The following is a 57,671-nucleotide window of genomic DNA, read 5'->3' on the forward strand; positions in this document are numbered from 1 at the left end:
CAGATCAATCTTTATCTGCGCTTTGCCGATATAAGAACATGTTTCGGGTTAAAGCCGATTAACGTCTCACCGATGCAAAATATTCTGCTCATTTAGCTTCATCGCCTTTCCAAATATCTTTCAGCGTCCAGTAAGTGAACTCTTCGACCCGTACATTGCCTTTCTCAGAAAACAGCTCAATCCCGGCTCTTCCTTCTTTGGGATATATGCGGCTGGTCATTGTCGCTTCACCATGGTTTGCAAATACTTCAATAGACGATCTGTCAAGAAACAGATGCAAGGTGAGCTTCTCCTCCGCTTCAAGCCGTACGTTTCTCACACCGTCCCGCGCTTTGCCGGACTTTGAACAGTCGAGCGTCAGCTTTTGATCAGCCAAGCTGTACTGGATGATTGTCTCTTCCTGACCAATCCCCCGAATCTTTAAGCCAACCGTTTCGGCACTGCAAATTGTCAAATCAAAAACGGCCACCACTTCAAGAAGCTTTTCGGCTGTCTTTATCAAATAGCTGCCGGAAATCGATTGATTGGCACATTCATGATGTTCCGATTCACGAAGTAATTGAGTCTCCTCAACCGGATTCATTAAAATTTTGTGATCATTCTTCAACGTCAATTCACGCGGCAAAGTTAAAGCCCCGCACCATCCGTCCGCTTTCGTCGGCATCTCTGACTCCCACATATCCATCCAGCCAATCGCAATTCTGCGCCCTTTGTCATCCAACAAAGTTTGCACGGCATAAAAGTCATGGCCATGGTCCAATTCCTTAAAGGAGCCATGTACAAACTCATTCGTGCCTTCATCATAATCTCCAATCAAATAGCCTGTTTGATACAGATTCTGATATGAATCACCATCCGCCTCTATACCCTGAGGAGAAATCAGCAAAATGTGTTTGCCGTCTAATTCAAAGAAATCCGGACATTCCCACATAAAGCCGAGATTCCCGTCGCTTTGGGCGAGGACGCCTGCATATTCCCAATCTACAAAGTTAGGCGAGCGATATAAAATGACCCGACCGACATTTTCTTTTGAGGCGTTTCCGATCACCATATACCAGGTCTCACCATGCCTCCATACTTTCGGATCGCGAAAGTGGCGGGAGCTGTCTTCCGGCGGCTCTGCGATGACAGGGTTTTCTTTCAGTTTTTCAAAGGTGATACCATCTTTGCTGACTGCTATATTCTGATTTTGATAGAAATCGTCTTTCTCTTCATCTATCATATTGTGCCCTGTATAGATTAAAGCAAGGTCGCCGTTATATTCGACTGCGCTTCCTGAGAAGCAGCCGCTCTCATCAAATGCATCGCCAGGGGCTAAAGCGATCGGCAAGTGTTCCCAGTGAATAAGATCCCTGCTCTTCAAATGGCCCCAATGCATCGGCCCCCAATTCTCATCATACGGATGATGTTGATAAAAGACATGATACTCCCCTTTATATTGAATCAGTCCGTTTGGATCATTTATCCAGTTTGCCCGGGGCATCATGTGATAGCCCATTCGGTATCGGTGATTCACTTTTTTTCCGGCTTTCTTCAATGCTTCTTCTGCCTGGTGAATTCTATTCATCTGTGACACCCTTTCTATATATGCTTTCTTTGTAGACTTTGAGCAAATTCAACGTCTTTCTTTGAGTCTAGCAAGGTAAAAATCGAAATAATGGTGAAACAAAGGACCATTGCTCCCATGATAAGATAAGTGTGGCGAAATCCGATGCTGTCGTATAAGCCTCCCGCAAGCGGCGAAAAAATCGACGTGCCTACCTGGGATGCGAATTGAAAGCCGACAAGATAAAGTACGGATGAAAGACGATTATCAAAATTAGTCGCCAAATATTTAAACACCGCAATCAGCATAATCGGCAATTCTAAAGCATGAATGAGTTTCATTGATGAAATTCCGACCGGTCCGCTGACAAGTCCGGAGCCGATAATGCGGAAAGCCATTAACAGCCCCGCTAAAATCAAACTTTTTTTAGGACCAAGCTTATTGACGATGAAAGGCGCAAGAAACATCATGCCCGCTTCAATGAATACTTGGAATGAGTTAAGGTATCCAAATATTTGGTTCCCCAGAGCCGGAGTCGGAAATAAGGAAGCGTAGTAAAGCGGGAACTGCTGGTCATAGACGCCGTATACGCAAGTTACGCCGATCACGTACAACATCAAAAACCAGAAATCTTTTAAGAGAAAAAGCCCTCCCACGTCTTTTAATCCGACCGAGTCTGCCCTTTCCTTTTCATAATCTGTCATCTCAATTTTTACGGAAACAATAATGGCTACCAATATGACTGCTGAAACGGAAGCAACCCAGAAGTTGATATTCGGGTCGATATTGAACAGCTGACCTGCAAAAAATGTCGCCGCAGCCCAGCCGAGGGATCCCCACATCCTTGTTCTTCCATATTCAAAGTGATATTTGCGGCTGACCTTTTCAATAAAGGTTTCAATCGCGCCGATTCCGGCGAGAAAAGCAGTTCCCAAATAAATTCCGCCGACGATAGCCCCGAGAAAGACATTGTATTGTAAAAGCGGTCCGTAGACGAAAATATAAAAGGGACCCGTAAATACGAGAAGCAAGCTGATCATAAATAATATGTTTTTCTTCAGACCGAGCTTATCAGAGATAAAACCGTACAAAGGCTGCATGCACAAAGTAAAGATAGCGTTTACAGAAAAGATAATGCCTGTCGCGGACCCGTTCAAATTGATTTCTTGCCCTAACCAAATCGCAAATAAAGAATAGCTGGAAGACCAAGTAAAAAAGAAAAAGAAAAAATAAGCGCTTAGTTTCCAATACAGACTGTTTGAGCTTTTCATTTTCATTTGCTCCTTTAACCCGATTTGGATATATCTATTTGATGCCTGTCCCTGAACCGCCGAGGCCATCTAAAATGTAGCGTTGGGCTACAATGTAGATCAGAATCAGCGGAATCGTGGAAATCGTCAGGACTGCCATTACCTGGTTCGTATAAACCGGCTCGGTGCTGTTGATGGCTGTAATCGCCACCTGGATCGGAAATTTCGACTTATCCGTCAAAACCATCAGCGGCCAAATATAGTCATTCCAGCTGCCGATAAAAGCCAATGTCCCCACAGTAGCAACAGCCGGTTTCGACATCGGCAGCATCACCCGCCAGAAAATCTGCCATGTATTGGCTCCGTCCAGCTTGGCCGACTCAATCATCTCCCCCGGGATCGCCATGAAAAAGTTTCGGAACAAATAAATATTGAAAGCCCCGGCAAGCGCCGGCAAAATCACGGCAAGGCGCGTATCAACAAGTCCGAGCTTATGAACAATTGTAAACTGCGAGATTAAAATCGTTTCCATCGGCACGATTAAAAGCGCCAGCAATATGGTAAACAGCACTTTTTTACCTGTGAATTGCAGCTTGGCGAATGCGAAGCCCGCCATTCCGTTGATAATGACCGCTCCCACCGCCACACACAAACCGTAAAACAGACTGTTACCGATATACATTAGTAAATCAAACCGTGACAGCACCTCCCTGTAGGATTGAAACCATTCCGACGGATGAAAAGACGGGAGAAACGCTTGAATGCTGCTGATATTGTTGTAAATATCGGCTTCCGGTTTCATCGATGAAGCAACCATCCAAATCAGCGGAAATATAAACAGAACCGCCAGCAAAACAAGGCATATATATTCCAGAATCGTCAAAGGCCCGAATTTCCTTCTCATCCGCCTTCATCCTCCTTCACCAGCTTGCGCTGCGCAAGCGTCACCAATCCAATTATCGTGCCAAACAAGAGCGCAATTGAACTTGCATAGCCGACCATCCGATCGGTAAATCCCGTTTGATAAATATAATAGACAACTGTCATCGTTGAATTGACCGGTCCCCCCTGGGTCATGACCATTGGCTGCACGAGGAGCTTAAACGCACTGATCAGCGTTGTAATAAAGATAAAAATCGACGTCGGTTTCAACAAAGGCAATGTAATATAAATAAACCGCTGCCATTTATTCATACCATCCAATTGCGCCGCCTCGTAGACATCTCCGGGAATGTTTTGCAGGCCCGCTAAAAAAATCAGCATCTGAAATCCCGCTCCCTGCCAGACTGAAACGAAAACAATTGTAAAGATCGCCTGTTCAGGACTTGTCAAAAACGGCTGTGGCGGTAAACCGACATGCGTCAGTACGTTATTGATCATTCCTTCATTCGGATTCAGCAAGTACAGCCACAAAACGGAGATGACAACAAGCGACATGACGACGGGGCTAAAGTATGCGACTTTGAAAAACGTATTGGCCTTGCGCTTTTTATTCAACAGAAGGGCCAGCCCGAGAGCGGCCCCGATCTGCAACGGAATCACAAGGACAACAAATTTCAATGTGTTGCTCAAACTTTTCAAGAAAATAGGGTCTTTGAACAATTTGATAAAGTTGTCAAAACCGACAAACTTGCGCAGGTCAGGTGTTAACAAATAATAATCTGTAAATGCGTAGTAAACCGCCATAATCGAAGGAATCACGAGAAACACTGACAAAATCAGCAAGGACGGACCTAAAAATGTATAGGCCAGCACATTGTCCCGCCACCCTATTTTATTGGCCGGGATTTTTTTCAGCGGAAAGGCCGTCCTTGCTTCTTTCAACGGAATTTTATTCATGGTTCCACCTTCTAGTTAGCCTTATCGATGGCTGATTGCATTTCTTTTGCACGCGTATCCAGCACCGATTGAATATCCTGATGCTGATCAAAGAAGCTGATGTCATCGATCGCTTGTTGAAATGCGCGTGTCACCTGCGGATATGCCGGTGTCACCGGTCGGGCGTGCCCCGTTTCTTTCAGCTGCTGCAAGAAGACATTCATTTCATCTGAGAATTCCTTTGCCAGCACTTTCTCTGATGAATAGCGCACAGGCAGCGCGGCGATCGAACGGCTCAATTCCAGGTTGGATTCCTTGTTTGTCATCCAATCGACCAATTTTGCCGACCATTCCTTGTTTTCAGACGTCTGTGTCATGGCGAACTGCCAGCTTCCTGAAGGGGACACAAGCTTTTTTGTTTTTGGCGAAACAGGATACGGCATCACCCCATAATCGACATTAGGGAAATTTGTTTCCATGTCGGTTACCGTCCAAACACCGCTCATTTTCATCGGATATTTTTCCGTTTCAAACGCCTGCTTAACCGGAGTCCGGGTCGTATAACCCTCCTTCAGCATTGTTTGAATAAATGTCATCGCTGCAGCGGTCGGTTTGTCGTTAAAAACACCCTCCGACTTCTTGCCGTCTTTTGAAAGGACATCACCGCCAGCCGACCAAACAAATGGCAAAAGCGCATAAGTCAGCATTTCGTCTTTTGACTGCAACTGCATATCGATGGCCGGTTTGTCATATTTATTTTTCAGCTTTTTGCAAAGCTCAAGAAATTCGTCCCACGTCCATGGATTCTCAACCGTTGGCAGCGTTTTCAAGTCAACGCCGGCGTCCTTCAGCATTTTTTTGTTATAGTAAATACCGACCGACGATTCGCTGACGCCGATCGCATACAGTTTCCCTTGGTAGGTTCCCTGTTGCTTAATGCTCGGCAATAAATCATCCTGGTCTTTGATATACTCATCCAATGGCGCAATTACACCAGATTTCGCATAAGCCGCCGTATTCGGTCCGTCCAAAGTGATCACATCCGGCAAGGTGTTCGTTGTCAGCGCCGCGTTCACTTTGTCTTCATATCCGCCGCCGTTTCCGCTTCTGGGAATGAAATCAACTTTGGCCTTGACATTTTCAGAGGCATACTTTTTATTAAAAGCGTCCACCCGCTTTTGATAGACCTTTCCTTCTTCACTATCATCAGATACGTGCACCCACATCGTAAGCGTTTTCCCATCTTGGCTATTTGCACTTTTGCTATTGCTGCAGCCCCACATCGCAAACATCAGTAACAACGAAAAAATTCCGAAGAGCCACCTTTTCATCTTTGTCACTTCCCCCCATTTTTCATAAATCAACAGATAAAAGCGCTTTCAAGTGAATTGTATGTCAACCGGTTTCACATGTCAACCGGTTGACATATTTTTTCCCCAATTATTCATCCCGGTACATTTCTCAGAATCATGGCATTTTCTTGCACATATCAGTCCGATTCTCTAAAATAAGTGCGTGACGAGAATTGTAAGCCATTTCAGTAAACTAGCAGGGGGAAAAGGGAATGAAGCCTAGCATTCACGACGTTGCAAAAAAAGCGGGAGTTTCACCAACAACCGTATCGCGGGTATTAAATAACCGCGGCTATATTAGTGAAAAAACAAAAGAAAAAGTCTATAAAGCGATGGAAGAAATCAATTACTTTCCAAACGATTTGGCCCGCTCTTTATTTCGTAAACGAACTCATTTAATAGGGCTCATCATCCCTAACTCCAGCAACCCGTTTTTCGGCGAACTGGCCTTTCATATTGAGAGCATCTGCGCTGCCATGGGCTACAAACTGCTGCTTTGCAACAGCTTGAACCGCAAAGACAAAGAAGAAAAATACTTGGAAATGCTGATGCGAAATCAAGTGGACGGCGTCATCGCCGTGACCTACAACAGGGGAATCTTAAACTATCATCGGCAAAACCTGCCGATTGTCGCCATCGATCATTACTTATCGGAAACGATTCCCGTCATCGGCTCCAATAACTATGACGGAGGAAGAAAAGCGACAGAACTGTTAATTGCAAAAGGCTGCCGGCACATCATCCATCTCAACGGACCAATTGAGCTGAAAACACCGGCAAATCTTAGACGAAAAGCATATGAAGATGTGATGCGACAACACGGAAGACAGCCGATTACATATGAGGTTCCCTTTCATCAAAATTACCGGGAAATCATCTCAAAACTGTTTGATGAACAGCCTGCGGCTGACGGCATTTTTGCCAGCGATGACCTCATGGCCGCTACAGTCATCACCGAAGCAAAAAAACGCGGAAAAGACATTCCCGGGCTATTAAAGGTGATCGGCTACGACGGAACGGAAGCCGTTCAGTCCATCCTCCCGGAATTGACAACCATCCAGCAGCCGATTGAACTCATTTCCAAGACGGCCATCGAGATTTTGTCCAAAGCCATCGAAGGCGAATTCGATGATTTACCGCTGGAAACCTATTTGCCCGTACAGCTTTTAGAAGGAGAGACGACTTAAATGAATCGCACAAAAAAAGGAGACATTGACGTCTCCTTTTTCCATACATATCCTGATCTATCCAATTGTTAAAAATATAAAATTTACATTACTAACCTAAAATTTAACTTATTTTTCTAGACAAACGCATCTCCACATGATAAATTTAAAGACAAGTTTTCAAAAAATTCTAATTTTGGTACGGGGGTGCCTTTCATTGAGCGTAAGCCACTTTTTTCCTGAAACTCTAGTTGCTATTGTAAAAGACATGTTAACCAAAACCGATGGTTCAACAACCAAAGCGATTGAAACGCTGATCGGTGGCAAAGCCGAAATCGAAGTTTTTCAGCAAAATAATATTGATTATGACAAGCTGTCACCTGAAGAAGCGAGGCTGTTTCAACGCGATGATGACATCTTGTTTAGAACTTCCTCTTTGAAAACGGGCGATGATTATTTATCTTATAATTATGTCTATGTTAAAACAAACTTACTGCCGCCCGCCATCAAACAAGATTTGCAGGCAGAAAGGCTTCCCATCGGGAAAATCATTGCAGAACTGGAGTCAAGGCGTGAAATTTTCAGTACGGGCGACTGCCTGGGAAAACATTTCACACAACTTGTACCTGTTTCAGCAGACCGGACATATGCTTTTAAAAAATATCAGATTATCAGCGGCCGGCAGTGCATGTTCTATGTCTGCGAGCTATTCGATTTAGAAAAAATCTGCGAACGGACTGCGGGCTGAATCATGCCCGTCAGCTGCCACTTCATGAAAAGGCTTCCATAACCTCCCCATTCCTTCTTCCCTCAAAACAAAAACCCCTGCGAAACAGGGGCTGTTATTTATTGATACACCGTTTTCGGCACGGCAACGACCGGATTTCCGGCAGCATAAGGAGCGACATCGTATTGCTGGAAGACGATCGCAATGCCGTCTTTTGTGTAATAAAAAGCCGTGTTTTTACCAAGGACGATGTCTTTCTTCTTCACATCCGGGAAGAAAATGTCGCTGTGTTTTTGAATATAGTCGTAAATGTATGTTTTTGTCTTATCCATTTTCGATTTTGTATTTAAGATATCTGATAAATACACCCGCTTTTTAGAGGCAAGGTCATAGTTGAAAGAGCGGACTGCCGTATTTCCGTGCGCTCCGCCGGAGTAGACGTAATTACTTGTCAGAATGCTCAGCTTTTGGCCGGTCCGGTATTTCACTTCAAAGGACGTTTGATAATCTGTTTGGTATCCGTGCTGTTGGCCGTCTTTCTTGTTTTTTACATAATCTTTGTAGGACTGCTCAATATAACGTTTAAAATCTTTGTTGATCCTATTTTGGAGAGATTTGCTGCTTACATTTGCAACCTGCGGGTATTTCAAAGCCTTAATGTTTTTGTAAGTATGGCTCGTGACCGTCGGCTTTTTTTCATTTGCCGCGTGTGCAGAAGGAAGTGCGGCCGCACCGTACAGCGCAAAAAACAATACCCCTGTTATCAGCATACCTAACGCTTTAAACACTGTTTTTTTGTTCATAAGAACCCTCCTTAATCTGTCATTGTTTATCATACCCATTTTGAAATCAGGTACACATGATAGACCGGTAAACTCGCGAGAAAGTTTCTATTTTCGGAGATAAAAATTGAAAAATATTCTAATTCACCCTGTTCGTTCAGCACCTTGTTGACCATTTGAAAGACTGTCTTGACAAAAAATTCATACGCTGATTCGATACGCCCTCCGGTTTAACCGCAGAAGAAGAAAATGAAAAACCAAATAGTTTTTTTTAACCCATTGACATTTTTATAAAAAGTATTAATATTAAAATTATTAAAAAATTGCATAAAAAGGTTTTCCTTATCAAGAGTGGTGGAGGGACTGGCCCTGTGAAACCCGGCAACCGCTGTCTATGACAGAATGGTGCTAAATCCTTAAGAGCATGTTCGTGCTCTTGAAGATAAGGAGGAGATTGAATATATCAAGCTCTTCCTTATCGGGAAGAGCTTTTTTATGTCTATAAAGAAAGAGGGATGAAGCATGACACAATCAACCGATGTACTGAAGCAAACGCCTGGGAAAAAAATCGGACCGTACAGAGCTGATCAGGTGGGGAGTCTTTTAAGGTCTGCGCCCGTAAAAAAAGCGCGTATTCAAAAAGCGAACGGTGAAATTAGCGCTGAACAACTGCGCGAAGTCGAAAACGAAGAGATCAAGCGCATTGTCGAAAAGCAAAAAGAAATTGGCCTTAAAGCCGTTACTGACGGGGAATTCCGCAGGTCATGGTGGCATTTCGATTTTCTTGAAGGGCTTGACGGCGTAGAAGGATATACAGCGGACAAGGGCATTCAATTTCATAATGTTGAAACGAAGCCGCGCGGAATCAAAGTAACAAGCAAAGTCGATTTTACAAACCATCCGATGCTGGAAGATTATAAATTTCTTCATGATATTGCGGGCACACATACGCCGAAAATGACGATTCCGAGCCCGAATATGCTGTTTTTCAGAGGAAAACTTGGAGAAAGCCCGTACGAGGATCTGGATGAGTTCCATCACGATGTCGCGCAGGCTTACAAAAAAGCGATCCGCGCATTTTACGATGCCGGCTGCCGCTATTTGCAACTGGATGACACGGCCTGGTCGGTATTTTTCTCAGACAAAGGACATGAGCAGATCAAAGCCTTCGGCCGCCAGCCTGATGAACTGCGCCAGTCCTTCGCCAACACGATTAATGAAGCAGTTGAAGGACGCCCGGACGATTTGACGGTCACCATGCACATCTGCCGCGGCAACTTCCAGTCAACATGGGTGGCGGAAGGCGGCTACGATGCGGCTGCAGAAACGATTTTCGACGGACTCAATTTAGACGGACTTTTCCTTGAATTTGATGACGAGCGCTCCGGCGGCTTCGAACCGCTTCGCTATGTCAAACGGAAAGACTTGCAGATCGTCCTCGGCCTGATCACATCAAAATTCGGAGAGCTTGAAAACCCGGATGATATTAAGCGGCGCATCGACGAAGCAGCTCGCTTCGTCGACCTGAACCAATTGTGCCTAAGCCCGCAGTGCGGCTTTGCCTCCACAGAAGAAGGCAATCTCCTGACAGAAGAGCAGCAATGGGAAAAACTGCGCCATGTCGTCGAGATCGCAGAAGACGTATGGAAATAACACCTCATATTTGAGACATGCCTCCTGACGGCATGTCTCAGAATGTTGACAAAATCCCAAAACAGCTTTTTGTTTTGGGATTTTGTCATCCTTTCAGCGTGATTGAAAACCCTTGCAGTCTAGGAAGGCCGAGCATCGGAGCGGAGCGAATGTTGGAATTCGTGAGCACCGACGCGCAGGCCTGACAACGAATGCGGGGGTTTCTCGACACGCTGGAGACATGCCTCCTGACGGCATGTCTCTTTTTTTTTGCCCCTCTATACAATTTAAAATTCCTTCTTGATTTGTTCATAGTTTGATCATATTTGGCTTCTATAATGCTCTTTAGTGAGGTGATCGAACAATGATTAAGAAAAGGAAAATCGATATATTCCTGGTCTTCATTCTTGTATTATCTGCAGCTTTAAACTTGTACGGCATCTGGAATAGTGACACAGACAACGCCTACTATACGGCGGCCGTTGAAAGTATGACCCAAAGTTTTCATAACTTTTTTTACGCATCATTTGATCCAGCAGGCTTTGTAACAGTTGATAAACCGCCGGTTGCACTCTGGATTCAGACACTTTTTGCACTTGTGTTCGGCGTGCACGGCTGGAGCGTCGTTCTTCCTGAAGCGATTGCCGAAGTGATTTCCGTAGCACTGTTGTACTTTATTGTAAAACCTACTTTTGGCAAAACGGCGGCCAGAATTTCAGCTCTTATTATGGCGTGTACGCCGATTGCCGTTGCGGTCAGCCATACAAACAACGTCGACAGCATTCTCACCCTTTGTTTGATGATTGCAACCTGGATGTTGTTTAAAGCAGTCCGGAAAGGAAAAATCGGCTGGCTGCTCGGCGCATTCTGTATGGTCGGCGTCGGCTTTAACGTCAAAATGCTGCAAGCATACATGGTATTACCGGCATTCCTGCTGTTTTACATGATTGCAGCAAAAACGACGATTCGCAAAAAAATTGTGTCTCTTATCACAGCCTTGATCGTTCTGGCAGGCGTTTCCGTTTCCTGGGCGGTAGTCGTCGATAGTCAGCCGGAGAGTTCGCGCCCTTATATTGGAAGCAGCCAGACCAACTCTGTCCTTGAGCTGGCGTTTGGCTACAACGGCATCCAGCGTCTCACAGGCCAAAACGGTGCTGGCGGGGGCGGAACCTCCTCATCTGATCAAAATCAAAAGAACCAGCAGCAGGAAATGCCGCAGCAGCAAAGCGGCGATACCGAAAACAACTCAGACTCGACAAATGGACAAATGGCTCCGCCGAGCGGGGGCGAGATGCCTTCAGGCGGACCGGACGGCCAGCAGGGTGATGTTCAAAGCGGCGGCGGAGGTCCCGGTGGCGGCACGAGCGGCATGTTTGGCACAGGAAACCCCGGCCCTCTCAGACTATTCCAATCCGAGCTTTCCGGACAGGCAAGCTGGCTCATCCCGTTTGTACTCTTCGGCATCATCGGTTTGCTGATCACGGGCCTTCGCGGTCAACGCAAATTCAATGAAATAACGACTGAAACGATTTTCTGGATGATGTGGCTTCTGCCAGTCGCTGCATTCTTCAGCGTCGCAGGATTCTTCCACCATTACTATCTGATCATGCTGGCAGCACCGATTGCCGCTTTATCAGGTGCAGGCTGGACAGCGCTCGTTCGCCTCTATCAGGAAGAAAGCGGCTGGAAAAAACAGCTTCTGCCGATCGGAATTTTGCTGACAACCGCATTTGAATTGTATATTTTGAGTCCTTATCTCAGCGAAATCGGCATCGTCTGGAGCATATTGATCGGCGCTTTTGGCATTGTCACAAGCTGCCTTCTCATCTTTTTCAAAAAAGGAAAGTCATTCAGCTACTATGTATCACTTGCAGCGCTGCTCGGCATGCTGATCGGACCTTTCTATTGGACAACAGCAACGCTCGCTGACGGTGTAAACGGCATGATTCCGCAGGCCGGACCTAAATCCGCACAATCATTTGGCGGTGGCGGCGGAGGGAAGATGCAGAATAACAACGGCAGCGGACCTCCCAGATTCGGCAGCCAAGACGGTCAAACAGACAGTGATCAAAACAACAATAACGGACCTGGCTTCGGTCCTGGTTCAAACAGCAATGATTCTTCAACTGATACCGGTTCCGGCCAAAACAGCCAAAATCAGAACGGCGAAGGCGCAAGCGGCCGTCAACAAGGCGGACCAAGCGGCGGCAGCCCTGGAAGCGGCGAATCAGTCGATGAAGAACTGTTGAGCTACCTTGAAAAGAACAACACGGGTGAAAAATATTTATTTGCGGTCTCCAGCGCAACGTCTGCTCAATCTTACATCATCAAAACAGGTAAAGCTGTCATGGCGATGGGCGGATTCTCTGGAAGCGACCCGATTTTGACGGTTGAAAAACTTGAGAAGCTCGTCAAAAACGGCGAAGTCAAGTACTTCATGATCGGCGACGGTCGAGGCCAAGACAACTCAGAAATCACTAACTGGATTAAAGAAAACGGAAAAGAAATTTCAAAAAACGAATACAGCAGCTCTTCTTCAGATAACGATTCCCAGTCAGGCGGACCTGGCGGAAATCAGACGCTTTATAAAGTGGAGCTTGATTGATGAAAGGAAAGGTGATGAATATGCAGAGACAAGTCACATTTTCAATCGTAGTCCCTGTCTACAACGAAGCGGAAGTACTTCAAAGCACCTATGACCGATTAAAAACCGTCATGGACTCGACAGGCGACCCTTATGAACTGATTTTTGTAAACGACGGTTCAAGCGATGACAGTATTCACATGCTGAAGTCGCTTGCTCAGTCAGACCCGGCAGTAAAATGCATCAATTTCTCAAGAAATTTCGGTCATCAGATCGCCATTACGGCCGGTACCGACTATGCTGCCGGCGAAGCGATCGTGGTGATCGATGCCGATTTGCAGGATCCTCCCGAATTGATTTTGGAAATGGCGGAAAAGTGGCGCCAAGGCTTTGACGTTGTATACGCCGTCCGCACAAAGCGGGAAGGAGAAACATTTTTCAAAAAGCAAACGGCCGCCATGTTCTACCGTATTTTAAGAAAACTCACAGACGTTGATATCCCGGTGGATACGGGAGATTTCCGGCTCATGGACCGGAAGGTGGTCAATGAAATGAACAAGCTGAAAGAAAAAAATCCGTTCGTCCGCGGCCTTGTCAGCTGGCTCGGGTTCAAGCAGACAGCCGTCTATTACGAGCGCCACGAACGGCTTGCAGGGGAAACGAAGTACCCGCTCAAAAAAATGCTGAAGCTCTCGCTCGACGGCATCACTTCATTTTCCTTTCAGCCGCTGAAACTGGCAAGCTACTCAGGAATCGCGCTGTCAGCGGTCGGTTTTATATATGCCTTCATCGTCGTCTGCATGAAGCTGTTTACGACAAGCACCATTACCGGGTGGTCTTCGATGATCATTCTGCAATGCTTGTTCAGCGGCTTTATCCTGATCATCCTCGGAGCGATCGGCGAATACATCGGCCGCATTTATGACGAAGTGAAAGACAGGCCGCTATATATCATTGACGGCAAATACGGATTTGAAGAACAGCGGCGGGCGGCAGCTCCGCAGCGCCATATCATGTAGAAGATAAGAGATCCAAAAGGAGGAATTCCGATGAGCATACTTGTTGTCGGGGGAGCCGGTTATATCGGTTCCCACGCCGTTTACACGTTAATTGAGAAAAAAGAAAAAGTCGTCGTTGTGGATTCCCTGGCAACGGGACACGCAGAAGCCGTTCACCCCGAAGCTGCGTTTTATGAAGGGAATATTCGCGACCGGCATTTTCTCAAGCAAGTATTTGAAAATGAGGACATTGAAGCCGTCATGCATTTCGCAGCATCACCCATTCCATCACAGTCGAATCGCGTTTTTTCTTCTTTCAACGAAAACATGACAGGCATGGAAACACTGCTTGAGGTGATGAAAGAATACGATGTCAGCCGGATCGTTTTCGCGTCAAGCGCAGCCGTCTACGGCAATCCAGACCTGCCTGTCACGGAAGAAACCGAACCTGAGCCCGTTCACCCGCACGGCAAGGTCAAACGGATGATGGAGAAAATGCTGATGGAAGCGGAAAAAGCGTACGGCCTGAAATATGTGATCCTCCGCTCCTTCAATGCGTGCGGCGCCCACCCATCCGCCATCATCGGCGAAGACCGGGGGAGCGAAACACATCTCATTTCAAATGTTCTGCGAACCGCTCTCGGACACCTTCCTTTTGTTCACATAGATCACCCTGAAAACGGAACAGGCTTCCGCGATTATGTTCACGTGCAGGATTTGGCAGAAGCACACGTGCTCGCCATCAGTCACATGCGGAAAGGCAAGGATAGCCGAATCTACAATCTCAGCTATGGCGAAAGCTACTCCGCTGAACAAATCATCCTTGCCGCCCAATATGTCACAGGCATTCCTCTCATCGCCGCAAAGCTGACAGAAACGGACATCGATTCACAAGCAACATTTGCCGCTTCTTCTTCCAAGGCCAGAAAAGAACTAGGCTGGACCCCGAAGCACAACAGCCTGATCGCAATCATCCGCGACGCCTGGAACTGGCACTCTGCGAATCCGAATGGGTATGCGGCGGAGAAGGTGAGAAAAGGGTGAAAAATGAACTGCACCTCCTATCGTTAGATAGTGTCTAACTATGGAGGTGCGGTTTTTTCTCCATCGTCTTTGCGGTAGTTGGTGATCATCGGCAGGCCATTGAAATGTTTTTATTTGAGTTCCAAAAATGACAGAAGGCTTGTCCCAATTTTGTGGCCTACCTTTGTCAAATAAGAAAAGGACTGAATAAAAACTCTTCAGTCCCTCTATGATTCAATTCCTAAATCAACTAAATAAGCGGTTGGCTGTTGTTTGTTTTTTTGTAAATCGATTAGTACATTAACAGCTCCTGCTGTCCCAATTGTCTTCCCGTGATAGGAAATATACAAAACTACATAATCTTTATTAAAATAATGAATATTAGCTATCCTTGCATCGCCCGCATTAAAATCCATCTCTTTCGCAATTTGTTTGAAGTCAATCTTAAATTGAGCTTCATATTTGTCATTTCCTTTTAAATAATTATCCACGGTTTGTATCTGTTGAATACCATCAGCCATTACATTTGTTTCTTTTTCTTTTGCTCCGTTAATATAAACATATTTACCGTCTTCGCTCAGAATATCAGTGTCTTTAATTTTCCGGACTTTATTCGTCTTTTTTTCGAAAATGTATTTACCGAATAACTTACGATATGATCCATCCTTCGTTACATTTGAAAAAACGGATAAGTATTCCTTCAGTTTCCCAGACTCAATTGTTGCATTTAACTCATCTTCCTTGACAATCCGGTATTGTGAAAAATCTCCTTTTAAAAAAAGATAATATATTTGTCTGTCCCCGAAGTCACCATTTTTAAATTTTTCATATACGTCTACTTGTATAAGCATGCTGTCTTTGCTAACAGCTGTTAACGCCAGATGTACTTTTTTACCCTTAGCTGATGGAAACTCTATTTTTTTTTCTCCGCTTTTTGTTTTCACTTTTAGAACATTCTTTTTATCTAATGTCATTTCCGGCAGATTATGTTCAAGTTTATTGTGGATAAGTTTTTCTTTAGTTAAAAATTCAGTTGTTTTCAAATCATGTAATTTTGTTGCAGGATATTTTTTAGCTGAAAGAAAAGGTCTGTAAAAATCCTCTAGTTCCTCATCGCTATATTGATAGTACCGTAGCCCCTTTTTATCACTGCGCATGATCGTATATGTACTATTTTGATAACTAAGAGTTGCATCTGTCGCTAAGTCTAGTTCATGTCTCATAAATTCTCCAAATGCTGGACTGTCTTCTTTCGGTAAGCCTTTTTTATAGTTGACTTCCTGAACATCATCTTTGCCGCAGCCGGTGATGGTGAGCAGCAGAAATACCATTAAAAAAAATATACTTATAAACCCTTTCTTTTTCATCGATCTTCTCCTATTCTGCTTCTTTTTTGTTAACCTCTCGAATTAAGTCTACAAATTCAGAGTCTTCAACTTCATAAATATGTCCAGGATTGGTGACACCGGAACCTTTTACTTCTATTTCTGGCTTTTTATCAATGAGATCACCTAATATGTCCCCATGTTGACTTTCAACTGAAACGATATCATCACTGTTTATTTTATGTTTTCCGCTTGCAGTATAGTAAGGGGAAAAACTCACAGTATCCTCTGTTCTGTATCCCGCCGCAGCGGTAATGTCCATTTTCTGTAGCTTTTGATAGACTTCAGGATTGGCAGATTTCAAATGATTAATGTCTTCAGTCATCGCTTCACTGTCCATATCAGTGTAGGCATTACTGTAGTTTTTTCCATTATCATTGTTTTTGTTATCTTCATTAAAATCTAAATAATCACTCGTATTCATAGTATCTCTTCCAGCAGCATTGTCTGCAATCCAGCGTGCTCTATTAGCACCGGTAGCTAAGAGATTTTTATCATATGGCGTTCCGATTGTTGTTATGCTCCGCACATGATCAGGGTAATCCATCGCAAATTGCAGTGATCTTCTTCCGCCATAGCTGTGGCCAAACATATCGATCTTTGTTGTATCATTCATCAACCCCATCTCATTTAACTTTTCTGCTAAATCGTCACTTGTTGCTTGCCGATGCTCATTTGGTTCATTTGTGTCATAAACAATATGGAGACGACCGTTTGTGTTGAAATATTCAAGACCTTTTATTTCTTCATAGGTTTCCTTTGTGTATATTTTTCCATATTCGTCAATAAAATAGTATTCATAAACATATTCGTTTTTTTCATTTTTCGTAATACGAACGATAAGGTCACCCTTCTGCGCAGCATCTTTTACACTTTTATAGAAACCATTCCCACTATCCTCAATCCCATGCACATAAACAGAAACATTCTTATAATCCGAAAAATCGCCTTTCACATGATTAACTGAATTATACAAGATTGAGATATCTGTCAAAGCTTCGCGCATTGGGGCGCGGTGGGTGCGGGCGACATTGCTGAAATCTTGTTCAACCTGATCAAGGCCATTTTTTAGATTCTCGTATTGGCTAATTAAAAGAACGACGTCACTCGTAATATTGTTGCGTTTTCTTAAGTCTTCCGGTGAGGGGTCTTCCATAGACTCAAACTTGCGCTTAGCATTCTCCTGACAATCTTTTAAATCTTTTATCCAATCGTTGATTTCCGATTTGATATCCGCCACATTAAAATTCATGACGTTTTTTGATACAAAGTTCGGAAGTTCTTTATTTTCTATCGATACCCATATTTTATTAAAAGCTTCAAGCAAACGGCTGGATTGAGCGTGCTGCAGCATTCGATTTGCTCTTCTTTCATGGCTTTTGATCATGTTTGTGATTTCTGGCTCTCTATTATAATATGCCATAACTCTAGTTCCCTTCCATCATTTCACTCTTTGCAGTTGTTGTGAGATTACGTTATCGACGCGCTTTAATTCCTTAATGATGTTTTTGGCATTTGCTGAAAGTTCTTTGACTCTTTTTTTAAGCTCCGTCATGATCGATTTGATGTGCGACTTTGCATCAGACCAGACGTCATCGAATTTTTCCCACGGAAACTCTGTTTCATACATCATTTCTCTGAGCATTGTGTCAAAATGGTGCAAAACTTCATCTAATGTAGATAGATTTGATTCAAACTTTCCGGTTGCCTGGTGTAACGATTCACCGTTTACTTTAATTTCACTGTGAACTCTTTCAGCCGAAAACGTATGGCTTCTTTCTGAGCGTGACTGCGGCTGAACATTGGCCGGTTTGTCGGATTCGTCCGTCAGTTCGACCGCTTTTGCAAAACACCGCACACTGTCTGCAAAATATAATAAACAGCTGCTCGCTTTACCGAAAAAGTTGATGTTGTCACTCATTTTTTTCTGCAGCGCTGCGGCGGCTTTTCCGCTGTGCCGGTCTAATTCTTCACGAAAAAACACCATGTTCTCAAATACATGGCTAAAGGCGTTTTCCAGCTGACTAATGGTCCCCGCTGCCTTATGTGAAAGTTCTTTGTTGAAGCGAAAATGTCCCATCGTCATTGCTCCTTATTTTCGTTTTTTCCTGCTTCAGCTTCTGTTAGCAACTCATCAAGCTGCAATTCTTTTTGATCTACATATCCGTAATGGTACACAACTTCTATATCTTGTTTATTAAATAAAACTAGCTGCTCTTTCGGATCGGTAAAACCGTTTGGATAGTCGACAGCTGCATAATCTCTGATGACATGGTTTGTCTCAGAAAACATTTGCCGCCCGATGATAAGCAGACGTCTTGAATCATTATGTAAGCCGACAACACTGCCGACAGGAAGATAGTTCTTTTTTAATAGCATAATTGATTATCCCTCTTTTTCTCTGAAATTGGACATATATACAAGTTGTAAAAACATAGGAAAATCATAGCAAAAAGGTATCATTTCATTCAACGAACTAAAGTACCGTGAAATTTTACCTATTCAAATCAAAGACTTTTGATTTAAGGTTCGCTCTTTATGTAAGGTTTGTCGGTGTCATTAGTATGTTACAGTGAGCACTTAGCACTGAAACGATTCATCATACTTACGGAACCTTTCAGATAAAGTTTCACAAAAAAAACCGCCATAGTAGGCGGCGGCATCATGAAATATAAAGCGCAATCGCTTACGATTCTCCTCTAATAAAAAGAATCTTATCTCCTTCCATTTTTCGTCTGTTGTTCTGTGCATGGTGACTTCCCGCTTGAAAAGCCGGCTTTCTCTCAGAGGATTTGCTGTGCATCTCTCAATATGCAACCTTCTTTAGAAGTGACTTCATTTAAAAAACTATTGTGAAAATATATTTTTAGCTTGAATTTTACACAAACTCGAGATAAAATACAGTCAAAATAATAGAAGCTCACTTCTTGTATATAATCAGTAATAGGGTCTGATTGTTTCTACCTGGCAACCGTAAATCGCCAGACTACAAGGAAGTTTGAATAGATTTGATCATGTAAAAAGTGTATTGCGCAAACAATATATCTATTTTTTATTTGCTCTTATTTTTCATGCTTTCTTTATCGGAACCCATGAAAAGTAAGAGCTTTTTTATTTTCAAAAAACATTCGGGAGTTGGCATCATGTATTTTCTCATTAACATTTTAGGCATTTTCATTGTCATGTCCGTGATTTATTTTTGTTCCCCGCGAAAGAAAAGCGTAAAATGGAGGCCGATTCTCTCCCTTTTCATCGTTGAGCTTTTGGTGACTTGGTTTATGCTTGGGACAAAAATCGGCGGATGGGCCATCAACCTGATCGCCTCTTTCTTTTCGTGGCTGATCGCTTGTGCAAGCGACGGTATTGCGTTTGCCTTTCCGTCCGTGATGGGCAATGAAACCGTTGACTTTTTCTTCAGCGCCTTGCTGCCGATTATCTTTGTGGTGACATTTTTTGATATACTGGCTTATTTCGGAATTTTAACATGGATGATTGATAAGATCGGCTGGGTGATTTCGAAAGTCTCGCGCCTTCCTAAATTAGAAAGTTTCTTTTCGATTCAAATGATGTTTCTGGGCAATACTGAAGCGCTCGCCGTGATTCGCGGGCAATTGGCCGTATTAAAGGACAACCGCCTGCTGACGTTCGGCATTATGAGCATGAGCAGTATCAGCGGATCGATTCTCGGTTCTTATTTAACGATGGTTCCTGCAACATACGTATTTACAGCGATTCCATTGAATTGCTTAAATGCGTTGATCTTGGCCAGCATTTTAAACCCGGTAGAAGTCACTAAGGATGATGACATCATTTACGTACCGCCAAAAGAAGAGAAAAAGGACTTTTTCTCAACGATTTCAAACAGCATGATGGTCGGAATGAACATGGTCATCGTCATTCTCGCCATGGTCATCGGATATGTCGCTTTAACCTCATGTTTGAACGGAATGTTGGGGTTGATCATAGACGGTTTGACGATTCAAAAAATCTTTTCTTACATCTTCAGTCCGTTCGCATTCCTGCTTGGACTGGCGCCGGGTGACGCGATGTATGTCGCACAGCTGATGGGGATGAAACTCGCCACAAACGAATTCGTCGCGATGATGGATTTAAAAACGCAGCTAGATGCGATTTCGCCCCATACAGCCGCCGTGGCCACAACATTTTTGACGTCGTTTGCCAACTTCAGTACGATCGGAATGATCTATGGAACGTACAATTCCTTATTTAACGGAGAAAAATCAGCGATTATCGGAAGAAATGTGTGGAAGCTCCTTGTCAGCGGAATAGCGGTGTCGCTGTTGAGCGCGGGGATTGTCGGGCTGTTTGTGTGGTAGAAAAATAGAGTAAAAGGGCAGGCATTTAGCCTGCCTCTTTTTTTATTAAACTTGTCTATCCCAATGGCGGTGCCCGCCGATCGCTTCGACCAGCTTTTTGCCGAAGTCGTCTTTGCTCTTATCATCGCGAGAGATGATAATGCCCGGCTGTGCTGCCGCGTGGGACCCGGCGGCGGACAGCAGGAGACCGATCCCTTTGCCTGCGGCTCCGATCGCTTTATAATGTCCGAATGCTTCATTGATAAAATCCGATGCGGCTTTATGCAATTGCAGGCGTTCAATGCTTTCTTGGCCGCCCGGAATATAAACGGCATCGTACAGCACGGAATCGACCGTCTGCAAAGTGTTACCGACTTCTATTTCTGTACCGCCGGTCCCTTTGATCACGCCGAGTGCCGAGCTGACGATGTCCGGAATGATGTCGGCTTTTTTGAACTCTTTCAACACCCGGCTGATGTCCTCATCATCAAAACCTTGCTCTGCTAAAATGGCGACGGTCCTCGTCTGCGGCAGTTTGACCGTGTTTTCCTGGCTGAGCGCAGGGGATTTGAACGTCACATTGGAGCCTTCGTCTTTTTCAGGGGGCTCTACGCCTACACCGGCAGCGATTTGCTTGGCAAGCTCCCTGTCAACCCGGTTAAACATATGAACGACTTGGCGGCGGACGTCCTTGCTTTTGACCTTTCCGACTTCAAAGCGGAACGCCGAAATGATATGTTCTTTTTCAACGGGAGACATGCTGTTCCAAAACAGCTTCGCCTGCGAATAGTGATCATTAAAGCTTTCGCTGCGCTGGCGGATTTTTTTGCCCTCGACTTTTTCCTCGTAGTGCACATATCCGCCTTCTTCTTCTGAAGCAGGCGCCGGATCGTTGTTTTGCAGCGAATTTTTATGATAAGCGACAGGCCCTTTGTTAATCGTCATTCTGTGATAGCCGTCATACTGGTTGTTATGGAACGGACAGACCGGCCGGTTGATCGGAATTTCATGAAAGTTCGGACCTCCCAATCGGATCAGCTGTGTGTCCGTATAGGAAAAGAGCCGGCCCTGCAAAAGCGGATCGTTTGTAAAATCGATTCCCGGAACAACGTGGCCCGGATGGAAAGCGGCCTGTTCCGTTTCGGCAAAAACGTTATCCTGGTTTCGATTCAGCGTCATTTTACCGATGATCTTAACAGGAACCATTTCTTCCGGCCAAAGCTTTGTCGGATCAAGGATATCAAAGTCAAACTTGAACTCGTCTTCTTCGTCAATCATTTGCACGCCAAGCTCATACTCCACTTCATCGCCTCTTTCGATCGCTTCCCAAAGATCGCGGCGGTGATAGTCGGGATCTTTCCCGGCGATTGTCTGCGCTTCGTCCCAGACGAGCGAATGGACGCCAAGGACGGGCTTCCAGTGAAATTTAACAAAGCGCGCCTTGCCTTCTTCATTTACAAACCTGAACGTATGAACGCCGAAGCCTTCCATCATCCTGTAGCTTCGCGGAATCGCCCTGTCAGACATCGCCCACATGATCATGTGAGCCGTTTCTTCATTGTTGGCGACAAAGTCCCAAAACGTATCGTGCGCCGTAGAAGCCTGCGGCATTTCGTTATTCGGTTCCGGCTTAAAGGAATGCACCAGGTCAGGGAACTTGATGGCATCCTGAATGAAGAAAACAGGGATGTTGTTGCCGACGAGATCATAGTTCCCTTCTTCTGTATAAAACTTTGTCGCGAATCCTCTGACATCACGGACGGTATCACCCGAGCCCCTGGAACCGGCTACAGTCGAGAACCTGACAAACACCGGTGTTTTCACTGACGGATCTTGAAGAAACTTTGCTTTCGTATATTCCGTCATCGGCTCGTAAACCTGGAAATAGCCATGCGCGCCAAAACCCCTCGCATGGACGACCCGCTCCGGAATCCGTTCATGGTCGAAATGGGTCATTTTTTCACGGAAATGAAAGTCCTCCATCAGCGTCGGACCGCGCACGCCTGCTTTTAAGGAGTGCTCGTCTTCAGATACGCGTAAACCTTGGTTCGTCGTCATTTTTTTGCCCCGGTTGTCAGACCGGTACTGTTCAAGTTGTTGATCCTTGCTGTGCTCATTGACTTTGCGGCGGCCATCATTGTTATTCACTTGTCATCCCTCCCCATTCTTATTCCCTATGTAGTTGATCTGGATTGCTATTTTATGATTTACCCTGTCTATCAGCGAGTTAAACGCAACGCTCGTTAAAGGGAAATGTAATTTTAATAAATTCAAAGTTTGGACAAGAAAATGAATTAAACCGATTTTAAAGGTACACATATTTCACAATACCGGTTGCTCACCATATCACCCGTGTATTTTTCCATTATTGGTCTATTGTCCAGTTGAAATTCATTGTTTTGCAGAGATGAAAAAATATCAGAATATGCTTTTTGAATATCTTCTGCTGTATGTTTAACATCATAAATCAGGTATTTTCCGCCGGAAATCTCCCCTTCAAAAACTGAATCATCGACTTGATAATCATGCGGTATCACAATACAAGCATCAAATCTACACTGATCAGGAGATGTTGTTTCCGGGTTATCCTGTGGAATCGCAAACAGAATGGCAGACTCAAGAAGACCTTTTTCCTTAGCCCATTTTTTTAATGCCTCCATTACCTCAATATTGGCAGGACCGTACGGACCAACTCGTCGCATATAAGCAATACGATAGTTTGGAAGTGTTTCAACTTTGAATGTCATAGATTTTTTCTTCCTTTCCTGATTGTTGTTCGTTACGTTTCGAATGTAACATGCTTTAAAACTAATTACATTTACATTTTTAAAATTTTCTGTAAATTTTAAAAATGATCATTTTCACAACAAAAAAGAGGATATTCAGAGATCATCTGAACATCCTCTTTCTTTGTTTAATCTAGTGTTTCGCCGTTTGAAGCAATCAAGTCTTTATACCAGTAAAAGCTTTTTTTGCGAATGCGGCGCAAGTCTTTCAAATCAAATTCGTCGCGGTTCACATAAATAAATCCGTAGCGTTTTGAACAGCCTTGATGGGTTGAAATCAAGTCGATGGCAGACCATGGGGAGTAGCCGAAAACATCGACTCCATCCGTGATCGCCAGCTGAATTTGCTTGATATGTTCCTTTAAATAATCGATGCGGTAGTCGTCATTTACGACATCTCCGTCTTCAAGCTGATCAAACGCGCCGAGGCCGTTCTCAGTGATGATCAGCGGCAGCTGATAGCGGTCATAGATCTCGCGCAGCGTCGAACGGAAACCGACAGGGTCGATCTCCCAGCCAAATGCGTTTTTCTTTAAGTGCGGATTGCTGCTTCCCCTGTATACGCCTTCTTCTCCCGTCTGCAAATGCTGGTCGCCGCCTCGGGCAGCCGTGTCGCTGCCGTCATCCCTGCTCGCTTCAGCCGTTTGCGACGTATAGTAGTTAAACGCGATAAAGTCCGGCTTGGCTGACCGCAGAATAACCATATCTCCTTCGGCGATGACCGGTGTGCAGTCTTTTTCTTTCATATATGCCCATGCCGTTGTATTGTACCGTCCGAATACGGCCATATCCAAGTAAAGCCAGTTGCGGATCGCATTATAGTTAAAAGCCGCCAGCACGTCCTCCGGTTTCGAAGAAGCAGGATAGATGAGCGCGATATTCGGCGCAGGGCCGATTTTCGCTTCCGGCAGCATCTCATGGCAAAGCTTGATCGCTTTTGCCTGTGCGACAAGCATGTGATGGTTTTGCTGATATAGCTCTTTTTTCGGGTTTTCCAAGTTTGGATCAAGTGTGCCGAGTGCAGATCCGTGGAGAATCATCATATTTTGCTCGTTGATGGTCAGCCAGTATTTGACGCGGTCTCCGTAGCTTTCAAAAAGGATTCTCGCATACTTTTCAAAGGCGTCAATCGTGGCCCTGTCCGACCAGCCGCCTTTTTTCTGCAAAGCATTCGGCAGATCAAAGTGGTACATCGTAACAATCGGTTCGATTCCATATTTCAGGAGTTCATCGATCAAACGGCTGTAAAATTCGATGCCCTTCGGATTAATATCGCCGTCCCCGTCCGGAATGATGCGCGTCCAGGCAATCGAAAAACGGTACGCTTTGAAGCCCATTTCCGCAAACAAAGCGATATCTTCTTTATAGCGGTGGTAATGGTCGCTTGCGACTTTAAAATCGGTTGTCCCTTCCGGGTAGCTTTCGCGCGCATCGATGACAGAAGGCCCTTTTCCATCTTCATCCCAAGCGCCCTCCACTTGATAAGCGGAAGTAGACGCACCCCACAAAAATTCTTCCGGAAATTGAGCTAATGTTTTATATTTCATGATTATTTTCCTCCCATGGTGATGAAATTAAAGTGATGATCGGTTCTTCAGTTTTCACCTGTTTTTGATCCGTTGGAATGATATCCGTGTATTGAACGGAATTTGTAACGATGATTGGTGTTTTCACGTCAAACCCTTCTTCTTTCAAAGCGTCCAGATTGAATTCTGCGAGTATATCACCCCGTTTCACTTTTTGCCCCTGCTCGACCTTGGAATTGAAGTGCCTTCCATCGAGTCTGACCGTGTCCATCCCGATATGAATCAAAATCTCGGCTCCGCTTTCTGACGTTATGCCGTATGCGTGACCCGTCGGAAATGCCGTTGTCACGATGCCGTCCGCAGGGGCGGTGACAACGCCTTTTGACGGAAGCACCGCGATTCCTTTTCCAAGCGCCCCCGATGCGAACACTTTATCTGTTACTTCTGTTAACGGCAGGACTTCTCCTTGCAAAGGGCTGTAAATTGGTTCACCGGCGCTTTTTTCAACGGGCTGCTCTTTCGTCTCCTCCACAGGGTCGTCAAAGCCGACAATGTAAGTGAGCAAAATTGATAAAACAAACGAAACTGTAATTCCGATGATAAAGCCGAGAAAGCCCGGTCCGTAAAAAATCGGAATCGTCAACAAGCCCGGAGCGCCGGAAGCGAGGGCGACACTGCCGGAGTATCCGATAATGGCTCCGCCTGCCGCTGCACTGATGACACCGCATACAAACGGCTTTTTCAGCCTGAGTGTCACCCCGTAGACGGCCGGCTCTGTAATCCCGAATATCCCGGTAACGGCAGCAGATCCTGCCAATGCTTTCAACTTCTTGTTTTTCGTCTTCAGCATGACACCAAACGCAGCTCCTGTTTGGGCAAAGACGGCGGCTGCCGTCGCCGGTTTGATGTAGTCCTTGCCGTGGACGGCAATGTTGTTCAAAATGACAGGGACGATCCCCCAGTGAATGCCGAAGATGACAAGGATTTGCCATAAGGCCGCGATAATCGCTCCTGCCAGAATCGGGCTGACATCAAAAACGGACAGAATCGCCGCCGCAATCCCGTTTCCTGTGTAAACACCGAGCGGTCCGAATACGATCAAAGTTAACGGCACCATCACCGTCAGGCATAATAAAGGGGTGATAAAGTTCTTCACGCTTTCATGAATAAAGCGCATACATAATCTTTCAAGATAGCTCATTACAAATACGGCAAGGATAATCGGGATAACGGTCGACGTATAATTCATCAAGACGACCGGAATGCCGAAAAACTCCGTCTGGGCGCCGCTGTTTTTCAGTTCGAGTATCGTTGGATAGATCAGCGCCCCGGCAATCGTCAGCGCTATGAACGGGTTCGCTCCAAATTTTTTGGCGGCCGTAACGGCGAGCAGCAAAGGCAGGAAATAAAACAGGCTGTCGGCTGCCGCGTATAGAATCGTATATGTCGTCTCTTCCGGCGAGAGCCAGCCGGCGTTTGTGCAAATCAAAAGCAGGCCTTTTAAAATCCCCGCTCCTGCCATGACGCCGAGCAGCGGAGTGAAAATGCTAGATACGATATCTACCAATCTACCGGCGAGGCTTCCTTTCTCTTTTTGGCTGTGATCGGCCGCAGAACCTTCCAACAGTTGAGAGATCCGGCCGATTTCTTTATAGACTTCAGGAACGTTATTGCCGATAACGACTTGAAATTGTCCGCCGCTCTCCACTACGGTTACCACGCCATCCGTATTTTCAAGCGCTTCCCTGTCTGCTTTGGAACGGTCTTTCAGTTTGAAGCGAAGCCTTGTCGCGCAATGGACTAGCGATACAACGTTCTTCTCCCCGCCGACGCGCTCCAGAATTTCTTTTGCCATTGATTGAACATCCATCGTTGATCATCTCCTGTCTCTCCTAAAGCCCTATTAAGCTGTTAAAAAATAAAAAACCTAAACTAAAGCCAGTACAAAGAAGGCTTAGTTTAGGTTTTGCCTGCCGAACAGTAACAATCCCGTTTTAAGACATGATGAAAATAAAAAAACCTAAATCACTGTGAAAAACAAGGGCATAAGAATCCCGCTCACAGTCATTTAGGTTTTGCCTGCATGATCAGTAACAATCCTAACAACCTGTATAAGTTGATGTAAGTAAAAAGTAGCATACATTTATCCAATTGTCAACGCTTTCATTTTAGCATCATCCTCTATTTTTGATGAACGACCCGCTCGATATGAATCGTCAAATACAGAAGCTCTTCGTTTGTCAGCTGATGACCGTATTCTTTTTCGATGTACTGCCTGATTTTATTTGTACACACATAAGCGTCGCGGTACTTATTTTTGACGGTTTCAAATAAAAAGTCGTCCCGGCTTTCCATATAGGCTCCGCTGAACAGCCGCTGCGCGAAAAATTTCAAATGGGTAATGAAGCGGTAATAGTGAAGCGATTCTTCGTCAAAATCGATATGAAAGTGATATTTGACGATGCTTAAAATCTCCTGCATGACTTTCGTAATATTGACGATGTTCGGCATTTCTTCATTCAGCTCGGCGTTTACGATATGGAGTGCGATAAAAGCGGCTTCATCCTCCGGAAGAGCTGTCCCCGTCTTCTTTTCAATGATGGCCAGCGCCTCTTTGCCGATGGCGAACTCATCTTTATACAGCCGTTTTGTCTCCCAAAGCAGGGCGTTTTTAATATCCAGACCCTTTTTATGCCGTTCGACGGCGAAATGAATATGGTCGGTCAGCGAGACATAAATACTGTCATTCAGCTTCTTGCCGAGCTTTAATTTCGCATAGGAGATAATTTCTTCAGACATTTCCATAAATTCGATCGGAATTTCGTCCAACAGCGTCTTAAATCTTTCTGATACATCTTTATTATCAAGCCTGAAAATCTTCTCGATTCTCGATTCATCCACCGCTTCCCCAGGCTTTTTTTGAAAAGCGATTCCCCTGCCCATGACCACTAATTCCTGACCCTGTTCATTTAAAACACTGATCACATTGTTGTTGATCACTTTGGCAATTTTCACATCGCGCCACTCCCATCTTGTAAGGGGATTTTTTATATTTCTTTTTTCATATGGTACACATTGATTGTACAATCTTTTTGGCCTAGGTCAATATGTTTCAGTCAACGTCCGAAATATTTACATTTTACAGAATGCCCGATTTATAAAAAAAGAGCCGCAGTGCGGCCCTGTAAAAAACCCTCTTAAAAAATGAGCAAAATTCCCGCTGTGACTGACGCCAGACCCGCAAAATAAACGAAGTCTTTTCCGGAAAGCCGCGCTGTTTGATAGTAGGTGCGGTCTTTTGCACCGGTAAACCCTCTCGCTTCCATGGCAACGGCGATTCTTTCCGACTTGCGGATGCCTTGCGAAAACAAAGGCAGCGCATAGCGAATAAACGCCTTCCAGCTGTTTTTTTGCTTATAGCCCCTGATTTTGTGCGCCGCCTTCATTTGCGAAAGCTCAGACTGAAAAAGCGGGACAAAACGGAAGCCGGCCAGCAAGCCATAAGCCCACTTAGGCGACAGCCTGCATTGATGAATCAGGCTCATAATAAACTGCGTCAAATCGGTTGTTGATGTAAACAAAAGACCGTATGTGACAAAGCCGAGCATCCGGAGCGCGATTGTCAGCCCATTGCCGACGCTTTCCTCGGTGACACGGAACCAGGCCCATTCCCAAATCGTTTCCTCGCCTTTTCCAAAAGCGGCCATCATCCAAAAGACGAGAATAAAAAAGACGAGATAAGGCAACAGCCGCTTACTTAAATAAGACAAAGTCCATCCCCCGAAAAAAATTCCGACGGCAACCGCAAACAGCCAAATGAATAGAGTCGGTTTCGGATTTGAAACAAACATGAGCAAGCACATGACCAGGAGGTGGGAAAAGAGCTTGGCGCTCGGGTTCAATGCCGAAAGAAGTGAACCATTGCTTTTCATACGGGAACCCTCTCCTTTCTTTCATGCATGAACCGGTAATGAAGCGGCGGTATCAATGAAAAGCGGCGGACGAGGCCTTGATCAGAAAATAATCGATACGGCGTTCCTTGAAATGCCGCTTTCCCTTGATGAAACACGATGACACGGCCGGAATGCTCATCTACGATGTCCATGTCGTGCGTCACCATCACAATCGTCGTTCCCCGTTCCTGCCGTTCCTTTAACCGCTTGATTAATTCTTGCGCCGTCCTTTCGTCCTGACCGAATGTCGGCTCGTCAAGCAGCAGCAGATCCTGGTCAAACAAAAGCATTGTCGCAACGCTTAAACGCCGTTTCTGCCCGAGGCTTAATGTAAAGGGGTGCGCTTTTTGATGAGCGTCAAGTCCGAATTCCCGCAGCAATTCAGCCGTTTTCTTTTCGACCCGGTCCTCCGGCCATCCCCGCTGCCTCGCCCCGAACGCGATCTCGTCAAACACCGTGTCCCGAATAAATTGAAGCTCGGGATTTTGAAAGACAAAGCCGGCCTTCTCATAGAGCGTCCGGTCGGACCATTTCTTCAGCTCCCGATCCTCAAGATAAAGGCGCCCTTTTTTGACGGCTTCAAGCCTGATCAGACTTTTTAAAAACGTACTCTTTCCGCTCCCGTTCTCGCCGATGACCGAAATCCATTCTCCCCTTGGAATCTCAAGGGTGATGCCGTCGGCAACGATCTTTTTCCGATAGCCGATCGCCGCGTCGTCTGCGCGGATCAATATGTCTCTGTCAGCTGCAGGCCTGTTTTTCGCCTCCTCCTCTTTCATTTTCAATGTAGAAGAGAGCTTGACGGCGAGCGGATGATCATCTTGTGTGATGACATCTTCCCATACCGCAGGGTACAGTTTCGGCTGCCAGATGCCCGCCGCTTTCATCTCCGGCTGAAAATGTTTCACGATTTCTTCCGGCTTTCCGTCAGCGATGATCTGTCCCTTTCCATTGAAAAGAATGACGCGGTCCATCCACTCGATACAGCCGTCCAGCACGTGTTCGACGAACACCATCGTCTGTCCGCTTTTTCGTGAAACGTTACGAAGCAAGGCAAAGATGTCTTTCCGGCTGGCCGGGTCCAGCTGCGCCGTCGGCTCGTCAAAAAACAGCACTTCAGGCTCCAGAGCGAGCAGGCACGCTAATGCCAGTCTCTGCTTCATACCGCCTGACAAGGTTTCGATCGGCGTTTTCTTATCTATCTTTAATCCGACTTGCTCCATCAGCTCCGAGATGATGCCGTCCATATCTTTTGGGGAGACGGACCGGTTTTCTAGGCTAAAAGCGATTTCCTCATCAACATGAAGCATGCAGAACTGCGAATCCGGATCCTGAAACATAACGCCGGCGCTCTTTCTGCGATTGACCTCTCCGCTGACCTCAGCTTCGACATGTTCAGGAATGATGCCGGAAAGCACGGACAACAGTGTCGATTTGCCGCTTCCGCTCGGACCGAGTATCAGCACTTTCTCTCCCTGCCCAATCGACAGCGAGACCCGGTCTAGGACTGTTTCAGGACGATGATAAAAACGGACGGAAAGGTTACTGCATCCGAGAAATGAACGCATCGGCATCATCCTTCTTCCGCTGTTCCTTCATGATCTCATACTGATTCAGGACTCCCGTTTTCGCAAGCGCTTCGACAACGGCTTTTGCCAGCCAGCCGCCGAGTACAATGCCGCTGATGATTTGGATGATAAGCGTCATGATCAGCGTTTGCGTCGTATAGTAGGCAAAACCGTTCGCCATCAGGCTGTATGTCATGCTTCCGACCGCGGCAAGCGCACCGGAAAGCATAAGGGTAAACAAGTTGTAACGCTTATAGCGAAAGATCGCAAACGCGATTTCCGCACCGGCTCCCTGGAACACACCGATTAATAATGCTGACAGTCCAAAGTGGCTTCCGGTCAGCAGTTCGACCGCCGCAGCTGCCGTCTCGGCAATCAGCGCCGCACCCGGTTTACGGATGATATAAGCGACAATCGGGCTGGCGATCACCCAAATGCCGAACATAAAGTTCGCTCCGACAGGCCCGACAATAGCTGAAACAGGGATCCACAAGGTGGACCATCCTAAGTAAATGACGCCGCATGCAACGGACAAGATCACTGCCATCACGACTTCTTTCATGTTCCAATTCATCGTCTCACCGCCTCCATTTCCACAGGCCAATCTTCAACTGTATAAGCCATCTCCCAAAAGCCGTATTCAAGCTGACAGCTTTGCAAAAAAAGCTCCTTCATTTTTTCTTTTTCAGCCTTGCCCGCTGTTTCGGCCCATTCATCCAGGCGGGCGCAAAACTTCGTCGTGATTGAATCGGTTCTGTCTCCGTAAAAACAGATCCAGTCATAAAATGGATGCGACGGGTCAGGCTGAACGTCCATCATCAGTTTTTTTCCGATCTCCCAATATGTCCACGGACAAGGCAGCAAGACGGCTAATATCTCTCCCAGCGTGCCTTCGTGCGCCGTCGTCAGCATATGGTGGATATAATGATGGGCAGAAGGCGCAAGCGGATAGCCCTGCAGAGATTCATACTCCACCCCCGCGGCCCGGCACAGGTTGTTGTGCGGGTGCACTTCGCTGTTTAATACAAATGAAATCTGCTCATGAAACATCTCCATGTCTTTCCGGTTTTGACACTTGGAAATTGCAATTCCGTAGATTTGAATAAAAGCGTTCAAATACTCGTAATCTTGCTTCACATAATGAATAAGCTGCTCCTTTTTCAGCTTGCCGGACGCCAGTCCCAATACAAACGGATGCTCAAAAATGGCTTCAAAAATAGGGTCTGCCTCGCGGCGAAGTTCTGCAGAAAAACTCATGTAGATAGCCTCCTCAGCAATCGGTTTTATAAGGAAGGCACAGGGGGAGCGAGCCGCTTTTTACGCAAAAAAGCCGCCCCAAAATGGAGCGGCCTTTGTATGATGAAATCATAAAGACACCGGCTCCACTTCCCTACGCTAGTATGAACTAGATCAGGTTCAAAGGGTCCAAGATCGCTTCTTGTCTCAGCCGGCTTACGGCTCCCCTAGTGGACTTCCTATTACATTAACTTTTACTCTACACATCAATGATTATGATGTCAACCTGAGTTTTTCAGTTTTATTCTTGTATAGAACCGCCGGGTTTCATACAGAAGATGCAGCGGGTAAAAATATTTATGGAAAAATGTTAATTTTCTGAAACCTTTTGCAGGCTTGTTCGTCTAATATAGTGAAGACAAAAAAATTTGGAGGGGATATTTATGATGATGTTTATCTTGATTTTGACAATGGCTGTGTATTTGTTCTATTCTTTCAGCAAAGACAACCGGCCGGCCAAAAGAAACAACAAAAATCATCAGACACTGACTGTTATTAGGGAAAACCCTTTTACCGCCCCTTCCAATGATGTCAATTGCTAACTTGATAGACAACAAGCAAGCCGCCCCATGACGGGCGGCTTTTTACGTTTTTAGGATTGAAATTGTTCCGCTTCAGTCGATCCCTTCAGTGCAGTGGTTGATGAAGTCCCGCCTGTCACAACCTGGGCGACTTCATCAAAGTAGCTCGTTCCGACTTCGCGCTGATGCCTTGTCGCCGTATAGCCGTGGACTTCGCTGGCAAACTCGGCCTGCTGCAGATCAGAATACGCCGCCATTCCGCGGTGCTTATATTGGCGGGCCAATTCAAACATGCCGTGGTTTAAGGCGTGGAAGCCTGCCAGTGTGACAAATTGAAATTTATAGCCCATTTCACTGAGCTGTTTCTGGAAGTTCAAGATGGTGTTGTCATCCAGTTTGGCCTTCCAGTTGAACGAAGGGGAGCAGTTGTAGGCGAGCAGTTTGCCCGGGAATTTTTCATGGATCGCCTGTGCAAACCGGCGGGCTTCTTCAATATTCGGCTCAGACGTTTCACACCAGATCAAATCGGCATACGGCGCATACGCCAAACCTCTCGCAATCGCCTGATCAAGACCCGGCTTTGTTTTGAAGAACCCTTCCGCTGTTCGCTCTCCCGTCAAAAACGGCGCATCATATGAATCGACGTCGCTTGTGATCAGGTCGGCCGCATTCGCGTCCGTACGGGCAATAAGAATGGTCGGGACTCCCATCACGTCTGCGGCGAGGCGCGCGGCAATCAAATTACGCACCGCCGTTTGCGTCGGAAGCAGCACTTTCCCGCCCAAATGCCCGCACTTTTTCTCAGACGACAACTGGTCTTCAAAGTGAACTCCCGCGGCGCCGGCTTCAATCATACCTTTCATCAGCTCGAACACATTCAGCTGTCCGCCGAAGCCCGCTTCAGCGTCGGCCACAATCGGAGCAAACCAATCGATGTCTTCTTTTCCTTCCATATGGTGAATTTGATCGGCGCGCTGCAGCGTACGGTTGATTTTTTTGACGACTTCCGGCACGCTGTTTGCCGGATAAAGGCTTTGGTCAGGATACATGCTCCCTGACAAATTGGCATCGGCCGCCACCTGCCAACCGCTTAAATAAATCGCTTTCAATCCGGCTTTTACTTGCTGCATGGCTTGATTTCCGGTCAAAGCGCCCAGCGCCGGCACGAAGTCCTCTGTGTGGAGAAGCTTCCACAGCTTTTCGGCGCCGCGCCTTGCAATCGTGTATTCAATCTCAAGCGTGCCTCTCAGCCGAATAACGTCAGCCGCCTGATACGGCCTTGTGATCCCTTTCCAGCGTTCTTCATGCTCCCAGCTTTCTGCGAGTTGTTTTTCTTTCAGCATCGCACATTCCCCCATCATATTTTTTCATAAGCGGGTATCGTTAGAAATTCCGCGAATTCATCATCCAAAATCAGCTGTTCAAATAACTGTCCGGCCTCTTCGAACCGGCCGCTCCGAAAATGTTCTATGCCGGCTTCTTCGAAGATTTTCTGCATTTCTTCCTCTTTCATCATCTTGACCATTTCGGCGTTGACTTTCCGGCCATCGTCAAGAACCCCTTTCGGATGGCGAATCCATTGCCAAAGCTGGGCTCTGGAAATCTCCGCCGTTGCTGCGTCCTCCATTAAGTGGTCGATCGGAGCGGCGCCTCTGCCCGACAGCCATGAAGCTAAATAGCGGATGCCGGCGCTGATATTGGTACGGACGCCTGCTTCTGTAATCCGGCCTTGCGGTACTTCCAGCAAGTCTTTTTCCTCGACCTTTACGTCTTCCCGCTTTCTATGAATCTGGTTCGCCGACGGCATATGCTGATTGAATACATCGAGCGCCGTTTGAATCATGCCGGGATGCGCGATCCATGTTCCGTCATGTCCGTCTTTTACTTCACGTTCCTTATCTTCGCGGATTTTGGCAAATGCGGCTTCATTGATCTCAGGTTTGTCTTTAGCGGGAATTTGCGCCGCCATTCCCCCGATCGCATGGACGTTGCGTTTATGACACGTTTGAATCGCCAAGAGGGAGTACGCCCTCATGTTTGGAACCGTCATCGTCACGGCTGAGCGGTCTGGAAGAATGACGTCTTCCCTGTTCCTGAATTTCTTAATAAAGCTGAAAATATAATCCCACCTGCCGCAGTTAAGTCCGGCTGAATGCTCCTTCAATTCATAGAGGATTTCATCCATTTCAAAAGCCGCCAGGATCGTTTCAACGAGAACCGTCGCTTTAATCGTCCCCTGCGGAATGCGCAAGTCGTTTTGCGCATAAACAAACACGTCGTTCCACAGCCTTGCTTCCAGATGGTTTTCGATTTTTGGAAGGTAGAAATAAGGGCCGCTTCCTTTTTTGATCAGCTCTTTTGCATTATGGAAAAAATAAAGGCCAAAATCGAACAGGCTTGCTGACACGGGCTTGCCGCCGATCAGCACATGCTTCTCTTCCAAGTGCCATCCCCTCGGTCTTACAATGATGACGGCGGGGTTTTCTTTCAGCTCATAGCGTTTGCCCTGTTTATTCGTAAAAGAAATCGTCCCGCGAACCGCGTCCCGCAAATTAACCTGGCCTTCAATGCAGTTTTTCCAAGTCGGCGAGTTCGCATCTTCAAAGTCGGCCATAAAGACTTTGGCTCCTGAATTTAAAGCATTGATGACCATTTTTCTGTCGACCGGGCCGGTGATTTCAACCCTGCGGTCCTCCAAATCCCGGGGGAGCGGGGCGACCGTCCAGTCCGCCTCGCGGATGTGCTTCGTTTCCGCCAAAAAACCGGGATTCTTCCCTTGATCAATTTCAGCCTGCCTGATCGTTCGCAAATGCAGCAATTCCCGTCTTCTTCCCCCGAAATGTCGTTCAAGACGTCCGATAAACTCCAGCGCTTCTTTTGTCAAAATCTCTTCATACTGCGGATTCATCGATCCGGTTATCTGAGTTCTCTTCTCCTCTGTTTTCATGTCTCCCTACCCCTTTACATGCATTGTTATAAAACAGTTTGCTTACTCGCCTTTTTTGGAAAGACAGCGCTCACATTCCATAAAGTAAGATTCAGCCTGCTCCTCCATCTTTTCGCCGCATTCAGGGCAAGTTTTTTTTGGAAGCGTTCTGAAAAATTCCATCGGACTTTTCAAGCTCATTTGTGTCACTCTCCTTTTTTATAGAACAGTTTTATGTTTTTGATTTCTGTTGTAGTACAGTATACAGCGCAAAAAGAAAAAAGTACACACCTTTTTCCAAAAAATATTTATTTTTTTCCATTCAAACAAAAATAGATTGTTCTCTTTTTATTCATAACTTGTTCATATTTTTCTTCTAGAATAGGGAACATAAAGAGGTGAAAGTGATGATGAAAATAAAAAACAAACAACTTGATGTCATTCTGATTCTTATTTTGTTGGCAGCTCTTATTCTGAATACATATAACATTTGGCAGGACAATGCCGCCAACCAGTATTACTTGGCGGCGGTCAAAAGCATGACGCAAAGCTTCCACAATTTCTTCTTTGCGTCATTCGACTCTTCCGGATTCGTGTCAGTAGATAAGCCGCCCCTCGTTTTATGGATTCAGACCATATTTGCGAAAATTTTCGGCGTGCATACGTGGAGTGTGATTTTGCCGCAGGCGCTTGCAGGTGCGGGTTCCGTCTATCTGCTATACGTACTGATTAAACCGAAATTCGGAAAAGGAGCCGCCCGCATTTCAGCGCTGGTGATGGCGCTGACGCCGATCGCGGTTGCCGTAAGCCGGACGAATAATATCGACAGCATGCTCGTCTTCACGCTCCTTTTTGGTACATGGTGCCTGATGAAGGCGGTCAAACAAGGCAGGCTGCTCTGGCTGCTCGCTGCATTTGGCCTCATCGGCCTCGGGTTCAATATGAAGATGCTTCAGGCATTCATGGTGCTTCCCGCGTTCTTGCTGTTTTATCTTATCGCGGCCCATGCGAATTGGAAGAAAAAAATTGTGTCCGCTGTTTTATCGCTTATTATTCTCACCGGCGTTTCGCTTTCTTGGGCGCTTGCTGTCGACTATACATCGGCCGACAGCCGCCCGTATGTCGGAAGCAGTCAAACCAACTCCGTGCTTGAACTGGCTTTCGGCTACAACGGCACAGAGCGGCTGCTCGGCCAGACGACGGGCAACGTCCGCGGCGATATGAACGGTTTTAGAGGAGACATGCAGCAGCCGAACGGCAATGCACACACTCAGAACGGGAACAATGCAGCCGACAGCTCCAATGGACAAAATGGCGCGATGCAGCCGCCGGGTGCAAGCAGCGCGACCAACGGCAATGCGCAAACTCAAGACGGAAGCCGTTCATCCGACGGCTCCGATGGTCAAAACGGTGCAATGCAGCCGCCGGCTGCGGGCAACGCGACCGATGACGGTTCTCAAGGAGCAAACGGCGGCAGTCAGCCGCCAACCGGAGGCGGACCGGGTGGAGGCAACGGCGGGCCCGGTGGCAATGGCGGACCGGGTGCAGGTCAAGGCAGCGGACAAAGCATGAACATGTTCGGCACCGGTGACGCAGGACCCCTGCGGCTCTTCCAATCTGCTTTATCGGGCCAAATTAGCTGGATGCTTCCATTCGCATTATTCGGACTGCTCGGCATGATCATCAGCTGGCTCCGCAGCCGCCGCGAAAATGCAGGCGAAATGAAAGAAACAATCTTTTGGGCTGCATGGCTCGTTCCTGTTGCCGGGTTCTTTAGCATCGCCGGATTCTTTCACCACTACTACTTGATTATGCTGGCACCGCCGATCGCCGCACTGTCAGGAATTGGATGGTACGCGATGTACGCCCTTTACAAAAATCACAAAGACTGGGCAAGCTATCTGCTGCCGGCTGCCGTTCTGACAACGGCAGCATTCCAAGTGTATATTTTAAACGCATATACAAGCCAAATCGGCAGCGCCTGGATGTATGTCATGGGCCTCTTGGGGCTGGGTGTCAGCATCGCCTTACTGACGCTGAAGCGAAGTCATCCATTCGGAAGGCAGCTCACCATCATCAGCTTGTGCGTGCTTCTTTTGACAACGGTCTATTGGTCGGCAACACCGATCCTTTACGGAGGAAACAGCGTTCTTCCTGAATCAGGGCCTCAGCTGCAAAGCTCCAACGGAGGCGGAATGTTCAGCTCGGATGTGGACACAGGACTGCTCACATACCTCCGGAAAAATAATACCGGCGAAGAGTACCTGTTCGCGACATTGACAACGGTAACCGCAGCCCCGTATATCATCAATGCCGACGAAAATGTCATGGCGCTCGGAGGCTTCAACGGCACAGACCCGATCTTGTCGATCAGTGAGCTGAAAAACCTCGTCAAAGAAGGAAAAATAAAATACTTTCTGATCAGTGACAACTCAGGCAACAGTGAGCTCGTCTCCTGGATTAAAGAAAACGGAACCGAAATTTCGTCTGATGAATACAACAGTACCACGAACAATACAGACCGCTCCGCACAACAGGGCGCAAGGGGCGGCCCGGGCGGCGGACAGCAGCAAACACTCTACAAGGTTGAGCTGTAGGAAATATGAGGAAGCCCATCGGACTCATCCGATGGGCTTTTGATTATGCTTTTCTAAAAATAACCGGCGGATGATGTTCAATATGGTCAAGAAGTTTTTCTCCATATAGGGTCATCGTTTGCCGCCAAGGGTCGCCAAGCACGCCCCATTCAAAATCCCGCTGGAAAAAGAAATAGTAATCCCCATTCGGAAAGAGCGGAATCGGCCAATCCCCATATTCATCTTTAGGAAGCGGTCCGTGCGGATAAAACATATATCCTTCATGCTGCCAATAGAGTGCGTACATCGTCTCCAGCGGATCTGTACACGCCTTGAAGGCGCCGATCATCTTCTCCTCCAAATCGGCAAGGAACCGGCCGTCTGCTTTAAACCCTGTGGACACATCATAGACAATATACGGCCGCGGCGGCTTCATCCTTGAACATTGAAGGCCGGGTTTCCATTTGACGACCCGATTCACCTTTGTCCACACTTTATCATTTTCCCGGCTGCTTAAAACGGTCCAGCTCATTGGGTATCGTTCTCCTTTTGCTGTTTGACAAATTTGCTGCTCCCGTTTACCCGCAGACTGAAATATGAATGCTTGTGGGCCATTGTATATATCACCGCTTCATCATCCGACAGCCATTCCAGCCTGTTCATATAGTATGCGATGTCCTCAATAAAAGTTTCTGTTGCAGCCGCCAGTCCTTTTGCAATCACATTTTTCTTTCTGTCTTCAATCACTAAATATAATCTGAACGAGTATATATCAAGCTCGACCAGAGGGTACGCCTTTAATTTAAAATTCGTACTCATCTTTGGCCGCCATGCTTTAAACTGGTGTTTGTAATCTTTCTTCCTCATATTTGCAAAAGCCTTAGCAACAGCCGCTTTATCCCAGTTGCGTTGTTCCGCTACAAACAGCATCGCTTCTTTCAGTACACCTGCCATCATCACTTTTTTCTCGTAACTCTGCAGCTTTTGGAAAGCTGGCATATCAAAAGGAATCTCCGCTTCATAACTGTGTTTTGGACAAAGCATATCAGGTTCTTCCTGAACTGTTTTTACCAGTTTCATCTCTTCAAAGTCACCGCATATAAAGAAAATCGCTTGACAGTCGTTCGTTTTAAACGTTTTACCCAGCTCCCACAAAAACATCTCTGTGATACATGTTGACTCGCCTTGCAAACCTTTCCCATATTCATCGACCATCTGTACCTCTTTTAAAAACATGTCAGTTGTCCTCTCACATCTTTTCTCCGTAATGCCTCTGGAAAATTTCCTGAAAATCCGGGGGAATGGTTTGGTTGTAAAATATGACAGAAATCCAACCCAGCACGATATCATTGAGCGGCTGCCAAGACTTCAGACTTTCCTTCAATGCATCATCATTAAAGCCAATGACACATATTTCGAATGTACGCGAGCCATAAATAACCCATTTTTGTGAAGGTGACATCCATACAACTCTAGAAGCCAGCGTTATCATGTCTTCATTCTGATCCGAACCCTTTGTCAAAACCGAAAGATACGCTTCAGACGACATATCAACGGGAAGCTTCACCCAAGTGTCTGACCACTCCTCAATTCCTCCCATCACAATATATTCATCGCCTGAAGCAGCTGCCAATTGGCTTAGCATATGCCAGCTATCATCTGACAACACCCAATGAAATTCTTCGAAACAGAAATATCGGAACTTCTGTCTGAACACAAGATTTGGAAACTCCTTTTCTGCATTTAATAATTTGTCTGCTGCCTGCCGGAAGAGATGCAGCTCACTGCTGTTTTTACCATCACCTTTCCGATACATTTAATAATTCTCCAATTCCGCCAAGATGTCTTCCAAGAGAGAATCGATCGGCAATATAATAGCGTCTCTCGAGTTGAAAAAGATGGACGGCTGAATCCCGTCTTCTTTCATGCCCGGCAGCCACTCATTCACGAATTCTTCGAGATCGATCGGCCTGGCTGTGCATTCCCTCCATTCCTGTCCTGCGCACAATTCGGCGTAGTCCTTTGCCGGCCAGAACGGAATCAATTTGCCGCCTTGATCATCCTCCGTCATCACCCATCCGTCGCCATATAATGACCAGACCTCTTCAAAGTCGGCGATTCTTTTAATAAAATACTCGTACCGCTTCTCTTTCGAAGCCTTTAATAAAGCCTCGACTTCTTTTTTGTTCAGCCTTGGCACGATTCGTTCAATGCGTGAAACATCATATGTATGGCAATAAAATTGGAATGTCCCGTCTTCATAATCTTCAACAACATAATTGATATTCTCCCAGCCGGCGTTTAATTGATCGATTTTGAAACCGCCATGCCGGCCTTCAAAATCGGTTAACCGAACAGAAGAAACCTCCTTAAATGTCAAATCAATATGATAGCTGTCATTCTCATCTTCATAGAGAACCGTCATGTCGATCGAGCTGATGTCTTTTCCTTCATGAAATTCTTTGTAGTATTGAAACCGGATAATTTCTTTAATATGAACCGATGAAAACTCGGGTATTTCCAGATTAAGCTTTTCGTGTTTAGACAACTCCACTATAGTCACCTCTGTATGGGTATGGTCAAGTCTTCCTGCGGTTTACAATCGAACACAACAATCTCCTGACGTTTTCATGCATGGCAACCACATGAAAAGTCTCAGGGTAATTTTCGATTTTGTTCTTTGGATAAACTTCAAAAAACGTTTTTTCTAGTGATTGGCGTTGCACCTTAGGCATTTTTTTATCCGCCAAAACGTAACCTAAACTGCCGGCGACGAGCGCAAAATACTCGTAAAAATCCCCTGACAAGCCGTGCCCGTCTTGTTCAAACGCATCCAAATCTGCCGGAAGCGGTCCTGACAAGCGCTTGTCCATATCCTTCAGTTGATTTACAGTATCAGCATCAAGCCGATAATATCTGTATCTTTTCTTCATTGTCCTTCACCCGCAGATCGTAAAAATTCTGTTTTATCAAAAGAAAAGTGGATCTCAATTATTGCCTACATATTGCTCATCACCTTTTACAATCACATTTATATACCTTTAGCTTCGACTTAGAATACGACATTCCGGAAGAGAGCAAAAAATATGTTTCGCCGAAGAAAAACGCCCCTTTAATGATGCATTATTCCACGACATAGACATCAGTCGCATCAAATTCAAACCAGATGACCTTCTCCTTTGATTCAATATGTACATCAACCTTTTGAGTCACGCTATTAAAATATTTTTTATTGTTAACCGGGTCTGCTACTAAAACAACAAAATCATTGATTGAAGCAAGAAAAGAGAGGTATTCTGTCAGCTTGTGTCTTTCTAGCAGTTCTTCTTTAGTCAACATGCACTCAACGTGGATGAGCCTTTTCGATAGGGCATTTACAGCAAATTGTTTATCTTCAATGAATGGGTTCATTTCATCTATGAAATCGGGCGTTCCCATAATTTCGATAAGAATCTGGTTAAAATCGAGATGTTCAAAAAATGTAATGAGGCCATTGTTTGACAGAAGATCGGATGAGTACAGTGAATGGTAATGCAGAAGGTTGATCACATCCAGATTTCCTATACTCGTCAAAGACTCGGTATTTAATTTACACACGGACCGCACTCCTTCTAGTTACTCCAGGTCAGATATGATAGCTTTTGTCTGCTTTCCTTCATAAAGTCACTATTTGCAGCATTCCGTTCTAACTCAAACAATTCTTGAATGGATATATCCGGGAAGGTTTCGTCTAATAAACGGTTTCTTCGATTTGTATACAATACACGAGCGAGCGGCTCATGATTTGAGCTGATAACCTTAAAGGTATAATCGATAATATAGCTTTCTTGTAAACACACTGCCGCGAAGACATGTTCTTTTAATAAGTCTTTCCCTATTTCTGCTGAAGCCGCCTCGTCCATTCCCTTGTAAACCTTATTGAACAGAATGCAGACCGCACTGCCTTCATATTCATCTATCATCTGCATGATATGAAAGTAAGTGTTATGGCTGTCAGGCACAATGATTTTATCCCCAATTTTATAATTTTGTCCTTTAGGAATCTTATAGTTCGCAATCTCTTCTTTAAAACTGTCGCGCAGTTCTTGAGAAACCATAAAGGAGGGATTATGCAGTTCATTTATAACCGCGGCCACTTCAAACACTTTTTGGCCATCCCGATAGGAAACTGAGGTTCCATCGGCTTCTGAATCAAAAGCTACCCTCCCGAGTCCTCTTTGTTTTAATTCTTTTCTAATGAGAGAGACAGCCCGCTCTGTCGTTTCTTGATTCAATAATGCCGCCACATCTGCATAAAACCAATATTTCTTAATGACAGGATCGGAAAAATAGATATCTATTTTTCCTAATCGAAACGTTCGTTGGTGCACTTTCTCACCTCATCAATGGGGCCGTTCCAGTATTCTTCTATCCAATCCTTTAGTTCCTCTTTATCATGCAAATATGTTTCAGGTGAATCCTTTAAATCGAATCCGCTTAGTAAAATCAACAAATTCCATACCCTCTCATCTTCTACTTCCGGATCGTCAGCGTATACATAACCCCCTGCCCAATCCGAAAGTTCCTCTCTCGCCAAATCTCCTTTTAACACCTGTTTCATTTTGCAGATACAGTCCGATAATTCAGGTTTTTCCACATCTAACACCTCTTTTGTTATCGAATGTGATTCTCCCCATAGGCTTTCTAAACATGCCTTAGTCGATATCGTAATCTTCCCACTGTTTCCAATCATTATTTGGGACCCCTGCACAAACCGGACCTTGTCCAGTTTCAAGATATTCTGCAAATGATTGAAATGAAACTAATTCACTTGGGCTAGTTAAATAATCGGGATACTCCCAATTCTCTGTTTCATACACTTCTTCATAATCGCATTGTAGTCCTAATTCATTCAGAAGATTTTCGGGTTTTATCCAAAGAGCCTCTCTGAAAGAAGGATCTTCAAACAAGTTTCTAAATTATGTTTTCCACGCTCCTTCTTTTATCTGTTTTTGGTATCTGTTTCTCTGGTTAGCTTTTATACAGTAAAGAGTCTCCACAATTTCAATTTTGGCTACTTCGCTTAATTGATCCAGATTACTTTCATGATATGTTACCAGCTCACCTGCTTTGGTCGTTAAAGAGAAGTCGTCCATAATGATTAAGCTGTAGTTGTCTGAAAAACTGTTGCTGTATGCATGAATAGACAGAAAAGGCCCTTTATCATCTATTTGAAAGCACTGTATTGAAAGTAACCAATCATCTTTATTTAATCGCATTAACGTACATTTACTGCCGATATAGTTACATTCGCGCCATTCAAAAATCGGTCTGTTTAATTCACTAAATTCACCGTCTAATAAACTAAGAATTTCTCTGCTTTTAATCAATGGATTTCTCCCTTAAATACTTTTTAAAAATAATCGACAGAATCTGTGGATGCCCACATTGGCCACTCTGTATTTCCATTGGCATAGTCTGATAGATATGTTGCTTTTTTGCGGCATATTGCTTCGGCAATTGATTGAAAGAAAGGAGAAAGACTTGGCAAATCCTTTTCTGTTTCTGGATGTATCCACGTTTCTGTTGAATACAATTGGTCATACATTAACGGGAGATCAGCAGTTTGGAGTTGTTCATGTTTTGTCAGCCAGAGAGTGTCGAGAAATAAACGGTTTTTACTCATCTGCCTCAAACAGGTAATCCATTCATTCTCCGCATTAATATTTGCTTGCACTTTTTGCTCAATGAAAAAATGAAATACTTTCTCTCTAAGGACAACGCTAAACGGATTTTTTGTGAAGCCGGTTTCCACATCCTCCAACTCTAATTTGTTTCCTTTTTCGTCCAAAAACGCAAACGGCTCATCAACTAAAAAGCTTGCTTCATGATTAATTACTTGATTGCCCATCGCATGAAAATCAATAGCCGGTCCCAATTTTGACAATCCGAACAACTGAAACGTCAAGAGCCAGTTATCCCCTTCAACAAATACCGAAAGTTTGCCTTTTACGAAATCGAAATTTCCGTTATCAAGCAACGGAAACTCTCCCTTTTTGAATGAATCATCAAGCAATGCAAGAATCGCTTCTTTATTTTTGAGCACGATCATCACCCCCGTTTTGCCTTTTGCTAACACTTTTTGGTTTTTTGTGTAATTAAATTGCTATTCGTCTAAAACGCCTTACCACTAATCCAATTTCCGAAAGCTCATGGTGTTTTATGATCGTTTAACAGCTACCATGGCTACTCCTAGTTAATATATCAGGCCACACACTGGATATTTATTTATGTTTCATACTTAATGATATCTTCCATTGAAATGCCGTTAGAATACTTCATTAGAATCGTCTCTATACATAAATGGCCGAATATTCCTATGGGGTTATAAATGGCCTTACCTGTTTTCTGATCTACTTCTGTTAATACATCATCTCCACCTAAAGAGCCTTCTTTTCCTTCACTAATAAAATATTTTCCTTCCTCATAAGTAATAAATCTTAATTTGGATTCATCATATTGTTTCAACAAATCTTGAGTTGCTTTAGAAACAACCTTCCAATCATCCTGCAAAAAACCAGTGTAACTTGTATTTGCTACAAATAGCTTATTTTCTTCTTTTAGTAAATCACGTATCATAGCTTTACTCAGCTTTTGATCTACAAAAATGTCATAATACTGAATTAGCACATCATCATCTTTACGTTTTGCCAAGTTTCCTTCCAAAACCCATGCATAGCTGTATTTATTTATCTCCTCTAAGGGAATCTCAATAATAGCGCCGGGCACAATTTTTGACAGGGACTTAGCTTTTTTTGTTGAAGCTTTTATATCTGTAATTTGTCTTTCGTTTAGCTCCGGAAAAAATGAATCTCCATTTGTGTTCAATACATGAAGCAATGTTACGAAAAATTCGTCTAAAGCCGGTTCCCTATCCAAATGCTCCTTGGACATTTTATAGAATTTCTCTACCGCATCGTGAAGGATATCCAATCCGTCATCACCGATCATAATGTTCTTGTTTTTATGTTCTTCTTCCCAAATGCCCAATAGAAAGCTCCTTTCAACTCTTTCTTCTCTATTGCAACTGACAGCAAGTATTCATAGCGTTTCTTCCGTATGTATACAGCCGCCTGTCCAGTACTATTTTAAATGTTTCTGTACCTGGACAACCGCAAGCTGTGGAATTAACCAAGGTATCGTCAAACAATCGCTCTTTTGTATCAAAATGGTTGAATCACAAACTCATAATCAACGGTATCTCTTTTTCAGCATAGATCACTTTTTCCATCGTTTAGCTTCATTATTATCTATATTTTAACCGATGCATAGAACTGTTACAATATTCCTAAAATATTTAAGGGATTAAAACCCAATAAAAATTACATTTTTTTATATTCATTGAGCGAAGCAAAAAAAGGCTGCCCCCACTCGGGAACAGCCCTTTCATTCGTCTCTGATGCTGCGGCCGGGATTCCACACGGCTCAGCTACAGCGCCGACTTGATCACTTTCTTACCGTAAAGAACGGACAGCAAACCGAAAATAGAATACAGAACGGTGTACAGCACCATCACGATGATCATCGGCGTCCGCACCTCTGCTCCGAATAAGAACCAGCCGGATTGGACAGCGAAGTAACTGTGAGACAGGCCGATAACCAATGGAATTCCGAAATTATATATTTGCTTGATTCGTATCCCCTTCAGAAGATCCCCGCGCGTGAAACCAAGTTTTCTCAAGATCGTGTAATTCGGTTTCTCATCTTCGCTTTCGTCCATTTGTTTAAAGTAAAGGATGCATCCTGATGTGATCAGAAACGTAAGTCCTAGAAATCCTACGATAAACATGGCAAGTCCGAAAAGCGATTTTTGAGCTGTGCTTGCATCGAGGAGCGATAAATGCTGATCGTTTTGATTCACTGTTGCAAACAATTCATTTGCCTGCTGAATCTGATCTTCATCTTTTAAATTGATCCCGTAAAAAAGACTCGACTTCTGCTGTAATTTTGGATCTTTGTCTTGGCTCAGACGTTTAAACAGCGCATCATCCACAACGGCTACAGGCAATCCGCCGCTGGTAAAGTTGAAGGATAAGAGCGACTCTTTTCTCAAGCCTATATAGTTTAATGGGATTGTCTCATGCCTGCTCTTTACCTTTACGGCACCGGTCTCTTTTAAAGCCATAAATTTCTGGAGAAGGTCGGTATACCCTGAGAAAATGACGTCTCCTTTATGCACGTCAATCCCGTCAATTTGTGCATCGCTGACCACAGCAAGAGGTAATTTCCCCGGGTCGCCAGCCATATTTTCAGGATCCCCTTCGACAACTTGTTCCAGATTGAAAGTCGCCTGAATGACATGAATTTCTTTTTTGCTGTATGAAATGTTGTTTTCATCCAATAGTTGTTCGAACCGTTTTGCATCCTTTTGAATTGTCATAGCGAAATCAGCCGCCACATTTTGTTCGGCGGCTTTCTCTGCAGAGTAGTACGAAATATAGCACAAGGATAACAAACCGATCGCCAGTGCCGTAACAGTGGTGATGATCGTTAATAATAGAGCGTTTGATTTCAGCCGGAACATAATCGATGAAAGGGACAGCACTTCATAAATATTTAAGTAGCCTCCTTTGCTTTTGCGGATGATATTGGAGACAAAGCTGACCGATCCTTTATAAAAGAGGTACGTTCCGATGATAACGGTACCGAGAATAAAGCTCATCGCATAAAACAGCTCATCTATGGTCTTGAATTTTCCGCTGAACAACTCAGTGGAAATGTAATATCCCGACAAAATAAACAAGATGCCCAATAAGCCAATGATCATTTGAAAAACGGATATTCTCTTTACCTTATCTTCCGTAGCTGATGTCGCTTTAAATAATGACAAAATGCCTTGCTTTTTGATAAACGTATAATTCATCACCATCACCAGCAGGTAGATTCCGCAGAATACAATGACAGTTTGCATAAGCGCTTCTCCGGAAAAATTCAATTCGGTTTCAGCTTGAACATCAACTATTTTAAATAAAGTCATAAGCACGAGCTTTGAGATCGAAAACCCGGCAAACACCCCAATGACCAAAGAGCCGAAATACAGCATGACATTTTCCAAACTTAAAATACGGAAGATTTTTTGCTTCCTCATGCCGATTAGCTGGAATAAACCGATTTCTTTACTGCGCCGCTTAATAAAAATCGTATTGGCATACAAAATAAAAACTGCTACTACTGCCACTAGAAGAATGGAAGCTGCTTTCAAAGCCGCTGCACCTTTTATCGATGCCTTCACTTCATCGATCGCCGGATCATACTGCAGCGTAACAAACGCAAAATAAAGCGCCACGCTGAAGATTAACGCAAACACATAAAGGTAATAGTTCCGTATATTCTTTTTCAGGTTGCGGAAGATCAGCTGATTAATACTCATGCTGAACCCCGCCTAACACGCCTTGCGTTTTCATGATGTCCTGAAAGAACATCTGCCTGTCTTGTCCGCCTTTATTCAGCTGCGTATAAATTTGTCCGTCTTTAATGAAAACCACTCTGCTGCAGAAGCTCGCGGCGACGGGATCATGGGTGACCATAATGATTGTGGCCCGGCGCTTTTGATTTAACTGGCTCAGCTTGTTTAACAAGTCTGATGCGGATTTCGAATCAAGCGCACCGGTCGGTTCGTCAGCGAAAATAATGCTCGGTTCATGAATAAACGCCCTGGCTGCTGATGTGCGCTGTTTTTGCCCGCCGGAAATTTCATTCGGATACTTATTCTTCAGCTCAAAGATGCCTAATTCTTTCGCGACTTCCTCAAATTTTTGACCGGCTTCTTTTTTTGATATTTTCGTAATCGACAGCGGCAGAAGGATATTTTCTTTCACTGTCAGCGTATCGAGCAAATTGTATTCTTGAAAGATAAATCCTAAATGCTGCTTCCTGAATTCAGCAAGCTGTTTTTCCTTCAGATTCGTCATCTCAGCTTGGTTGATGTTAATCGTTCCGCCGCTCACCTGGTCAATAGAGGACAGAACATTGAGCAATGTTGTTTTGCCTGAACCTGACGGGCCCATAATACTGACAAATTCACCCTTTTGGATCTGAATGTCAATTCCCTTTAACACTTCGTGTTTATTGTGCTTATTTCCATAGCTTTTTCGTATTTTTTTCGCTTCTAAAATCATCATTTTTAAAATCTCCTTTTGACTGGATATTTTTATTATAGAAAGGAGAACAGCCGTTTTCCTTCGATTCAGCGAACAAAAAAGAAAAGCGTGTGACACTTTTGTCACACGCCAAGCACACGGGAAAATTCGTTCCGCTTCGGAAAAATCAGCGTAAAGGTTGTCCCCGTTCCTGGTTTAGAATCAACCTCGATATGAATCAGGAGCGGCTTTGCCGCTTTTTTCGCCAAATACAGCCCCATTCCCGTGGCGGCCTGATCATGATGCTCCGTTGTTGATGTGAAACCTTTGTCAAACACACGCGGTATATCTTTTGGATCGATGCCCCGTCCAAAATCTTGAACTGCGAGATGCACCTGGCCATCTTGTTCATAGCTTTTAATCAAAATATCGGATGCTTCGCTGTATTTCACTGCGTTTGTCAGCAGCTGCCTCATGATAAAAGACAGCCATTTCGCATCGCTGAGCACTTCCCCGGCCTCAAGCTGTATATCAAACCCGATCCCTTTTGGAATGCACCATGATTGCAAATCTTTTAGTTCTTTAAAGATTAAAGGTTTGAGCTCTAGAGCTTCAAGAGACAAGTCATTTTCGATAAATGACATCCGCTTTTGATGAAGCTGGCGATCGAGCAGCAGGTGAACGCGCAGCCATTCATAGTCGAGTCTCGATTTTAATGATTGATCGTCAATCGTCTCCATGATCAAATGCATGGCGGTAAGCGGCGTTTTGACTTCGTGTATCCAGGCCATGAGCTCATCTTTTTCATTCTCCAATGCCAGGCGATGCTGCGCCGCCTCTTGCTTTAACTGTTTCGTTTGTTCGGCTATGCTTTTTTCAATCATCGTTTCGAAAGGCGTTTCCGCCTCTCGAATGTTTGTCACATCGAGATTGTGATCCCATTCTTCCAGGCTTTTATAAAACTTCGTTTCCCTCCGAAAGCGGACAAGTACAAAAACGATAAAAATAAATGAAGACAAATAGGTCATATATAAAATCGATGCAAAAGGAATGGATGAATCGACATAAGCGATAAACAGAAAGACGATCTGCTGCAAGACAAATATGGCGATCCAGCTTCGCCTCTCGGTCAAAAACGCTTTCAGCATTCTCATCATCCTTCTTCTTTCGCCATATAGCCCTGGCCGACCTTTGTCTCAATATATTGCCCCAAGTTCAAGGTATCCAGTTTTTTTCTCAAACGGTTTACGTTGACCGTCAGCGTGTTATCGCTGACAAAACGCTCATCGTTCCATAAGCTTCTCATCAATTCTTCCCTGCTGACAATTTTGTTTTTTTGGTCGATCAATTGTTTTAAAATGAACATTTCATTCCTCGTCAACTCGATCGACCCCGCCTTATTGCTGACGCGGTTTTGCTCGGGATCAACGGTTGCACCGCACCACGCTTTCTTCAGAATCTCAGGCTCCGTATTATAGTCGTAAACACGGCGGAAAATCGCCTGGATTTTGGCAATCAGCACGTCAAAATGAAACGGTTTCTGAATATAATCATCTGCTCCAAACTGCATGGACATGACCATATCAGCAGGATGGTCGCGCGAAGATAAAAAGAGAATCGGAACGTTGGAACGGGAACGGATCTGCCGGCACCAATGAAACCCGTCATATTTCGGCAGCTGAATATCGATAATGACGCAATCGGGCTTAATCGCCGCAAACTCCTGCATCACTTCGCTGAAATCGTCGATGCCGTACACCTCGTATGACCACCCGGTTAACCGTTCTTTTATTTCCTGAAACAGCGATTCATCGTCTTCGATCAACAGCAGTTTAAACATTTGCCTCACCGCACTTTTTGTCTTTTTTCTAAGTCAAGTGTATAGCAAATCGTTTTCATGCGCTACAGAGAAAAAAGCTGTCCTGTAAAGGACAGCCATTTTAAATATCACAAACTCTCGCCATTCGTTTCGATCACTTTTTTATACCAGTAAAAGCTTTTCTTTCTCGTTCTTGCAAACGTGCCGTTTCCTTCATTGTCACGGTCGACATAAATATAGCCGTAGCGTTTTTTCATTTCGGCGGTGGATGCGCTGACCAAGTCGATCGGGCCCCATGATGTGTAGCCGATTAAGTCGACGCCGTCTGCGATCGCTTCTCTTACTTCTTTTAAGTGATCACGCAAATAGTTGATTCTGTAGTCATCTTGTATCGAACCGTCTTCTTCGACAACATCGACGGCGCCGAGCCCGTTTTCAACAATGAAAAGCGGCTTTTGATAGCGGTCGTACAATGTATTCAGCGTAATGCGGATTCCTTTAGGGTCGATCTGCCAGCCCCATTCGGACGATTCAAGGTACGGGTTTTTAACCCCTCCGAGCAAGTTGCCTCCCGTTTTTGCCAAATCTTCCGGATTCGTGCTCGCAACCATTGACATGTAGTAGCTGAAACCGATATAGTCGACTGTGTTTTCCTTCAGAATGTCTTCATCACCTTCAGCCATCTCAATCGCAATTCCATTTTCCTTAAAGAAGCGCTTCATATAGCCCGGATAAGCTCCGCGTGCCTGTACGTCCGAGAAAAACAGCGTTCTTCTCTCATTTTCCATCGCGGCGAGCACGTCTTCCGGTTTTGGCGTCATCGGGTATGTCGTCGTTGCGGCAATCATACAGCCGATTTTAGCGTCCGGAATAATGTCCTTGCCTGCTTTTACCGCAAGGGCGCTTGCAACAAATAGATGATGCGCCGCTTGGTACATCGCATTTAACTGGTTTTCGCCTTCTTCAAATACAAGGCCACCGCCTGTAAACGGCGCATGCAGGACCATGTTGATTTCGTTGAACGTCATCCAATATTTCACTTTGTCTTTATAGCGGGTGAAAACCGTTTTCGCATAATGTTCATAGCACTCGATCACTTTCCGGTTTTTCCAGCCTCCGTATTTTTTAATTAAACCGAGCGGCATTTCATAGTGGGATATCGTCACGACTGGCTCAATATTGTATTTTAATAGCTCATCAAAGAGGCGATCGTAAAATTCGAGTCCTTCTTCATTCGGTTCACTTTCATCACCGTTAGGAAAAATCCGCGTCCAGGCAATCGATGTTCGAAACGCTTTAAATCCCATTTCGGCGAAAAGAGCGATGTCTTCTTTGTAGCGGTGGTAAAAATCGATGCCTTTGTGATACAGGTTCAATGACTCCATCGACTCATCGAATGGATACATGACCCCGTTCGGCGACACATCAGCTGTCGAGAGCCCCTTTCCGCCGACATTATAGGCGCCTTCTACTTGGTTTGCGGCAACCGCTCCGCCCCATAAAAAACCATCAGGGAATTTTTTCGTTTGTTCAGTCATATCCTTTCACCTCATCCAAATTTGTCGAGCTTTCCTCTCTCTACGCCAGCGCGATCAGCGCTTCCTCAATGTCAACGCTTTCATCTGTTTTCAAAGGCTTGATCGACTGGTACCGGTCCGTATTTGTGATGATAACCGGCGTGATTAACTGATAGCCCGCATCCTTAATCGCATCCATATCAAATGAGACAAGCTGGTCTCCCGGCTTTACAGCGTCTCCTTTATTGACATGCACGGTAAAGTGCTCACCGTTCAATTTCACCGTATCGATTCCGATATGAATAATAATTTCTGCCCCATTGTCGCTAGTGATGCCGAGGGCGTGCTTCGTTTGAAAAACGGTCGTGATCGTGCCTGATACAGGCGACACCACTTTGCCTTCTTCTGGCTCAATGGCAACACCTTTTCCCATGACTTCTCCTGAAAATGTCGCATCATCCACTTCACTCAATGCTTTGACTTCGCCTTTCAGCGGGCTTTGAATAATTTCTTCGGCGGCCGCGTTGCCTTGAGGTTCGTCTTTAGCCTGAACTTCATCTTCCTGTGAAGGCACATCTTCAAACCCTAGCAGATAAGCGATAATCGTCGCTGCAAAAAACGCTATAACAAGGCCAATCATCGCCTGAACGAATGTAGGGCCGATAAATGTCGGAATGCCAGGCAATCCGGCGTTGCCTCCAACAATGTAGGATGCAACGCCTGTGACACCGTAAAAAGCACCGCCGACGGCTGCACCGAGAAGCGCTGAGACAAACGGCTTTTTCAGCCTCATGTTGACACCGTACATCGCCGGCTCCGTGATTCCCATCAACGCCGTGATGCTTGTCGTCATCGACAACGATTTGAACGTCTTATTTCTTGAGCGTAAAAAGACTGCGAATGACGCGCCCGCCTGCCCCATATTGGCCAGAAACATGGCCGGCATCAAGTAGTCGTATCCGTTTTGAGTAATATTATTAAGCATAATTGGCACCAGCGCGTAGTGCATTCCCGTCATAATGATGAGAGAGAACGTTCCGGCCAACAGAACCATTGCAATGAGGCCAGCATGCTGGAATAAATAATTCACACCGACAGATAGATAGTTTCCGATAATCGCTCCGAGTGGACCGACCGTGATCAATGTAACGGGCACGACAATCAGCAGGGTGAAAGTCGGAACAAAGATGAGTTTCAAAGAAGTCGGGGTGATTCTATCAATCCATTTTTCTACATAAGATGAAATCCAGATGGCAAGCAAAATCGGAATCACCGTCGACGAATACGTGGCAGCGGTTACAGGCAATCCGATAAAGGAAATGCTTTCCCCTGAACCGAGGAGCGCTGTCAGATCGGGATGCAGAATCGCCGCTCCGATCGCCGCAGCAACATAAGGGTTGCTGCCGAATTTTTTCGCTGCACTGACCGCAAGCAATAAAGGCAGGAAGTAGAACGCACCGTCGCCGATAGCAGTCAGAATAGTGTGCGCCTGGCTATTCTCGCTCAGCCAGCCGAACGTCACGGCTAACGCTATAATCCCCTTGATCATACCCGCACCGGCGATCGCCGGCAGAATCGGTGTAAATACGCCGGAAATGACATCAAAGATGGCGCTCATCACATTTGTCTTTCCTTCTGCTTTCTGCATGCCAGCCTTTCCCTCGCTCAGTCCGCTGTTTTCGATAATCGCTTTGTAAACTTTAGGCACATCATTTCCAACGATAATCTGAAACTGGTCGCCGCTGATGTTGGTGCCCATTACAGCCGGAAGACTTTCCAGTTTCGCGCGGTCTGCCTTCGCATTGTCATAAAGGTTGAAACGCAGTCTTGTCATGCAGTGAATCACGCTCTGTACGTTCTCTTCACCGCCCACGAGTTGTAAAATGTCCTTCGATACTTTATTATAATCCATATGAGTACCTCCTCTTTTGGGGGAATCTGCCGGACTGAAGGTGGCCGCCTTCACCCGGCTTTTTTATTGGCTTGGAACCGCAATGAATCCTCGGAATCTCACATCACCTCCTCATTTAGGGTATAAAAAAAACCTAAATTACGCCGGCTTGAACGGGACGATGTCCCAGAAAGCTGTACGCAACTTAGGTTTTGCCTGCAAAAGCAGTAACAATCCTTAAGAAACTTGCTGATATTAGTTTGTAACTATACTGTAGCACCTGTTTTTGTTCATGTCAACGCTTTCATTACAAATGTCTCATAAAAAATAGAATACACGTAAACTAGAAACTAAGACTTTATACCTTTATTTCTATGTTTTCTAGCTTTCGCCGCCTTTTTCATAAGCAATGCAGGGCTTCGCCTTGCTTTCCTTCGCGCTGCCGGCTGTGCAACTGCGTCTTTCGGTTCCTGCTGCTTATGAAGAATGAATCCGGCGGCCATGAACGGAATCCCTGATAAGTTTGTGAAAATGTTTTTAATGCCCATCGCTAAAATAAAAGAGCCCCATGGAGAAAACGGATCTTTTTTGATTTTCACGTAAGCGGTGATTTCCAGGGCAATAAAAATGACCGACTGTACTAAAATTACAATCAACAAGCTCAAAATGAACAAGAGAGCCAAATTAAACAACGTGCCTGAGTAGATCATCAACTTCAGCGCGGCCACGAAAGTCCCAGCCTCCATATATCCGTCCGTGACATTCGGATTCCAAACGGCATAAACGTCAAATTGATGTTTGAAATGAAAAAACAAAAATAATATAAACAACCAATATATGCTATGTAAGCTAATGCCTAATAAAATGAGTCTGTTTGCTGCTTTGTTTTGCAATATTGTTCCTTCTTTCGTTTATGATTGAAGAGAATGAAACGTCTCTTCCTGCTTTGGCGGAAACACCTTTATTTCGTTGCTGTCCAGGTCTTCCTGTAATATGCAAACCTTTTGGATCTGCCTGTTTTGATAATGGTGAAAATAGTAGCTGCACGTCTCGCTGCACATCACCGACGTATATTGGGTGTAATCGTCTTCGCCATTGTCAGTTATGACAATCCCTTTGGGAATATTCATATGGGAGAGAATATGAAACGCGGCAGAAACGCCTTCTGTTTCGTCGGACACGGGCTTCATGTGCTCTTTCAAAACTGCTGCCCTGACAAAACGGGATGGCGGTGTAAAGTCTCCCGGCAATCCGGACAGCCCGGAACCTTGGCCAAAAGCCGACAGCGTCAGGTCTCCCATCTTTTTCGCGGCAAACTGTCCCGGCTGAAGACCGATATAATTGCGCAAATTGGTCAAATGCCAAGGAAAATCCGGACTGTTCGTCAGCACGCCGACCGGATTATCATGAATTTGAATCCCTCCGGCCGCCGGTTCAACAACGATGCTCGCACCGGAGCGGTCCGTTAATAGCCAATGAAGCGGCGTCACCGTACTGAGCAAGCTGACCTCTCTCTCAACAATGTTTACGGAAACAGCCGCTTTTTTCACTTCCTCCAAATCGCCGCATTCCGACAGCACCCATGTCACAAATTCGTGCGGCGCAAGATTGCGGCATTGCTCTTTCGTCTCGCTTTCATACACAGCATAATCCGGGAAATAAAGCGCCGCGCAAGACAATCCTTTTTCATTCACACCATCGGCAAACAGCGCATTATTGAGCCTTCTGCCCATCCCGATAAACGCATACCGACCGGGATGCTCGCTGCCGTCTGCTTCACTTTTCCATTTGTAGCGACGCGGATGCAACAGCACTTCCCCGTTAAGCTCAAAATCAAAATCCATCGTCCTCGCCAATAAATGCTCCCGACCCGCAGTCGTCAACGTGATACTTGTACACATTGCGTCTCATCCTTTTCGTTTGATATTACACTTCGTGAACAATTTATTTCCATGTTATCGAATTGGAAATGATTCGTCAAAATGAAAGGGATTAAGATAAAAATGACCTCCAGAACAGAGGTCACTTTTAATCACATCATTTACTCCCCCAAACCGCATCTCCCTCATGAGACAACGCACTAAACGTCATCACCTTCCGCTCAGAAGCTGCATCCCACTGGCGCAAAAATACACCGTCATATGTTTTTCCGTCGAGCTTGAGTTCGATTTTGTTGTCTCCCGTGTTCTTCCACGTCCCGGCCGCTGCGCCGGTTATTTTGCCGTTTTGATTTAAGCGGATTTCTTTCGATTCTTTAATATCTGCAGATATGTCTTTTCCATGACGCACCAATTCGTAGGCGCCAATCACATCTGACTTTTTCACCTTGTCGAGCTTCTCTCCGGCATAGCGGTGAGGGGCGGCAACCGGCCAGCCTTGTTTGTTCATCAACAGTTGGTGGACGCGGACTTCGTGCTCCTCGCCCCGTCCCGGGAAGCGGGTGTGGAAGAATAAATACGATTTGCCGCTTTTTTCATCGTAAAAGGCAGAGTTATGGCCCGGCGATACATAGCCGTTTTGATTGCTAAATGAGAAATTCCCCATCAGTTTGACACCGTACGGTTCGATTGAGCGATCGTCAAAAAACGTTCCTTCTTTGCCGCGGACGTCAATCATCGCATGGCCTTCTGCGTCATAATAAGGGCCGTCAGGGTTTTTTGAGCGGGCGACGCGAATGTTGTACCCGCCGTCAGCGGCAAGCCCTCCGAAGGACATGTACAGGTAGTAATACTGTGTTTCAGGATTGTAGAGAATGTATGCGCCTTCAATCCGGCTGTGATTGCCTCCGATCAGCTTTTTGCCGTACCCCTGTCCCGGAAGCGGAAGTCCGGTTTTCTTATCCATTTCTAAAATAAAAATTCCCCCGGAATAGGAACCGTACACCATCCACAGCTTTCCTTTTTGATCAAAGAATGTATGCGGATCGACGACATTTGGGTGCTTTGTCGCGTCATAAGGCGTGCCGTCATTGCTGATCCCGTCCATTCCCGACTTTAGGAAAATGCCTTTATTTTTGTATGGGCCTTCAATGTCGTCCGCGACAGCAAGTCCGAGCGCAGATCTCGGAGAATCCCCGCGGCAGGCGTTGTAATACATATAAAACTTGCCGTCCTCAAGCTGGGTGACATCAGGCGCCCACAACGTATCAGATTCAGCCCATTCAAAGGCCTCTTTTAATTCTTCATATACGTTCGGAATCAGAGGATTGCCGTCGTGGACACTCGAGGAAATTTGCGTCCATTTCATGAGGTCCGTCGATTTGGCCGAAGCTAAATGGGAGCCGAAGACATAGTACGTGCCATTCGCTTTAATAATGGATGGATCGTGAACCGCCACTTCTGAAAATACAGGTTTTTGAGTTTGTGCAGAAGCTTGGTTTGGCGCGAAACATGCAGCCATGATGAAAAGCAATGCAAGGACTTGGATGAAACACTTTCTCATATTCATTTGTTCTCCTTTCTTTTGAAGCGCTTTCATTTTTTGACAATTCATCATATGCTGCTTATCCAAGGTTTATTACGAACAAAAAAGCTCCCGACAAAGTCGGCAGCCTAAGTTTATTTCCTCGCTTTATGCACTTTCAGCAATTTCCCTTTCACGGTTGTGTTTTTCATCGCTTCTAAGACGAGCGGTCCTTTGCCGTTTAAAATTTCAACGAATGAACCTTGCTCTTGTATCGTGATAATCCCAATATCCTCAGCGGAGACGCCGTCAATTTTAGCAATCGTCCCAACGAAATCAACAGCTCTCAGCTTCTTCTTTTTTCCCCCGTTAAAGTAGAGCCTCATAATTTCTTTATTTAACGATTCGCTCTTGTCCTGTTTAAGCTCAGGCTTCCTATTGATTTTCTTTTGAAACGCCGCTTTTGCCCGTGCAATTTCTCCTTTTGACGGCGCCTCAATAATAGGAATGGAAAAACCGATATAGTCTTCAATGTCAGCGATCATCCTTTTTTCACGCGGGCTGGCAAGCGTAATCGCTTTTCCCCGGCTGCCGGCTCGGCCTGTTCTGCCGGTACGATGCACATAGCTTTCTTGATCTAATGGCAGCTCATAGTTGATAACATGTGTGATGTTCTCAATATCGATGCCCCTTGCCGCCACATCTGTCGCGATTAAATAGCGGAACGCTCCCCGTCTAAAGCGGTTCATCACGGCAAAACGTTCCTCCTGAGGCATGCCGCCGTGAATTTTCGCGCACGGATAACCCAAACCGGCTAAGCGCCGCTGCAACTCATTCACTTGCTCCTGTGTGCGGCAAAAGACGATGCAGCTGTCCGGATTCTCAACAATGAACAGATCCACTAAAAGCGGAAATGAATCATTTTCATTTACAAAGATCAGTTGATGCTCGATATCTGCAGTTGTCGTACCGCCTGCTTGAATCTCGATTTTCAAAGGATCTTTCATATATTGAAGGGATAGATGCTCCACATCCTCCGGAAAAGTTGCTGAAAACAGCATCGTCAGCCGTTCTTCAGGCAAATGGCGGATGATCGCTCCTACTTGATCGATAAATCCCATATTCAGCATTTCATCGGCCTCATCGATGACAAGGTATTTCAGTTTTTCTAATGGAAAGGTCCCTTTTTCAAT

The 57,671-nt window shown here is 45.2% G+C and carries 51 protein-coding genes, 1 pseudogene and 3 riboswitches (1 of these 55 cut by a window edge); of the genes and pseudogenes, 9 read left to right on the plus strand and 43 right to left on the minus strand.

Annotated features, from left to right (window positions below):
• Positions 1 to 88: 88 nt before the first annotated feature.
• Genes M1D67_RS21285 through M1D67_RS21305 form a run of 5 tightly spaced genes read right to left on the minus strand, consistent with a single transcriptional unit; the run spans position 89 to position 5,945 of the window.
• Positions 89 to 1,567 carry a glycoside hydrolase family 32 protein gene (locus M1D67_RS21285; RefSeq protein ID WP_216904198.1) on the minus strand — a complete coding sequence of 493 codons (1,479 nt, stop codon included), beginning with the start codon at positions 1,565 to 1,567 and terminating at the stop codon, positions 89 to 91.
• A gap of 14 nt (positions 1,568 to 1,581) precedes the next feature.
• Positions 1,582 to 2,817, minus strand: a complete 1,236-nt coding sequence (locus tag M1D67_RS21290; RefSeq protein WP_035338021.1) for an MFS transporter — start codon at positions 2,815 to 2,817, stop codon at positions 1,582 to 1,584.
• Positions 2,818 to 2,851: 34 nt separating this feature from the next.
• Positions 2,852 to 3,700 (minus strand): carbohydrate ABC transporter permease, encoded by an 849-nt coding sequence (locus M1D67_RS21295; RefSeq protein WP_025810565.1) that lies wholly within the window; start codon positions 3,698 to 3,700, stop codon positions 2,852 to 2,854.
• A complete protein-coding gene (locus M1D67_RS21300; protein ID WP_128822207.1) occupies positions 3,697 to 4,635 on the minus strand; it encodes a carbohydrate ABC transporter permease in 939 nt (312 codons plus the stop codon). The genes M1D67_RS21295 and M1D67_RS21300 overlap by 4 nt, the downstream gene beginning before the upstream one ends.
• Before the next feature lie 11 nt (positions 4,636 to 4,646).
• On the minus strand, positions 4,647 to 5,945 hold the full coding sequence (locus M1D67_RS21305; RefSeq protein WP_025810563.1) for an ABC transporter substrate-binding protein: 1,299 nt from the start codon (positions 5,943 to 5,945) through the stop codon (positions 4,647 to 4,649).
• A 233-nt stretch (positions 5,946 to 6,178) separates the two neighbouring features.
• Here M1D67_RS21305 and M1D67_RS21310 point away from each other — a divergent pair, with 233 nt between their 5' ends.
• A complete protein-coding gene (locus M1D67_RS21310; RefSeq protein ID WP_023856920.1) occupies positions 6,179 to 7,153 on the plus strand; it encodes a LacI family DNA-binding transcriptional regulator in 975 nt (324 codons plus the stop codon).
• A 196-nt stretch (positions 7,154 to 7,349) separates the two neighbouring features.
• Entirely contained in the window at positions 7,350 to 7,880 is a 531-nt protein-coding gene (locus tag M1D67_RS21315) for a chorismate--pyruvate lyase family protein (RefSeq protein WP_023856919.1), read from the plus strand.
• A 98-nt stretch (positions 7,881 to 7,978) separates the two neighbouring features.
• Here M1D67_RS21315 and M1D67_RS21320 read toward each other — a convergent pair whose 3' ends face one another.
• Positions 7,979 to 8,662: a DUF3298 and DUF4163 domain-containing protein gene (locus tag M1D67_RS21320; protein ID WP_020453482.1), complete on the minus strand. Its 684-nt coding sequence runs from the start codon at positions 8,660 to 8,662 to the stop codon at positions 7,979 to 7,981.
• Positions 8,663 to 8,980: 318 nt separating this feature from the next.
• Positions 8,981 to 9,090, plus strand: a riboswitch (SAM riboswitch).
• A gap of 73 nt (positions 9,091 to 9,163) precedes the next feature.
• Between M1D67_RS21320 and M1D67_RS21325 the strand changes: the two genes are divergently transcribed.
• From M1D67_RS21325 to galE, 4 genes are all read left to right on the plus strand, one after another.
• The gene (locus tag M1D67_RS21325) at positions 9,164 to 10,294 is read left to right on the plus strand and encodes a 5-methyltetrahydropteroyltriglutamate--homocysteine S-methyltransferase (protein WP_023856917.1); all 1,131 of its coding nucleotides are present in this window, start codon (positions 9,164 to 9,166) and stop codon (positions 10,292 to 10,294) included.
• A 343-nt stretch (positions 10,295 to 10,637) separates the two neighbouring features.
• A complete protein-coding gene (locus tag M1D67_RS21330) occupies positions 10,638 to 12,878 on the plus strand; it encodes a glycosyltransferase family 39 protein (RefSeq protein ID WP_095291305.1) in 2,241 nt (746 codons plus the stop codon).
• Positions 12,878 to 13,876: a glycosyltransferase family 2 protein gene (locus tag M1D67_RS21335; RefSeq protein WP_020453486.1), complete on the plus strand. Its 999-nt coding sequence runs from the start codon at positions 12,878 to 12,880 to the stop codon at positions 13,874 to 13,876. The genes M1D67_RS21330 and M1D67_RS21335 overlap by 1 nt, the downstream gene beginning before the upstream one ends.
• 30 nt (positions 13,877 to 13,906) lie before the next feature.
• Positions 13,907 to 14,899 carry a UDP-glucose 4-epimerase GalE gene (gene galE / locus M1D67_RS21340; protein ID WP_105981310.1) on the plus strand — a complete coding sequence of 331 codons (993 nt, stop codon included), beginning with the start codon at positions 13,907 to 13,909 and terminating at the stop codon, positions 14,897 to 14,899.
• Between the two features lie 206 nt (positions 14,900 to 15,105).
• Here the strand turns inward: galE and M1D67_RS21345 are convergent, their stop codons facing one another.
• The 4 genes from M1D67_RS21345 to M1D67_RS21360 are packed head-to-tail and all read right to left on the minus strand — an operon-like array spanning position 15,106 to position 18,642.
• Positions 15,106 to 16,245: a hypothetical protein gene (locus tag M1D67_RS21345; protein ID WP_224146283.1), complete on the minus strand. Its 1,140-nt coding sequence runs from the start codon at positions 16,243 to 16,245 to the stop codon at positions 15,106 to 15,108.
• Between the two features lie 10 nt (positions 16,246 to 16,255).
• Positions 16,256 to 17,686, minus strand: coding sequence for an alpha/beta fold hydrolase (locus tag M1D67_RS21350; protein ID WP_479831501.1), 1,431 nt, complete (start codon positions 17,684 to 17,686; stop codon positions 16,256 to 16,258).
• A gap of 18 nt (positions 17,687 to 17,704) precedes the next feature.
• Entirely contained in the window at positions 17,705 to 18,343 is a 639-nt protein-coding gene (locus M1D67_RS21355; RefSeq protein WP_479831502.1) for a hypothetical protein, read from the minus strand.
• Positions 18,344 to 18,345: 2 nt separating this feature from the next.
• A complete protein-coding gene (locus M1D67_RS21360; RefSeq protein WP_020453491.1) occupies positions 18,346 to 18,642 on the minus strand; it encodes a DUF4176 domain-containing protein in 297 nt (98 codons plus the stop codon).
• Positions 18,643 to 19,170: 528 nt separating this feature from the next.
• A riboswitch (purine riboswitch) is annotated at positions 19,171 to 19,272 on the plus strand.
• A 134-nt stretch (positions 19,273 to 19,406) separates the two neighbouring features.
• On the opposite strand from M1D67_RS21360, the gene M1D67_RS21365 reads away from it, so the two are divergent.
• Positions 19,407 to 20,600 carry a nucleoside transporter C-terminal domain-containing protein gene (locus M1D67_RS21365; RefSeq protein WP_479831503.1) on the plus strand — a complete coding sequence of 398 codons (1,194 nt, stop codon included), beginning with the start codon at positions 19,407 to 19,409 and terminating at the stop codon, positions 20,598 to 20,600.
• A 45-nt stretch (positions 20,601 to 20,645) separates the two neighbouring features.
• On the opposite strand, the gene M1D67_RS21370 is transcribed toward M1D67_RS21365, so the two are convergent.
• The 9 genes from M1D67_RS21370 to tenA all read right to left on the minus strand — a co-directional run bounded on the left by M1D67_RS21370 (position 20,646) and on the right by tenA (position 31,669).
• Entirely contained in the window at positions 20,646 to 22,727 is a 2,082-nt protein-coding gene (locus M1D67_RS21370) for a catalase (RefSeq protein ID WP_479831504.1), read from the minus strand.
• Between the two features lie 146 nt (positions 22,728 to 22,873).
• A complete protein-coding gene (locus tag M1D67_RS21375) occupies positions 22,874 to 23,326 on the minus strand; it encodes an AraC family transcriptional regulator (protein ID WP_023856909.1) in 453 nt (150 codons plus the stop codon).
• Between the two features lie 167 nt (positions 23,327 to 23,493).
• Positions 23,494 to 24,912: a glycoside hydrolase family 1 protein gene (locus M1D67_RS21380; protein WP_095291289.1), complete on the minus strand. Its 1,419-nt coding sequence runs from the start codon at positions 24,910 to 24,912 to the stop codon at positions 23,494 to 23,496.
• Complete coding sequence (locus M1D67_RS21385; protein WP_103749448.1) at positions 24,902 to 26,761, minus strand: PTS beta-glucoside transporter subunit IIBCA; 1,860 nt, start codon at positions 26,759 to 26,761, stop codon at positions 24,902 to 24,904. Before M1D67_RS21385 ends, M1D67_RS21380 begins: the two co-directional genes overlap by 11 nt.
• A gap of 311 nt (positions 26,762 to 27,072) precedes the next feature.
• Entirely contained in the window at positions 27,073 to 27,906 is an 834-nt protein-coding gene (gene licT / locus M1D67_RS21390; RefSeq protein WP_020453498.1) for a BglG family transcription antiterminator LicT, read from the minus strand.
• 182 nt (positions 27,907 to 28,088) lie between these two features.
• A complete protein-coding gene (locus tag M1D67_RS21395) occupies positions 28,089 to 28,823 on the minus strand; it encodes an energy-coupling factor transporter transmembrane component T family protein (protein ID WP_023856906.1) in 735 nt (244 codons plus the stop codon).
• On the minus strand, positions 28,820 to 30,412 hold the full coding sequence (locus tag M1D67_RS21400) for an ABC transporter ATP-binding protein (protein WP_075212851.1): 1,593 nt from the start codon (positions 30,410 to 30,412) through the stop codon (positions 28,820 to 28,822). The genes M1D67_RS21395 and M1D67_RS21400 overlap by 4 nt, the downstream gene beginning before the upstream one ends.
• Positions 30,387 to 30,986, minus strand: a complete 600-nt coding sequence (locus M1D67_RS21405) for an ECF transporter S component (RefSeq protein WP_020453501.1) — start codon at positions 30,984 to 30,986, stop codon at positions 30,387 to 30,389. Before M1D67_RS21405 ends, M1D67_RS21400 begins: the two co-directional genes overlap by 26 nt.
• Complete coding sequence (gene tenA / locus M1D67_RS21410; RefSeq protein WP_096748405.1) at positions 30,983 to 31,669, minus strand: thiaminase II; 687 nt, start codon at positions 31,667 to 31,669, stop codon at positions 30,983 to 30,985. Before tenA ends, M1D67_RS21405 begins: the two co-directional genes overlap by 4 nt.
• Before the next feature lie 113 nt (positions 31,670 to 31,782).
• A riboswitch (TPP riboswitch) is annotated at positions 31,783 to 31,887 on the minus strand.
• A 204-nt stretch (positions 31,888 to 32,091) separates the two neighbouring features.
• Between tenA and M1D67_RS21415 the strand changes: the two genes are divergently transcribed.
• A complete protein-coding gene (locus M1D67_RS21415; protein ID WP_020453503.1) occupies positions 32,092 to 32,250 on the plus strand; it encodes a hypothetical protein in 159 nt (52 codons plus the stop codon).
• A gap of 50 nt (positions 32,251 to 32,300) precedes the next feature.
• Here the strand turns inward: M1D67_RS21415 and aceA are convergent, their stop codons facing one another.
• Genes aceA through yhfH form a run of 3 tightly spaced genes read right to left on the minus strand, consistent with a single transcriptional unit; the run spans position 32,301 to position 35,356 of the window.
• Positions 32,301 to 33,572 (minus strand): isocitrate lyase, encoded by a 1,272-nt coding sequence (aceA, locus tag M1D67_RS21420; protein WP_105981315.1) that lies wholly within the window; start codon positions 33,570 to 33,572, stop codon positions 32,301 to 32,303.
• Between the two features lie 14 nt (positions 33,573 to 33,586).
• Complete coding sequence (gene aceB, locus M1D67_RS21425) at positions 33,587 to 35,176, minus strand: malate synthase A (protein ID WP_103749450.1); 1,590 nt, start codon at positions 35,174 to 35,176, stop codon at positions 33,587 to 33,589.
• 42 nt (positions 35,177 to 35,218) lie between these two features.
• Positions 35,219 to 35,356: a protein YhfH gene (gene yhfH / locus M1D67_RS21430; protein ID WP_023856901.1), complete on the minus strand. Its 138-nt coding sequence runs from the start codon at positions 35,354 to 35,356 to the stop codon at positions 35,219 to 35,221.
• A gap of 215 nt (positions 35,357 to 35,571) precedes the next feature.
• Between yhfH and M1D67_RS21435 the strand changes: the two genes are divergently transcribed.
• The gene (locus tag M1D67_RS21435) at positions 35,572 to 37,752 is read left to right on the plus strand and encodes an ArnT family glycosyltransferase (RefSeq protein ID WP_199792135.1); all 2,181 of its coding nucleotides are present in this window, start codon (positions 35,572 to 35,574) and stop codon (positions 37,750 to 37,752) included.
• Between the two features lie 43 nt (positions 37,753 to 37,795).
• Here the strand turns inward: M1D67_RS21435 and M1D67_RS21440 are convergent, their stop codons facing one another.
• The 21 genes and pseudogenes from M1D67_RS21440 to M1D67_RS21540 all read right to left on the minus strand — a co-directional run.
• A complete protein-coding gene (locus M1D67_RS21440; protein WP_095291279.1) occupies positions 37,796 to 38,263 on the minus strand; it encodes a DUF2716 domain-containing protein in 468 nt (155 codons plus the stop codon).
• The gene (locus tag M1D67_RS21445) at positions 38,260 to 38,967 is read right to left on the minus strand and encodes a hypothetical protein (protein WP_105981317.1); all 708 of its coding nucleotides are present in this window, start codon (positions 38,965 to 38,967) and stop codon (positions 38,260 to 38,262) included. Before M1D67_RS21445 ends, M1D67_RS21440 begins: the two co-directional genes overlap by 4 nt.
• Positions 38,968 to 38,980: 13 nt before the next feature.
• A complete protein-coding gene (locus M1D67_RS21450) occupies positions 38,981 to 39,547 on the minus strand; it encodes a hypothetical protein (RefSeq protein ID WP_095291275.1) in 567 nt (188 codons plus the stop codon).
• A complete protein-coding gene (locus M1D67_RS21455; protein ID WP_234026550.1) occupies positions 39,548 to 40,285 on the minus strand; it encodes a DUF2750 domain-containing protein in 738 nt (245 codons plus the stop codon).
• A 25-nt stretch (positions 40,286 to 40,310) separates the two neighbouring features.
• Positions 40,311 to 40,664 carry a YxiJ family protein gene (locus M1D67_RS21460; RefSeq protein ID WP_026580354.1) on the minus strand — a complete coding sequence of 118 codons (354 nt, stop codon included), beginning with the start codon at positions 40,662 to 40,664 and terminating at the stop codon, positions 40,311 to 40,313.
• 190 nt (positions 40,665 to 40,854) lie between these two features.
• A complete protein-coding gene (locus M1D67_RS21465; RefSeq protein ID WP_229129193.1) occupies positions 40,855 to 41,328 on the minus strand; it encodes a hypothetical protein in 474 nt (157 codons plus the stop codon).
• 14 nt (positions 41,329 to 41,342) lie between these two features.
• Complete coding sequence (locus M1D67_RS21470) at positions 41,343 to 42,101, minus strand: hypothetical protein (protein WP_479831505.1); 759 nt, start codon at positions 42,099 to 42,101, stop codon at positions 41,343 to 41,345.
• On the minus strand, positions 42,077 to 42,463 hold the full coding sequence (locus tag M1D67_RS21475; protein ID WP_306738993.1) for a hypothetical protein: 387 nt from the start codon (positions 42,461 to 42,463) through the stop codon (positions 42,077 to 42,079). The genes M1D67_RS21470 and M1D67_RS21475 overlap by 25 nt, the downstream gene beginning before the upstream one ends.
• Positions 42,426 to 43,100, minus strand: a pseudogene (locus tag M1D67_RS21480) (DUF7003 family protein). The gene M1D67_RS21475 and the pseudogene M1D67_RS21480 overlap by 38 nt, the downstream one beginning before the upstream one ends.
• A gap of 23 nt (positions 43,101 to 43,123) precedes the next feature.
• The gene (locus tag M1D67_RS21485; RefSeq protein WP_479831506.1) at positions 43,124 to 43,816 is read right to left on the minus strand and encodes a DUF7003 family protein; all 693 of its coding nucleotides are present in this window, start codon (positions 43,814 to 43,816) and stop codon (positions 43,124 to 43,126) included.
• A gap of 182 nt (positions 43,817 to 43,998) precedes the next feature.
• Positions 43,999 to 44,760, minus strand: coding sequence for a hypothetical protein (locus tag M1D67_RS21490; RefSeq protein ID WP_026580359.1), 762 nt, complete (start codon positions 44,758 to 44,760; stop codon positions 43,999 to 44,001).
• A 439-nt stretch (positions 44,761 to 45,199) separates the two neighbouring features.
• Positions 45,200 to 47,140 carry an ABC transporter permease gene (locus tag M1D67_RS21495; protein WP_479831507.1) on the minus strand — a complete coding sequence of 647 codons (1,941 nt, stop codon included), beginning with the start codon at positions 47,138 to 47,140 and terminating at the stop codon, positions 45,200 to 45,202.
• Positions 47,130 to 47,891, minus strand: a complete 762-nt coding sequence (locus M1D67_RS21500; RefSeq protein ID WP_020453508.1) for an ABC transporter ATP-binding protein — start codon at positions 47,889 to 47,891, stop codon at positions 47,130 to 47,132. Before M1D67_RS21500 ends, M1D67_RS21495 begins: the two co-directional genes overlap by 11 nt.
• 101 nt (positions 47,892 to 47,992) lie before the next feature.
• Entirely contained in the window at positions 47,993 to 48,997 is a 1,005-nt protein-coding gene (locus tag M1D67_RS21505; RefSeq protein ID WP_020453509.1) for a sensor histidine kinase, read from the minus strand.
• A 5-nt stretch (positions 48,998 to 49,002) separates the two neighbouring features.
• Complete coding sequence (locus tag M1D67_RS21510; RefSeq protein ID WP_020453510.1) at positions 49,003 to 49,689, minus strand: response regulator transcription factor; 687 nt, start codon at positions 49,687 to 49,689, stop codon at positions 49,003 to 49,005.
• A 107-nt stretch (positions 49,690 to 49,796) separates the two neighbouring features.
• Positions 49,797 to 51,206 carry an aryl-phospho-beta-d-glucosidase gene (gene bglH, locus M1D67_RS21515; RefSeq protein WP_095291262.1) on the minus strand — a complete coding sequence of 470 codons (1,410 nt, stop codon included), beginning with the start codon at positions 51,204 to 51,206 and terminating at the stop codon, positions 49,797 to 49,799.
• A 40-nt stretch (positions 51,207 to 51,246) separates the two neighbouring features.
• Positions 51,247 to 53,097 (minus strand): beta-glucoside-specific PTS transporter subunit IIABC, encoded by a 1,851-nt coding sequence (locus M1D67_RS21520; protein WP_479831508.1) that lies wholly within the window; start codon positions 53,095 to 53,097, stop codon positions 51,247 to 51,249.
• Positions 53,098 to 53,426: 329 nt separating this feature from the next.
• Positions 53,427 to 53,906, minus strand: coding sequence for a hypothetical protein (locus M1D67_RS21525; protein ID WP_229129191.1), 480 nt, complete (start codon positions 53,904 to 53,906; stop codon positions 53,427 to 53,429).
• Between the two features lie 81 nt (positions 53,907 to 53,987).
• Positions 53,988 to 54,977, minus strand: a complete 990-nt coding sequence (locus M1D67_RS21530; RefSeq protein ID WP_479831509.1) for a choloylglycine hydrolase family protein — start codon at positions 54,975 to 54,977, stop codon at positions 53,988 to 53,990.
• 136 nt (positions 54,978 to 55,113) lie between these two features.
• Positions 55,114 to 56,523, minus strand: coding sequence for an arabinan endo-1,5-alpha-L-arabinosidase AbnB (gene abnB / locus M1D67_RS21535; protein ID WP_396021757.1), 1,410 nt, complete (start codon positions 56,521 to 56,523; stop codon positions 55,114 to 55,116).
• 110 nt (positions 56,524 to 56,633) lie between these two features.
• Positions 56,634 to 57,671, minus strand: partial view of a DEAD/DEAH box helicase gene (locus M1D67_RS21540; RefSeq protein ID WP_035338053.1) — the 3' portion only. The gene runs 408 nt beyond the window's last position; 1,038 of the gene's 1,446 nt are visible here — the last part of the coding sequence; its start codon lies beyond the right edge, outside the window; its stop codon occupies positions 56,634 to 56,636.

It is taken from the genome of Bacillus sp. PK6-025 (genome assembly GCF_056530265.1).

Excerpts from the sequence above, each read along its gene's own strand:
- M1D67_RS21285 (WP_216904198.1), bottom strand. The coding sequence starts at position 1,567 with ATGAATAGAATTCACCAGGCAGAAGAAGCATTGAAGAAAGCCGGAAAA.
- M1D67_RS21290 (WP_035338021.1), bottom strand. The coding sequence starts at position 2,817 with ATGAAAAGCTCAAACAGTCTGTATTGGAAACTAAGCGCTTATTTTTTC.
- M1D67_RS21295 (WP_025810565.1), bottom strand. The coding sequence starts at position 3,700 with ATGAGAAGGAAATTCGGGCCTTTGACGATTCTGGAATATATATGCCTT.
- M1D67_RS21300 (WP_128822207.1), bottom strand. The coding sequence starts at position 4,635 with ATGAATAAAATTCCGTTGAAAGAAGCAAGGACGGCCTTTCCGCTGAAA.
- M1D67_RS21305 (WP_025810563.1), bottom strand. The coding sequence starts at position 5,945 with ATGAAAAGGTGGCTCTTCGGAATTTTTTCGTTGTTACTGATGTTTGCG.
- M1D67_RS21310 (WP_023856920.1), top strand. The coding sequence starts at position 6,179 with ATGAAGCCTAGCATTCACGACGTTGCAAAAAAAGCGGGAGTTTCACCA.
- M1D67_RS21320 (WP_020453482.1), bottom strand. The coding sequence starts at position 8,662 with ATGAACAAAAAAACAGTGTTTAAAGCGTTAGGTATGCTGATAACAGGG.
- M1D67_RS21325 (WP_023856917.1), top strand. The coding sequence starts at position 9,164 with ATGACACAATCAACCGATGTACTGAAGCAAACGCCTGGGAAAAAAATC.
- M1D67_RS21330 (WP_095291305.1), top strand. The coding sequence starts at position 10,638 with ATGATTAAGAAAAGGAAAATCGATATATTCCTGGTCTTCATTCTTGTA.
- M1D67_RS21335 (WP_020453486.1), top strand. The coding sequence starts at position 12,878 with ATGAAAGGAAAGGTGATGAATATGCAGAGACAAGTCACATTTTCAATC.
- galE (WP_105981310.1), top strand. The coding sequence starts at position 13,907 with ATGAGCATACTTGTTGTCGGGGGAGCCGGTTATATCGGTTCCCACGCC.
- M1D67_RS21345 (WP_224146283.1), bottom strand. The coding sequence starts at position 16,245 with ATGAAAAAGAAAGGGTTTATAAGTATATTTTTTTTAATGGTATTTCTG.
- M1D67_RS21350 (WP_479831501.1), bottom strand. The coding sequence starts at position 17,686 with ATGGCATATTATAATAGAGAGCCAGAAATCACAAACATGATCAAAAGC.
- M1D67_RS21355 (WP_479831502.1), bottom strand. The coding sequence starts at position 18,343 with ATGGGACATTTTCGCTTCAACAAAGAACTTTCACATAAGGCAGCGGGG.
- M1D67_RS21360 (WP_020453491.1), bottom strand. The coding sequence starts at position 18,642 with ATGCTATTAAAAAAGAACTATCTTCCTGTCGGCAGTGTTGTCGGCTTA.
- M1D67_RS21365 (WP_479831503.1), top strand. The coding sequence starts at position 19,407 with ATGTATTTTCTCATTAACATTTTAGGCATTTTCATTGTCATGTCCGTG.
- M1D67_RS21375 (WP_023856909.1), bottom strand. The coding sequence starts at position 23,326 with ATGACATTCAAAGTTGAAACACTTCCAAACTATCGTATTGCTTATATG.
- M1D67_RS21380 (WP_095291289.1), bottom strand. The coding sequence starts at position 24,912 with ATGAAATATAAAACATTAGCTCAATTTCCGGAAGAATTTTTGTGGGGT.
- M1D67_RS21385 (WP_103749448.1), bottom strand. The coding sequence starts at position 26,761 with ATGGATGTTCAATCAATGGCAAAAGAAATTCTGGAGCGCGTCGGCGGG.
- M1D67_RS21395 (WP_023856906.1), bottom strand. The coding sequence starts at position 28,823 with ATGAAAAGCAATGGTTCACTTCTTTCGGCATTGAACCCGAGCGCCAAG.
- M1D67_RS21400 (WP_075212851.1), bottom strand. The coding sequence starts at position 30,412 with ATGCGTTCATTTCTCGGATGCAGTAACCTTTCCGTCCGTTTTTATCAT.
- M1D67_RS21405 (WP_020453501.1), bottom strand. The coding sequence starts at position 30,986 with ATGAATTGGAACATGAAAGAAGTCGTGATGGCAGTGATCTTGTCCGTT.
- tenA (WP_096748405.1), bottom strand. The coding sequence starts at position 31,669 with ATGAGTTTTTCTGCAGAACTTCGCCGCGAGGCAGACCCTATTTTTGAA.
- M1D67_RS21415 (WP_020453503.1), top strand. The coding sequence starts at position 32,092 with ATGATGATGTTTATCTTGATTTTGACAATGGCTGTGTATTTGTTCTAT.
- aceA (WP_105981315.1), bottom strand. The coding sequence starts at position 33,572 with ATGCTGAAAGAAAAACAACTCGCAGAAAGCTGGGAGCATGAAGAACGC.
- aceB (WP_103749450.1), bottom strand. The coding sequence starts at position 35,176 with ATGAAAACAGAGGAGAAGAGAACTCAGATAACCGGATCGATGAATCCG.
- yhfH (WP_023856901.1), bottom strand. The coding sequence starts at position 35,356 with ATGAGCTTGAAAAGTCCGATGGAATTTTTCAGAACGCTTCCAAAAAAA.
- M1D67_RS21440 (WP_095291279.1), bottom strand. The coding sequence starts at position 38,263 with ATGAGCTGGACCGTTTTAAGCAGCCGGGAAAATGATAAAGTGTGGACA.
- M1D67_RS21445 (WP_105981317.1), bottom strand. The coding sequence starts at position 38,967 with ATGTTTTTAAAAGAGGTACAGATGGTCGATGAATATGGGAAAGGTTTG.
- M1D67_RS21450 (WP_095291275.1), bottom strand. The coding sequence starts at position 39,547 with ATGTATCGGAAAGGTGATGGTAAAAACAGCAGTGAGCTGCATCTCTTC.
- M1D67_RS21460 (WP_026580354.1), bottom strand. The coding sequence starts at position 40,664 with ATGAAGAAAAGATACAGATATTATCGGCTTGATGCTGATACTGTAAAT.
- M1D67_RS21475 (WP_306738993.1), bottom strand. The coding sequence starts at position 42,463 with ATGATTGGAAACAGTGGGAAGATTACGATATCGACTAAGGCATGTTTA.
- M1D67_RS21495 (WP_479831507.1), bottom strand. The coding sequence starts at position 47,140 with ATGAGTATTAATCAGCTGATCTTCCGCAACCTGAAAAAGAATATACGG.
- M1D67_RS21500 (WP_020453508.1), bottom strand. The coding sequence starts at position 47,891 with ATGATGATTTTAGAAGCGAAAAAAATACGAAAAAGCTATGGAAATAAG.
- M1D67_RS21505 (WP_020453509.1), bottom strand. The coding sequence starts at position 48,997 with ATGCTGAAAGCGTTTTTGACCGAGAGGCGAAGCTGGATCGCCATATTT.
- M1D67_RS21510 (WP_020453510.1), bottom strand. The coding sequence starts at position 49,689 with ATGTTTAAACTGCTGTTGATCGAAGACGATGAATCGCTGTTTCAGGAA.
- bglH (WP_095291262.1), bottom strand. The coding sequence starts at position 51,206 with ATGACTGAACAAACGAAAAAATTCCCTGATGGTTTTTTATGGGGCGGA.
- M1D67_RS21520 (WP_479831508.1), bottom strand. The coding sequence starts at position 53,097 with ATGGATTATAATAAAGTATCGAAGGACATTTTACAACTCGTGGGCGGT.
- M1D67_RS21530 (WP_479831509.1), bottom strand. The coding sequence starts at position 54,977 with ATGTGTACAAGTATCACGTTGACGACTGCGGGTCGGGAGCATTTATTG.
- abnB (WP_396021757.1), bottom strand. The coding sequence starts at position 56,523 with ATGAATATGAGAAAGTGTTTCATCCAAGTCCTTGCATTGCTTTTCATC.